This window comes from Pararobbsia alpina (genome assembly GCF_902859895.1).
GTDB classification, from domain to species: Bacteria; Pseudomonadota; Gammaproteobacteria; order Burkholderiales; family Burkholderiaceae; genus Pararobbsia; species Pararobbsia alpina.
Genome location: NZ_CADIKM010000001.1, coordinates 170,251 through 227,921, shown reverse-complemented (window position 1 = coordinate 227,921; position 57,671 = coordinate 170,251). Strand labels below are relative to the sequence as shown.

The window sequence follows — 57,671 nt, the reverse complement described above, 5'->3', positions numbered from 1 at the left end:
ACGAATATCAGGACGGTGTCTTCGACCCGGCCGCGACACGTGCCATGCTGTCGGCTACCGACCCGATAGCGGCCTTCTGTGCCGATCGCGGGCTGTGGGGCAAGCTGGCGGGAGACGTCCGGCTGGAGCAGGTGATCCGGGGCGCAAGCGAAAAAATTGATCAGTGGGTGGCGTCGAGGGTAGCAAGCAGGGGAGAGCACGCGTAGATTACGGTCTGCTCCGTTCTGGGCTACCTCTATGTATCTGGGCATCGACCTCGGCACGTCCGAAGTCAAAGTACTGCTGCTTGCCGATGACGGGCAGGCAGTCGGGCATGCGCGCGCGCCGCTGACGGTATCGCGCCCTGCGCCTCGCTGGGCCGAGCAAGACCCGCTCGACTGGTGGCGCGGCACGCTCGAGGCACTAGCCGCGTTGCGCGTGGCGCATCCGCTCGAATACGGGGCCGTCCGTGCGATCGGTCTCTCGGGCCAGATGCATGGGCCCGTGCTGCTGGGGCGCGACGACCGCGTGTTGCGGCCCGCCGTGCTCTGGAACGATATGCGTAGCGCGGCCGAATGCGCGTTGCTCGCGCAGCGGCTCGGGACCTCGCCGCTCGGAGGCAGCGTGCCGATGCCGGGGTTCAGCGCGCCGATCCTGATGTGGATCGCCGCGCATGAGCCGGCTGTCTTCAAAGCGCTCGAGTGCGTGGTCTTGCCGAAGGACTATCTGCGGCTGCAATTGACAGGCGAACGCGCGACCGATCCCTCCGACGCGGCCGGGACGCTGTGGCTCGATGTGGCGCGGCGCACGTGGTCCGACTTGCTGCTCGAAGCCAGCGGGATGTCGCACAACCAGGTGCCGCCGGTGCTCGACGGCAATGCGCCGGCGGGCTTTCTGCGGCCTTCGGTTGCGGCCGAACTCGGTCTGACACCGGGCATCGTCGTCGCGACCGGTGGTGGCGACAATGCCGCGAGCGCGGTGGGCGTCGGGGCGGCTGAACGCGGCGACGCCTTCCTGTCGCTCGGGACTTCGGGGGTCTTGTCGGTCATCGACGATCGTTTCGATCCGTGCCCGTCGACTGCGACCCATGCGTTCTGCCATGCGATCCCTGCGCGCTGGCTCAGGGTGAGCGTGCTGCTCTCCGCGGCGAGTTGCCTGCGATGGGTTTGCAAGCTGACCTCGACCGTCGAGGCAACCTTGCTCCAGGAAGTCGCGGCCCTCGATGCGCGAGCGCTCGAAGCGGCGCCGATCTTCCTGCCCTATCTGTCGGGGGAGCGCACGCCGCACAACGATGCGTACGCTGAAGGCGTGTTCTTCGGCCTGACCCATCAGACGGATCGCGCGCGGCTCGCGTATGCGGTGCTCGAAGGCGTCGCGTTCGGGGCAGCCGACGGCCTGCTGGCCCTACGTGAAAGCGGGGTCGACATGCCGGAGAGTTTGTCGCTGATCGGCGGAGGCGCGCGTAGTCCGCTTTGGGCGCAACTGGTGACCGATGTACTGCGCCTGCCGGTGAGTGTGCATCTCGGCGGCGAGGCGGCGGCGGCGCTTGGCGCGGCCCGCCTCGGCTGGCTCGCGACGGGTGCGCCGCCGGCCGGCGTGCTCACCAAGCCGCGGGTCCTCGCGAGCTGCGAACCCGATGACGCACGTTTTGCGGTGCTCGACGAGCGTCTGCAGCGGTACCGAGCGCTTTACCACCATGTGCGGCCCTTGTTCGCACCCGACCGGACGCGGCCTGCCTAGGAGGCAAATTTCGTAATAGTGGTCATCGAACCTCGCATCATTGATTCGAGACGATTGCTCCGATAATCCAAGCTTTCTTTTACTGGCTCGACGATTGTGTCAAAAGCATCCGACAAACTCGACCTGGCGACGCGTGCCGCCTGGCTCTACTACGTGGCCGGTCATACGCAGAACGAAATTGCCCGGACCCTCGATATCTCGCGGCCGGTCGCACAGCGCCTGGTCGCATTCGCGGTCGAGCGCAACCTGATCCGGGTGCGGGTCGATCATCGGGTGGCGGATTGCCTGGCGCTTGCCGAACAGCTTCAGCGTCGGTTCCGGCTGTCGTTTTGCGAAGTGGTGCCGATTGACGGCGACCAACCGGATGCCTTGTCGCGCAAGCTTGCGGTGGCAGGGGCGCAGGTGATGGAGCAGTTTCTGCTGCGCGAGAAGCCGATGGTTATCGCGGTGAGCAGTGGGCGCACGCTCAAGGCAGCCGTCGATCAGATCGCACAGCTCGAGCGGCCACAGCATAAGCTCGTGTCATTGGTCGGGGCGATTGCGCAGGATGGTTCGTCGAACCGTTATGATGTCGCGATGCATATGTCCGAGCGTACCGGCAGCAAGCATTTCATGTTGCCTGCGCCGTTGTTTGCGGACAATGAAGCCGAGCGTGACCAGTGGTGTAACCACCGGCTCTACCGGATCGTCGAGGCCTTGTCGTCGCAGGCGGATGTGGCGTTTGTCGGAGTCGGCACGATCGGGCCGCGCTGTCCGCTGCACGAGGATGGATTTATCACGACAGCGGAAGTCGAAGAGCTCACCGGGCTTGGCGCTGTGGGCGAACTGCTCGGTTCGCCGATCGATGCCGAGGGCCGGCGTGTCGCGTCGTCGACCGAGACACGGGTGACGAGCATCCGCCTCGAATCGCCACCGAGCCGGCTGACGATCGGCTTCGCCGGCGGCGCTCAGAAACATCAGGCGATCGTTGCTGCGCTCAAGGGCGGATGGCTGTCGGGACTGGTCACCGATGAGCAGTGTGCACGGGCGGCGCTTGCTTAGGTTTGAAGTTGCATAGCAGGCCAAGGTCAGCGCCAGTATCTGTGTTCAAGCCCGTTGCAGACTGAACTCCGTGAGTGCGTTCGCCAGAATATCCACGGCCTGCTCTGTCACGGCGTTGTAAAGCGACACCCGCAACCCGCCAATTGAACGGTGCCCCTCGAGTCCAACGATGCCCCGTTCACGCGCCGCCTCGATAAACGCATTGTCGAGCCGCGAATCCCCGAATGTAAAAGCCACGTTCATCTGCGAGCGCCAGCGACGGTTCGCATGAATGGTCACAGCCCCTTCCAGGGCATCCAGCGTGTCATACAGCCGCCTTGCCTTTCTTTCATTGATGCTTTGCATCGCGTCCAGACCGCCCACATCGAAGCGCAGCCAGCGCGTAATCAAGGTCAGCACATAGATCGCAAACACCGGCGGTGTGTTGTAGTTCGAACCGTGCGATACGTGGGTGCGAAAATCGAGGATCGCCGGCAAGCCGTCGGGGATCCGTTCAAGCAGCGAACGCTTGACTACGACAACCGTCACTCCAGAGGGCCCGAGGTTCTTCTGGGCGTGGGCATACATCATCGAGTATGCGTCGGGTCGGATCGGCTTCGACAGAAAATCGGAGGACATGTCCGCGATCAGCGGTACTTGCGCCGCTTCTTCGCAAACCGGAAACTGCAAGCCTTCCACTGTCTCGTTCGTCACGTAGTGCAAATACGCGGCGGATCCGGAAATGTCCAGTTCGTCGAGGGTGGGCAACTGCCGGTAGCCGGTCGCGTGGCCGTCCCAGGCCACTTTCCTCTCAGTCACCTTGGCCGCTTCCGCGGTCGCCCGACTGCTCCAGTAGCCGGACGTCACATATTCGGGTGGGCCGAATCCTGTCGCAGCGAAATTCATCGGAATCATCGCGAACTGCAGGCTACTGCCTCCTTGCTGGAAGGTAATGGCGTAGTCGTCGGAAATACCGAGCAGAATGCGCAAATTGAGTTCCGCCTCGTCCAGTATCGAACGGAACCAGTCGGAGCGATGGCTCATGCCGAGTATTGAGATGCCCGTTTCCGGCAAGGCATCAATCGCCACGCGTGTCTGCTCCAGCACCGTTTCTGGGAGCGCTCCGGGACCACCGGAAAAATTCAATGCATTGGACTTCACAATGCCTCCAGGACCAACAGTGGGATTAGCATGCGTTTGCATGCCGCGGGCGCAGCATTTGATGAAAGGCGGCGGCGACCCGGCGTATTTGTGGAACCTTGTAGGGAAAGAGGGTAGGGTCGTCCATGTCATGAACGACCATTCCCGTCGCGATCTCGAATATCAGCAGCCGGCCATCGCTTATTTCGGCGCAATCGAATCCTACGTAGTCCAGACCCGTCAATTCCGCGATGTTGCGAAACGCCTCGCGGTGACGCACGGCAAAATCGGCGTCGAAGCTCGCCATCAGATGCGCTTCTTCGTCTCGCCGGCTGGGATGCGCCAACATTTCCGGGTAGGGGTAGTGCACCATCCATTCACTCGAGATGCCCATATGGCACACGAAGGGATTTCCCTCGATCAGCACGATCCGGTATTTGCGAAACAGGCCATCGGCGCTGCTGTAGTCGACAAAAGGTGCCATGTAATATTCCATGGCATCCGCCTGCGCCATATAGCGGGCGAGTTCCTGATCGTCGGACACCTTGGCCAGTCCTTGTCCGGCGTGCGATCCTCTTGGCCGGATGATGAACGGATAGCTTTTGCCCAGCACCTCGGACAACGGGAACTCACCCGCAGCCGCTTGGTTGACCCGCTCACGGGACAGACGCACCGTGCGGGCCATATGGATACCGGGGGCGGCACCCAACAGAGCATAGGCGGCGTCACGCATGGTCTTCGCAATGTGCTTGGGCGAGTTGAGCACTCGGCAACCCGTCTTGCTGGTGAGGGTCGTGATCCGGTCAAGAACGCCAGCGGTTTCATCCGACGCACATGCCGCCACGAAGATCACGTCATGCTCGGGCAATTCGGCGTGCTCGAGCGGTTGGGCGTCGACATACAGGACTTCTATCTGCAGGTTGGCATTCTCAAGCAGGCACTCAAAAGGCGTGTTCGACATCAGATCGCCGGGAGCCTTGAGCACCAGTACCTTCAAAGGAGGCCGGGTCGTCTGGGCGCTCTTCAACCGATAGTGTCGGGTTATTTGAAGCGCTTGCTGCTGGACGGCGAGAGCGGCCGCCTTCTGGTATTTCAATTGCAGCACGAGCGACAAATCGAGCAACGCGTAGGGGTCGTCGTGGTGCTTCAAGTACTCGAGCAGGCTTTCTCCCAGCGGCGTCAGATCGTCGCCAGCCGTTGCCGCCCGGAGTAACACAGCCAGGCCCAATGGCTGATGGATCCGTGGATGACCGGCATCCCCCGTCAATTCAGTTCGAGCAGTATTCATGAATGGCGCGTTTCAGTGGAGCGATCCCGGGGGCGAAGGAATACGCTCGCCGGCAGTACTTTCACGTGACGTTCAGTCAGGTTATTAAGGTGGGCGTCAGTCGGGATGCGGGCGATAGCAAGGGCAGGATTTTGTCATCCACCACGTGTCTGGCGCACTGCATTAACCCCATCATGCAAGCCATGATACGAGCCTGGGCCGGAACCAAACGAGGGAAAAGGAGGGCGATTGGCCGGCTATTCAGAGGACTTTGGAAAGACGACGGGTCGGCGGTAACCGTTTCTTGTCCTTGAACTCGAGCAGGACGCGTGACCCGCGATGTGAATCTTACGATTACCGCTTTCAGCGGCGGGGCAGTGTTGGATAAGCGGGTGGTCCGAGCCACAGCCGCCTGTCGTGTTACCAGACCCTGTGCCCGCTGAGCATGTGCCGGCTTAGCCGCCGTGAACGGACAGTGGTCAGGGCTAGGGGAGTGACCCTGGAGTGTATGGGATACTACTCAGCCGATTGGCAACGGCTCCATCGAGATGATTCGTCTCCTATCCCTGTCCGGCAGTCTGCGCTCCGCCTCGTCCAATACCCATGCGCTCTTTGCTGCGGCCATGTTGGTGCCGCATGGCGTCGTGGTGGAAACCTACGGTGAAATCGGCAAACTGCCTCACTTCAATCCGGATCTCGAAGGCACGCTTCCTGAAAGCATCATTGACCTGCGCGCTCGAGTGGGACAGGCCGATGGTCTACTCATTTCTTGCCCGGAGTACGCTCGCGGAATCCCGGGTTCCTTCAAGAACATGCTGGATTGGCTGGTTGGAAGCACGGATTTTCCGGGGAAGCCCGTCGCGCTTCTCAACACTTCGCCTCGAGCGTCTGCTGCCCAAGCCGCTTTGAAGCTGGTCTTGGAGACGATGTCTGCAACGCTTATCCCGGGTGCTTGCGTCACGCTTGATTTATTGGGCAAGCAGACCGATCCGGTCGCCATCGTGAATGATCCCGTCGGAAGTGAAACACTACGGCAAGCACTTCGGGCAATCATCGACCCTATCCTGGCGCAACAAGCCGAGACCCTCCGGGCGCGGTGAGACTCGCTCGCGTGGAAAGGCCCGCCGGTCTGATGGCGGTGGGAGTGCTCGACAATGCCTCGATTCATTCTGGCCTTGAAGCGCTCGACGATTTCGCCTCCTGCCCGGCTCAACCGATTCCGATCCGTTTGTGTCCACGCTCTCGTAGTTATCCTGGCCAAGATAACTAACTTGGCCATGTTAGCTTGCTGCGGTGGGAGTGCACGAGAAACTGTGCTGTCTCCGTCCAATAGAGTGCGTTGAGCATCATTTTGGTGCGTTCGACGACCGATACTCGCGCCGCACACGTGCTCCGACACCCGCGACAAAGCGAGGCCTGGCGGCCGCACGCCCCGATTTTTACTCGGCCGGATTGGATGGCACGACTCTCGCTATACACCTTGCCGAGAGGTGCGTACCAGTCTGCATCATCTTAGGATGGCTAGGGTTCCGGTCGCGTGTCTGGCGATGTCTGGTCCGAGAGCTATCCGGTCCTGCCGATAGCAGGGCTCCACGGAGGGATAAAAGCCCGGGAGGTTGCGATAGCGTTCTATCGCCCTCTCGTCCGTTAATCCGACCGACCCGGAGCCGCCATGTCGCTGTCCACGTCATCCGAGTTTGCCCCCGTGTCCGCTACGACCCCTGCGTCGCAGCGCGCGCCTGTTTCCTCGTCCATCGGCATACCCTCGATCGAAGCCGCCACCGTCTGGGAGCACATCGTGCCCGCCGGCACTCATTGGTCCGGCGCCTTGCGTCGCGGCCTCGCCTTGCGCATCGTCGATCTCGAAGGCGGTGCGAACGTGTCGACGGTTTTCTATCGCCACGATGCACCGCTCGAACGCTACAACATGGCCGATACACTCAAGGCCCAGCACACGGCGCATCTGACGCGCGGTTTCGTGCTGTATTCCGACATGGGCCGTGTGATGGCGTCGATCGTCGCCGACACGCTCGGCTGGCACGACCCGCTCGCGGGCGTCGGCGATGCCGCACTGTTCGCCGGCAAATACGGCACGGCGCGCTATCAGGAACACCGCAACGCGATGATCCGCAACGGCCGCGACAGTCTGCTGATCGAACTCGGCAAGCACGGTCTCGGTGTGCGCGACCTCGTCGCGAACGTCAATTTCTTCAGCAAGGTCGCTGTCGCAGACGACGGCGCATTGCGCTTCGTGCCGAACCATTCGGCCGCGGGCGATAGCATCGACCTGCGCTTCGAGATGAACACGCTCGTGGCGCTGTCCACCGCGCCGCACCCGCTCGATCCCAACCCGGTCTACGCACCGAGGCCGGTCAAGCTGGTCGCCTATCGCGTCTACACCCCCGACGAACGCGTACCGGCCGACGACTTCTGCCGGAACTTCCGCCCCGAGAATGTTCGCGGCTTTATCAACACCGACATGCTGTACGCCTGAGGAGATCGCGATGCCTATTCTCGAAAGCCCGCTCGTGCTCGAACACGCAAGCTTCGACCACACGATCGCCGCCGGCGAGCCGTTCATGCATGCGATCCGCCGCGGCCAGATCTTCCGGATCCTTGATCTCGAAGGTAACCAGGCCGTCGATACGCTGTTCTACAACACCGCCGATCCGTCCGAGCGCTATAGCGCGCAGGATACGATCCGCGCGCAGGCCAATCTGTACCTGTCGGCCGGCACTGTGCTCATGTCGAACTTCGGCAACCCGCTGATGACGATCGTCGCCGACACCTGCGGTCGTCACGATACGCTTGGCGGCGCCTGCGCAGCCGAGAGCAACACGGTCCGCTATGCGCTCGACAAGCAGTTCATGCACAGCTGCCGCGACAACTTCCTGCATGCGCTCAATGCCTGCGAATGCGGGATCGGCAAGCGCGACATCGTCAGCAACATCAACTTCTTCATGAACGTACCGGTTACGGCCGCAGGCGGCCTGACGTTCGAAGATGGCATTTCGGCCCCCGGCAAATACGTCGAGATGCGCGCGGAAACCGACGTGACGGTGCTGATCTCGAACTGCCCGCAGCTGAACAATCCCTGCAATGCCTACAACCCCACGCCGGTTCGCGTGCTCGTATGGGACGTTCAGTGACCGGTAGCCAGCGACGTGACACGCACAAAGCCAAGCGCATAGCGCCGGGACGACCCGGTGCGCCGAACCAGTCGGGCAGGACGACCTGCCCCGAAGCAAGCGAAGCCAACGCCCATGTTCACTAAAGTCCTGATCGCGAATCGCGGCGAGATCGCTTGCCGGGTGATCCGCACCCTGAAGTCGATGGGGATCGCATCGGTCGCGGTCTACTCGGAGCCCGACCGCCATGCGCGGCACGTCATGCTCGCTGACGAAGCGGTCTGCGTCGGCCCGGCCCCCGCGACCGAGAGCTATCTGAACGCTACGAAGATCCTCGCGGCCGCGCGCGACACCGGTGCGCAAGGCATCCATCCGGGCTATGGTTTTCTCTCGGAGAACGCGGCCTTCGCCGACGCATGCGCGGCAGCCGGGATTCGCTTTATCGGGCCGCGCGGCGACCAGATGCGGGCCTTCGGCCTTAAGCACACGGCGCGCGAAGTCGCGCTCGCCAACGAGGTCTCACTGCTGCCGGGCACGGGTCTGTTGCCCGATGTTGCGACGGCGCTCCGCGAAGCCGCGCGCATTGGCTATCCGGTGATGCTCAAGAGCACGGCCGGGGGCGGCGGCATCGGCATGTCGCTGTGCCGCGATGCGGCACAGCTCGATGCCGCGTATGCGACGGTCGTGCGGCTCGGCAAGGCCAATTTCGCGGACGCGGGGGTCTACCTCGAGAAGTTCGTCGAGCGCGCACGCCATATCGAAGTCCAGATCTTCGGCGACGGCAAGGGCGGGGCGATTGCACTCGGTGAACGCGACTGCTCGGTCCAGCGGCGCAACCAGAAGGTCATCGAAGAGACACCCGCGCCGGGACTGACGGCCGAGGAACGCGCGGGTCTGCACGCGACCGCGGTCCGGCTTGCCAAGGCAGTCGACTACGAGTCGGCGGGCACGGTCGAATTTGTATTCGATACGGATACGCGCGCGTTTTACTTCCTCGAGGTGAACACCCGCCTGCAGGTCGAACATTGCGTGACGGAAGAAGTCACAGGCCTCGACCTCGTGCGCTGGATGATCGAACAGGCGGCCGGCGAGCTTGCGCCGCTCGACACGCTGGCGGTCGAGCCGCATGGCGCGAGCATCCAGGTTCGCGTCTATGCCGAGGACGCGAACAAGAACTTCCAGCCGAGCGCCGGGGTGCTGACCGATGTCCGCTTCGCCCCCGAAGCGCGCGTCGATACCTGGGTCGAAGCCGGCACGGACGTGCCCGCGTTCTATGATCCGCTGCTCGCAAAAATCATTGTCAAGGGCGAAGACCGCGCAACCGCGCTCGCCGCCATGCGCCGCGCGCTCGATGGCACGCATCTGTATGGCATCGAGACGAATCTCGACTATCTGCGCACCATCGTTGCCTCTGAAGTATTCAATGCCGGTGCACAGACGACGGCCTTTCTCTCGACGCTCGGCTACGCACCGAACACGATCGACGTCGTCGACGGTGGCGTGCAGACCACCGTGCAGGACTTCCCGGGCCGCCTCGGCTATTGGGATGTGGGCGTGCCGCCCTCGGGTCCGATGGACGATCTCTCGTTCCGGCTCGCGAACCGGCTGGTCGGCAACGACGCTGGCGCTGCCGCGCTCGAGTTCACGATGGTGGGCTCGACCCTGCGCTTCAATGCGCCAGCGGTGGTCGTGCTCGGCGGCGCACCGCTCACGGCAACGCTCGATGGCGCACCGGTGCCGTTCTGGCAGACCTTCCGGATCGAAGCCGGCAGCGTGCTGAAGATCGGCGGTCTTGCGGGCTCGGGCGCGCGCGCATGCCTCGCGATCCACGGCGGCATCCAGGTCCCCGACTATCTCGGCAGCAAGGCAACCTTCACGCTCGGCCAGTTCGGCGGTCATGCGGGCCGTGCACTGCGCAAGGGCGACGTCCTGCATCTCGCGGCTTCGGCGAGCGAAGGCAGGGCAGGGGCCGCGCTCGATCCGCGCTGCCAGCCGGTGCTCGTGAGCGCATGGCAGATCAGCGTGCTCGACGGTCCGCATGGCGCGCCGGACTTCTTCACGCCCGACGACATCGCGATGCTGTACGACACGCGATGGACGGTCCACTACAACTCGAGCCGCACGGGCGTGCGCCTGATCGGCCCGACGCCGCAATGGGCGCGGCGCGACGGCGGCGAAGCGGGTCTGCATCCATCGAACATTCACGACAACGCTTATGCGATCGGCGCGATCGACTTCACGGGCGATATGCCCGTGATCCTCGGCCCCGATGGTCCGAGCCTCGGTGGCTTCGTCTGCCCGGTCACGATCATTCGCGCCGAGCGCTGGAAGATGGGCCAGCTCAAGCCGGGCGACACGGTCCAGTTCAAGCGCGTGACATCGGTTCAGGCCGCCGTGCTCGAAGCCGCGCAGGACCAGCTCGTCGGCACCTTGACGGCAGTCGATGCCGCCCTGCCGGCTGCTCGTTCGGCGGATCGGATCGACTGCGTGCTGCGCCGCGACCCGTCCGCGGGCGACGGTGTCGGTGTCGTCTACCGCCAGGCCGGCGACAAATATCTGCTCGTCGAATATGGCCCGCTCGCGCTCGACCTGAACCTGCGCTTCCGCGTGCATGCACTGATGCACTGGCTCCAAACGCGGCGCCCCGACGGCATCGTCGACATGACGCCGGGCATCCGTTCGCTGCAGCTTCATTTCGACAATCGCGTGCTGCCGCGCGAGCGCCTGCTCGACCTGCTCGCGGAGGCCGAACTCGCGCTGCCGCCGGTGGGCAGCATGAGGGTGCCCACGCGCATCGTGCACCTGCCGCTGTCCTGGGACGATCCGGCCACGCGGCTCGCGATCGACCGCTATATGCAGTCGGTGCGGCCCGATGCACCGTGGTGCCCGAGCAATATCGAGTTCATCCGGCGCATCAATGGGCTCGACAGCATCGAGGACGTCAAGCGGATCGTGTTCGATGCGAGCTATCTCGTGCTCGGTCTGGGCGACGTCTATCTGGGTGCACCGGTCGCGACGCCGATCGACCCGCGCCATCGCCTCGTGACGACCAAATACAATCCCGCGCGAACTTGGACACCCGAGAACGCGGTCGGCATCGGCGGCGCTTATATGTGCGTCTACGGCATGGAAGGGCCCGGCGGCTATCAGTTCGTCGGCCGCACCGTGCAGATGTGGAACCGCTACCGGACCACGAACGAATTTGAAGCGGGCAAGCCCTGGCTGCTGCGCTTCTTCGACCAGATCCGGTTCTACCCGGTCAGCGAAGCCGAGCTGCTCGAACTGCGCGCGGATTTTGTCGCGGGCCGCGCAGGCCTCAAGATCGAGGAATCGGAATTCGATCTGGGCGCGTACAACCGCTTCCTGGTCGACGAGGCTGAATCGATTGCCCGCTTCAAGTCGGTCCAGCAGGCGTCATTCGAAGCGGAACGCGAGCGCTGGCGCATTGCGGGGCAGGCCGAATATGTCGGCGAAGCCGACACCGCGGGTGTCGCGGTGAGCGACGATGCACTGGCCGCGCATGAACGTGCGGTGTTCGCCGATGTCTCGGGCAGCCTTTGGCAAGTGCTCGTCGAAGAGGGCGAGGAAGTCGTCGAAGGCCAGACCGTGGCCATCGTCGAATCGATGAAAATGGAGATCGCGGTCACGGCGCCGGTCGGTGGCGTGGTGGCCCGAGTCAATTGCAAGAGCGGCGCACCGGTCCAGGCGGGCCAGGCGCTGATGGTGATCGGTGTCGCCAACACCCTGCTTGAAGAGGAAGTTTGAAATGACGATTGTTGACCGTACGAGCCCCGATGTGTCGATCACCGCGCTGCATGCGCGTTACCGCGCCGGGTCGTTGACCCCCGCCGCGCTCGTCGAGTCGATTGCCGCCCGCACGGCCGAGGATCCGCACCATGCATGGATCCGTCCGCTGAGCGCCGACGAGATGCTCGTCTATGTGAGTGCGCTCGACGGCAAATCGCCGGACGAGCTGCCGCTCTTCGGCGTGCCGTTCGCGATCAAGGACAATATCGATCTCGCGGGAATCCCGACCACGGCCGGTTGCCCCGCGTTCGCCTACACCCCGCAACGATCGGCCGCGGTCGTCGAGCGCTTGATCGCGGCCGGTGCGATTCCCGTCGGCAAGGCAAACCTCGACCAGTTCGCGACCGGTCTCAACGGCACGCGTTCGCCCTATGGCGCCTGCCGCAACGGGCTTGATCCCGCCTATGTGTCGGGAGGCTCGAGTTCGGGCTCGGCGGTCGCGGTTGCGCTCGGTGTCGCGAGTTTCTCGCTAGGCACCGATACCGCGGGTTCGGGGCGTGTGCCCGCGATGTTCCACGGTCTGCTGGGCGTCAAGCCGACGCGCAGCACAGTCAGCACGCGCGGCGTCGTACCGGCCTGCAAGTCGCTCGACTGTGTGACGGTCTTCGCGACGAGCGCGGCCGATGCGCAGACCGTGCTCGGCGTCGCCCAGGGCGTCGACGCGGACGACCCCTATGCGCGCGCAGTCGAAGCCGGGCCGGCGTCCCGGCCGATCGCGGACCTGCGCTTCGGGGTGCCGCGCAAGTCGCAACTCGCCTTCTTCGGCAACGACGCGTTCGCGGGTCTGTTCGACGAAGCGATCGTGCGGATCGCGGCACTCGGCGGCAAGATCGTCGAGATCGACTTCGAACCTTTTCTCGCGACCGCCAGGCTGCTTTACGGCGGCCCCTGGGTCGCCGAGCGCCATGCGGGAATCCGCGCCTTTTTCGATGCACATGCCGATGCAGTCCACCCGGTCGTGCGTGGCATCATCGGGGGCGCCGCCCACTATTCGGCAACGGATGCGTTCGAAGCATTCGATCGTCTGCAAACGCTGCGCGCCGCGACCGAGCCGGTCTGGAACGAGATCGACGTGCTCGTGATGCCGACCGCCGGCACGATCTATACGATCGAGCAGATGCTCGACCAGCCCGTCGAGTACAACTCCAACCTCGGCTATTACACGAACTTCGTGAACCTGCTCGATCTCGCGGCGCTGGCGATTCCGGCCGGTGTCGCGAGCGGCGGTCCGACGCCGGGCATGCCGTTTGGCGTGACCTTGGTCGCGCCGGCTTTCGGCGATCCGCTGTTGCTCGCGATCGCCTCCGAATGGCTCGGCGAGGACGCGGCCACGACCGGTTCCGCTACGGCAACGACGCGGGCCACCGGTGCGGAGCCGACGCTCAAGGTCGCCGTGGTCGGTGCGCACCTGAGCGGACAGCCCTTGAACAGCCAGCTCACCGAGCGCGGTGCGCGGCTCGTTTCGACGACCACGACGAGCACCGCCTATCGTCTCTATGCCCTCGACACACGGCCGGTCGCCAAGCCGGGCCTGATCCGCGTACCGAGTGGCGGTGCACCGATCGCCCTCGAGGTCTGGGACATGCCGGTCGCGCAGTTTGGGAGCTTCGTCGAACTGATCGGTTCGCCGCTTGGCATCGGCACCGTCGAGCTCGCCGATGGCAGCTTCGCGAAGGGTTTTGTCTGCGAATCGTTCGCGCTGAGCGGCGCGCGCGATATCACTGAACATGGCGGATGGCGTGCGTACCTGGATGCCACCGCCCCAATCGACGGCGGGGTGTGAAATGGCGACCGTGATCCAACCTGAAGCAAGCAAGCCCCGGGCCGCGGTCGCGCGGCCTCGTCATGCGCGGATGCGCTGGTTCGCGGTACGCAAGGAACTGTCGCCGCGCGCGCGCCTGATGCTCGGGGCAGGCTCGTTCCTGCTGCCACTGCTGGTCTGGTGCATCGTCAGCTATGTGCCGTTCGTCTGGCATCCGCTGCTCCAGGTGTCGAACCCGGGCGGTGTCGACTATTTCCAGACCGGCATGCTCGTCGACAAGGCGACCTTCGAGAACGAGACGGCGAACATGCAGGCCGCTCACAAGCCGCTACCCGTCGGCACACCGTCGAACCCGGTCTACCTGCCGCCGCCGCACAAGGTCTTCGAGGCGTTCTATACGGCCTTCACGACCAAGCCGGAAGCGCGCGATATGCCCTGGCTCCACGAAAGCCTGTGGCACAGCATCCAGGTGATCTTCTGGGCGTTCGTGATCTCGTCGGTGCTCGGTGTGCCGATCGGTATCGTGTGCGGGACCTATAGCGCACTCGCGCGGCTGATCGAGCCGTTCACCGAGTTCTTCCGCTACCTGCCCGCGCCGGCATTCGGCGCGCTCGCGGTCGCGATCCTCGGCATCTATGACGGACCGAAGATCGCGATCATCGTGATCGGCACGTTCTTCCAGCAGGTGCTCATCATCGCGAACACGACCCGCAAGCTCGACTACTCGCTGCTCGAGGCCGCGCTGACGCTCGGCACCACGCGGCTCAAGCTGCTCACGCGGGTGGTGATCCCGGGTGTGCTGCCCGATCTCTACCGCGACCAGCGCATCCTGCTCGGCTGGGCATGGACCTACCTGATCGTCGCGGAGCTGGTCGGCACGAGTTCGGGCATCACATTTTTCATTACGCAACAGGCACGCTACGAGCATTTCGAAAACGTCTACGCGGCTATCGCGATGATCGGCATCATCGGGCTCGGCACGGACCTCGTCCTTGCGTGGCTCGGCAAGAAGCTGTTCCCGTGGGATCGCACCCTGAAGGCCTGAGGAGTCCACCATGCACAATCCCCAACCGATACCCGGCTATTTGCTGCAGTCACCCGAGGTCCGCGCGCGCTTCGAGCGTCTCCAGCAGCGCGAGGTGATCCTCGAAGTCAAGGACCTTGGCAAGACGTTCGACTCCGCGCAAGGCGAGACCGTCGCGCTGCGCAACATCAACTTCAAGACACATCGGCGCGAGTTTGTCTGCGTGATCGGGCCGTCGGGCTGCGGCAAGTCGACGCTGATCCGGATTCTCGCGGGCCTCGAATCGCATACGACCGGTGAAGTGCTGCTCGACGGCAAGCCGGTCGACGGCCCCGGCCCCGACCGCGGCATGGTGTTCCAGGGCTACACCTTGTTCCCGTGGCTCAGCGTGAAGCAGAACGTGATGTTCGGGCCTGAGATGAACGGTCACGGCAAGCTTCAGGCCGAACGCGAGGCGCGTCAGTGGATCGATCTCGTCGGCTTGAGCAAGTTCGTCGATGCGTATCCGCACCAGTTGTCGGGTGGGATGAAACAGCGCGTCGCGATTGCACGGGCGCTCGCGAATCAGCCGCGCATCCTGCTGATGGATGAGCCGTTCGGTGCGCTCGATGCGCAGACCCGCGGCAAGATGCAGGCGCATATGCTCGACATCTGGAAGAACATCGACATCACTGTGCTGTTCATCACCCACGATCTCGACGAAGCCATTTTTCTCGCGGACCGGATCCTCGTGCTCAAGGCGCATCCGGGCGAAGTCCAGGAGCTCATCGAAGTGCCGGTGCCGCGGCCGCGCCATACGGGGCAGGTCACCTCGGCGGAATTCCTCGCGACGCGGGCTCGGCTTGAAGAGTTGATTCATCCGCCCGTGCAGCCGGGCAGCGCGGAGGAGGACGAGATTCGTCCGCAAGTGTTCCGGATGACGAACGTCGAGGATAACGTCGAATAAAAAAAGGAGCTTCGGGCCGGGGGGCCCGAAGCTCCAAGCTGCAGCCCGCCTGCCGTTCGCCAAAAACCTTCGCGCAGAACGAACGGTGGCAAGTCGCAAGCCGTCGCGGCGGTGACCCGTCCGGTGCATCGCGCGGCGCGTGGTTGCCGCGTGCCTCGATGCGTGGGGTCCAGCGCCGTTTTCGTTGTGAGTTGCTGGTCTGAGTCTCTTCGCGCCTCCCGCGCCACCCATGCCGCCACCGGCTCCGCCCATGCCTCCACCGGCGCCACCCATGCCGCCGCCAGCACCGCCACCACCTGCGCCTCCGCCCGCGCCACCGCCTGAGCCACCCGAGCCGCCGCCGTTGCCCTTTCTGTTTAGCGATAAACATGCCATCGCCCTGAAGCCGTTGACCGGCGAGGCTTTTGCCTTATGCCGCCGAGTAAACATCGGTCTGGGGGGGGAGGAAACGTTTCAGTGCTGAAACGCGCCCGGCGGCACACTGAGACAAGTGCAAGTCGGTCGGATGCAGGCTGGAAGAGATGCGGCGCGCGGCTCAGTCGCGCGGGTGCGCTTGGCGCGGGCCGAACAGATGGCAGCGCACGATGTGCCCGTCGCCGACCTCGATATCGGCCGGTACGCGCTGCTCGCATTGCAGGCCGAGCGACACGGTGCAGTGGCTCGCATAGATACAACCGTGCTGCGTCGGCGTGTCGGAGGTCGGGGTACGCCTCGGCGCCGACGTCGTACCCAGCAGGGTCTCGGTATAAGGGTGGCAGGGCCGTGCGAACAGGTCGTCGGCGCGCGCGGTCTCCACGACCTGACCGCGATAGAGCACGACGACGCGGTCGGCGATATAGCGGACCACCGCGAGATCGTGCGAGATGAACAAATAGGCGACCTGCCGGGTCTGTTGCAGTTCCACGAACAGATTCAGGATCGAGGCCTGCACCGATACATCGAGCGCCGAAGTCGGTTCGTCGCAGATCAGCATGCGCGGCTGCCCCGCGCATGCGCGTGCGATCGCCACGCGCTGCTGCTGACCGCCTGAGAGTTCACGCGCGCGGGCGGACAACCGCGCACGGGGCAGCTTCACCGCATCGAGCAACTCGTGGATGCGCTGCTCGCGTGCGCGGCCACGCAGCCGCGCGAGCTTGCCGACTGCGCGGCCCAACAGCGTATGCAGGCGATGCGCACGGTTCAGTGCGTTGTGCGGATTCTGGAACACGCTTTGCATGGCCGCGATCTGGGCGCGGCTGCGCCGCTCGACGCGCGCGGGTAGTGGTTTGCCGTCGAGCGTGAGCGTGCCCGAGTCTGCCGGGAGCAGGCCGGACACGATCTTCGCGAGGGTCGTTTTGCCCGAACCCGATTCACCGACGATGCCGAGGGTTTCGCCAGCATGGATGTCGAGCGAGACGCGATCGAGCGCTTGCAGGGTGTCGGTGCCGATCCGATAGGCCTTGCTTATTCCAGTGACGTTCAGTATGGGTGCGTTCGTGCGGGGGCCGCCACCACCCCCTATACCGCCGCCGCGGCCGGCTGCTTCCATCGCCCGCAAGCCGGCTTCCACCGCGCGAAGCGCATCGCTGCCTCCACGCTCATCTGCGTCGTGCGCTTGCTCATCGTCATAAGCCTGCGCATCGCCTAGCGTCGGGAGCGGGCCGTCGCGCTTGGTGCGGCCCAATGTGGGCAGGCACGCGAGCAGCGCAGCCGTATACGGATGCTCGGCATGCGCGAACAGCTGCGCGGGCGCGCCTTCCTCGACGAGGCGCCCGCGCTCGAGGACGCCGACGCGGTCGCACAGTTGCGTGACGAGCGGCAGCTTGTGGCTGATGAAAAGCAGCGCCGTGTCCGATTCGCGCCGCAAGGATTGCAGCAGGGCGATGATTTCCGCTTCGACGGTCGCGTCCAGCCCCGTCGTTGCCTCATCGAGAATCAACAAGGAGGGCTCTTTGGCGAGCGCCATCGCGATCACGACACGCTGCTGCATGCCGCCCGAGAGCTGATGCGGAAAGCTCGACAGTGCGCGTTCGGGCGAGGGCAATTTCACGCGCCTGAGCATCGCGCGCGCGGCGTCGAGCGCCCGGGTACCGCGCAGCCCCGCGAGTTCGAACGACTCGGTCAGTTGTCGCCCGATCGTCAGCGTCGGGTTCAAGGCTCGCGCGGGATCCTGATAGACGAGGGACAGCTCGCGCTTGCGCATCTCGCGTAATGCCCGCCGTTCGAACTTGGCGACATCGCGGCCCGCGATTTCGATCCGGCCGCCGACGATGCGTCCATTGCTCGACAGATAGCGCGCGATCGCCATCGCGACGGTCGATTTGCCACTGCCCGATTCGCCGACGAGACCATAGGCTTCACCTCGGGCGATCGAGAAACTGAGATCGTCGAGCGCCAGGCGCTCGCCTTCATCGCCGCGGTAGGCGACCTGTAGCGACTCGATTCGAAGCGCGGGGGTGTCGTTCATGGTCCGGTCACCGGTCCACGATCGCGCGCACGCCGTCGGCGAGCAGATTGACGCCGAACACGAGCGAGGCGGTAGCGATCGCATCGAACACGACAGTCCACCATGCGCCGCCGGCGATCAGCGGATAGTTTTCCGCGATGGCCAGGCCCCAGTCGGGCGAGGGCGGCTGGATACCGAAGCCGAGAAACGACAGCGTCGCGACGGTGAAGATCGCATAGCCGAGCCGGATCGTCGCTTCCACGAGGATGGGGCCCATGACATTGGGCAACACCTCGATCAGCATGATCGTCAGCGCCGCGTCGCCGCGCAGCCGGGCGGCCGCGACATAGTCGAGATGGACCTCGTTGAGCGTCGCGATGCGAACCGTGCGCGCAACGATCGGTGCAAAGACGAGCCCGATCACGATGATGACGGCCAGGTTCGACGTGCCCACGGCCGCCAGCACGAGCAGCGCAACGATCACGAGCGGCAGCGCGAGCGTCGCGTCGATCAGACGGCCGAGCGTATCGTCGACCCAGCCGCGCCAGTAGCCCGTCACGAGTCCGAGCAGCGTGCCGAGCGCCGTGCCGAGCAGGGTCGCAAGCGGCGCGATCGTGAGAATGTCGCGCGCGCCCGCGACGACGCGCGCGAACACGTCGCGGCCCAGCGAATCGGTACCGAACCAGTGTTCGTATGAAGGCGGCATCAGCGAATTGAGCGGGTCGGCCGCGAAAGGATCATGTGCGAGCCAGCGCGTTCCCATGATCGCGCAGACGAACCAGAACAGCACGAGCAGTGCACCCGCGTCGAAGCTTGCGGAGCGCAACAACCGGCAGACGGCGCACTGGGACGAACGCGCGGATGAGCGCGCACGCGTTCCGGATCCTGCAGCGGGGGGGATCATCGCCGGCCTCCGGTGCGCAAGCGCGGATCGAGCAGGCCGTAGAGCAGGTCGGCGAGCAGGTTGGTCAGCAGATAGACCGCGCCGATGGCCAGCACGCCGGCCTCCAGCAGGGGAAAGTCCTTCGATTTCGCGGCATCGAAGATCAGTCCGCCGATGCCCGGATAGTGGAACAGGGACTCGACAACCACGAGGCCGCCGATCATATAACCGAGCTGAGTCGTCGCGACCGTGACGGTCGGTAGCAGCGCATTGCGCAGCACATGGCGCCACAACACCGTGCGAAAGGGCAGGCCCTTGAGGACCGCGGTACGCGTGTAGTCGGAGGCCAGCACGTCAATCGTGCCGGTGCGCGTCATCCGCGCGAAATAGCCGAAGAAGACAAAGACGAGCGGCAGCGCGGGCAATACGAGGTGACCGAGCTGCTCGAGCGGGTTCGCACCCGGCGGCGCGGTTGCGCTTATCGGCAGCCATTGCAGCCAGACCGCGAAAACGAGGATCAGGACGATCGCCGACACGAACTCGGGCACGACCGCGAGGGTCGCGCCGATCATCGACAACAGCCTGTCGAGCCAGCGGTTCGCGCACAAGGCGGCGGCGACGCCGGCGACGAGACTCAAGGGCACGACGATGACGAATGCGAGTGCCGCGAGCTTCAGCGAATTGAGCAGCGCAGGCCCGAGAAACGAAGCGACCGGCGCCCGATAGGTGTACGAGGTGCCGAGATCGCCGTGCGCAAGACCGGCAAGCCAGTGTGCATACTGGACCAGCACGGGCCGGTCGGTACCGAGCTGACGATTGAGCGCGGCAACCGCATGCGCGTCGGCAAGCGGCCCGAGGATCGCGCGCCCGACATCGCCGGGCAGCCATTGGCCGGCCGCGAAGACGAGTATCGACAGCAGCCAGAGGGTGACGAGGGAGAGCAGCGCGCGCTTGAGCATCGGCTTTGACGTCACTCGACTAGCGAGGCGCGCTGCAGGTACAACTGCGAGATCGCTGTGAAGCGCACGCCTTGCACGTTCGCGGTGGTCGCCGTCAAGGCATCGAAGAAGTAGGGAATCGCGACCGGGGTCTGGTCGAGCAGCAGGCGCTGGATCTTGCCGGCGGACTTGCGCTGCGAGGGCAGGTCGAGCGCGCCGACATAGTCGCTCACCAGACGGTCGTAGCCAGCATCACGGAAATGCGCGGCGTTCCATGCCCCGCCGCTCGCAAGGGTGGCGCTGAGAAAGACGTTGGGGATACCTCGATGCCCGTAGTCGGTGATCCCCAAAGGCGAGTCGAGCCAGTCGGACTTGCCGAAGGTCGCCGCACCGTAGTACTCGCCCTGCGATTCGACCCGGAGCGTGATGGCGATGCCGATCGCCTTGGCCGCATTCTGCACGAGCACGGCGAGGTCACCGATCTCCTGGAAACGTTCGGTCGTCAGTGTCACGGCGAAGCCGTTGCCGACCCCCGCCTGTGCGAGCAGTTGCCGCGCCTGGGCGAGATCGACATGGCGCTGCGCGACCGAGGTATCGGTCGAGGCGAACACGGGCGCAAAAGGGCTGTCATTACCCAGTTGCGCACGGCCCCGGAACAGCCCGCGCGTGATCACGTCGCGATCGAGCGAAAGTGCGAGTGCCTGGCGCACACGCTTGTCGACGAACGGCCCCTGGTCGCAGCGCATATGGATCTGCCGGTGCGAACTCGACTTGATCGAGAGTACCTTGAAGGCAGGGTTGTTGAGCAGGCTCAGGCCACCCAGCACTGCGAGGTTCGGCATGACATCGGCCTGGCGCCCCTGCATGGCGAGCAATTGAGCCGGCGCATCCGCATAGAAGCTGAACTGCACGCGCTCGGGAATGGCCGGCGGGCCCCAATAGCCCGGGTTGCGCACGAAGGTCGCGCCGCGTCTGGGCTGATAGTTCTCGAGACGGAACGGGCCCGTGCCGATGAAGGATTTTTCGAAGCCGCCGGTGTAGCTCGCGGGCAGGATCACCGCGTTGTAGTTGTCCGACGAGACGTAATAGGGGAAGCTGCCGTTCGGCGCATCGAGATGAAAGGTGACGGTGCGGGCATCGACCGCTTTCGTATTGCCCTTGGCAAGCACGCCCCGGAATACCGACAGCGCGGCCGAACCGCTCGCCGGATCGGTCAGGCGGTCGAAGGTCGCGACGACGTCCTTCGCGCTGAGAATCTGGCCGTCATGAAATTTCACCCCTTCGCGCAGCGTGAACGTCCAGACATCGCCGCGCGCGTTGGGCTTCCAGGCGGTCGCGAGCGACGGGATGAGGCGGCCCAGTTCGTCGTCGTCGGCGAGGTAGTCGCAGGTCTGGTTCAGCAGCGGTACCGAGGCGGGATCGGAAATCGTCAGCGGATCGATCGCGCCAGCCGGCGTCAGGCCGGCGACACGAATCAGCGGGGTGGGTCGGCCCGGCGCTGCTGGACCCGGTGCGGGACTGGACGCGCTGGCGGACGCGGTACCTGCCGCAGGGGCGGATGCCGGGGTCGCCGAAGCCGGCCGGATAACCCCGCAGATGCTGCCCAGCCCGATTGCGCTCGCATAGCGCAGCAGCGTGCGGCGGTCGACGCGGCCGCTGCGATATTCGTCGAGCGCGGCGGCGCGCAGGGTCATCAGATCGCGGGCGGACGGCGTGTCGGGCATTGGCTCGGCGGTATCGGGTCCCACTGCGCAAGTCCGTCTCGGGATGAGGGGGCACCCACGCTCGGATCATGTTAACGCAAAGCGGCAGCGCCGGCCTGCCCGGCCTAGGCTTCAGGCGACGTCGGCAGGTCGGTCAGGTCGGTCGGCTGGCGCGGCTCCCAGTCGACGTCGCCACATAGTACACACTGCTCGGTACCGATCATCGTCGCCATCGAGAGCGTCACGCAGACCGAGGCCTCGGTAATCGACAAGTAGGGCCGGGTAGCATGCACTCGGCCTGGCTCGTTGAGTGCGCCGCGGAAATACGGCCGGCGCAGCCAGCTCGCCCCATGGGCATCGGACACGGGCAGGAAGCGCGCCTCGCGCGGCGACGGCCGCGTGTGCGAGATCACGTTGCCGCCGATTTGCCGGCCATGCGAGTCGAGCAGGTAGCAGCGCTGCGCATCTTCGAGCGAGAGGAAATTCCAGCAGACCTGGTCGAGCGCTTCGCCCGCCGCGAGTTTCGCGGCGGCACCTTCGAGCGCGCGCACATACGGCGCGAGCCGCAGGTGGCGCTTGCGTTCGGCGCGTTCAGTCTTTTCGCGGTAGGCCTCGAACAAGGTCTGCAGCACGGTGCCCGATGTGTGCGTGTCGACCGGTGCGGCGGCGGGGCGCGAGAAATAGCTGCCCTGCACGAAGTCGGCGTCGCCTTCCATGGCGAGCAGCGCTTCGCGTTCGGTCTCGATACCTTCGATCAGCACGAGCTTGCCGGCTTCGTGCAGCAGGGAGATCAGGCCAGGCAGCACGCGCGCGACCTGTGCGCGCTGGCTCGCATGGAACACGATATTGCGGTCGAGCTTGACGATGTCGGGGTCGAGCTGCCAGATCCGGTCGAGGTTCGAATGCCCGGCACCGAAGTCGTCCAGCGCAATCAGGAAGCCGTACTGGCGGAAGATCCGCACACCCTCGGCGAGCTTGCGCAAGTCCGCCGCCTGGCGATCGGACACCTCGAGGACGATACGCTGCGGCTTGAGGCCGAGACGGCGCAGTTCGGAGAGCAGTGCCGCGCATTGCCACTGGTCGGCGAGCGCAGCAGGGTGGATATGGACGAACAGCCACTCGCGGTCGCAGTGGAGGTTGCGGAAATTCTCGAGGTGCAGCGACTGGGCGAGACGATCGAGTTCGAGCAGATCGCCGAGGCGGGCCGCGCGGCCGAATACATCGAGAGGCGACACCGAAGCGTCGAGTGAATTGTGGGCGCGCAACAGCGCTTCGTAGCCGGCAGCACGCATGTGCGACAGGCTGAATATAGGCTGGAAGGCACTATAGAGCGTGAGGTCGCCGTAACGGACTTGTCTTTGCGTGCCGTCGCTCGACGTTGTTGCATGCGGGCGTTCTGACGTCACAGCCATGAGTTTCTCCCGGGTTCTTGCTGATGCTGCGGGTTGCACAGCAGCCTGCATCGCTAAAAGCAAGGACCGTGCTCAGCGTTGTCGAGCAATGATAGGAGAAAAGTGTGCATCCTGTATGAGATCTGTGCCGCAACGGTGTATCGAGCGTGGCGCTAGGCGTATCTTCCCCTGTTGACGCACTTTCGCGGTGCGTGCTGCAGATCCATGGTGCAGACGGCGGACTGCCGGATCGGCACCGGTTCACTCACTGCGCGGGGAGGGCGGCTATGGTGAAAAAAAAAGGGAACTCGGCGCTTGCATCGGCCGAAAACCCAAGCCTGGATTGGGTTTGGAGTCTTTCGCACGCGTTGAGTCCACAACCGGGGGTGGCGCTGCGACGAAGCCAAACGAGGTGTCCGGGAGCAGAGAAAGCGGAAGGACGTGAGGCCAGGCGAGAAACAGGGAAGAAACCCCCGGGGGTTGTCTTGAAGCTGTTTGCGGCACACGGACGCGGGCCGGCGCGGAAGAGGCCGAAGCCTACCCCCCACGCACGGACACCATTGCGGACAACCGCGGCGCACCACGACCGCGGACCACTACATCAACGCGATTTCTGCGTGATCACCGACTCGGCGACGTTCTTCGGCGCTTCGCTGTAGTGCTTGAACTCCATCGTGTACGTTGCGCGACCCTGGGTCAGCGAACGCAGCGAAGTCGAATAGCCGAACATCTCGGCCAGCGGTACCTCAGCGCGCACGAGCTTGCCGCCGCCGCCCGCGATGTCGTCCATCCCTTGCAGCATGCCCCGACGGCTCGACAAGTCGCCCATCACATTGCCCATGAACTCTTCCGGCGTCTCGACTTCGACGGCCATCATCGGTTCGAGCAGTATCGGGGTTGCACGGCGCATCCCTTCCTTGAACGCCATCGAGCCGGCCATGCGGAACGCGTTTTCGTTCGAGTCCACATCGTGGTACGAACCGAACGTCAGCGTCACCTTCACGTCGACCACCGGATAGCCGGCGAGCACGCCCGCCTTCAGGGTTTCGATGATGCCCTTGTCGACTGCCGGGATGTATTCGCGCGGCACCACACCGCCCTTGATCGCATCGACGAACTCATAGCCGGCGCCGGGTGGTTGAGGCTCGAGCTTCAGCACGACGTGACCATACTGGCCACGGCCACCCGACTGCTTGACGAACTTGCCTTCGACGTCTTCCGCCCTCGACTTGATCGTTTCGCGATAGGCGACCTGCGGCTTGCCGACCGTCGCTTCGACGTTGAATTCGCGCTTCATCCGGTCGACGAGAATTTCCAGATGGAGCTCGCCCATCCCGGAGATGATCGTCTGACCCGATTCCTCGTCCGACGACACCCGGAACGACGGGTCTTCCTGAGCCAGACGGTTCAGGGCGATACCCATCTTTTCCTGGTCGGCCTTGGTCTTCGGTTCGACGGCCTGCGAGATCACGGGCTCCGGGAATTCCATGCGTTCGAGCACGATCACCTTGTTGGGATCGCTGAGCGTATCGCCGGTCGTCACGTCCTTGAGACCCACGGCGGCGGCGATGTCGCCCGCGCGCACTTCCTTGATCTCGCTGCGCTCGTTCGCATGCATCTGGAGGATCCGGCCCATCCGCTCCCTGCGCGCCTTGCCCGCGTTGAGCACAGTGTCGCCGGAATTCACGACGCCCGAGTAAACACGGAAGAAGGTCAACTGGCCGACGAACGGATCGGTCATGATCTTGAAGGCGAGCGCCGAGAACGGTTCTTCATCGGACGGATGACGTTCGGCCTCGTTGTCGTCGATGTCGTGCCCCTTGATCGCGGGCACGTCGGCCGGCGAGGGCAGGTAGTCGATCACGGCGTCGAGCATGGCTTGCACGCCCTTGTTCTTGAACGCGCTACCGCAGAGCATCGGCACGATTTCATTGGCGATCGTGCGCCGGCGGATGCCCGCGATGATCTCGGCTTCAGTCAGCTTTTCGCCGCCCAGGTATTTGTCGAGCAATTCCTCGCTGGATTCGGCGGCGGCCTCGACCATCTTGTCGTGCCATTCCTGCGCCGTCGCCCGGAGTTCGGCCGGGATCTCGCGGTATTCGAAGTGGATACCCTGATCGCTTTCATCCCAGATGATCGCCTTCATCTTGACGAGATCGACCACACCCTGGAAATGATCTTCGGCGCCGACCGGGATCTGCACGGGCACCGCATTGCCTTTGAGGCGCTCGCCGATCTGGCGCTGCACGCGGAAAAAGTCCGCGCCCACGCGGTCCATCTTGTTGACGAACGCGATGCGCGGCACGCCGTACTTGTTGGCCTGGCGCCAGACGGTTTCCGACTGCGGCTGTACGCCGCCGACCGAGTCGTAGACCATGCACGCGCCGTCGAGCACGCGCATCGAGCGTTCGACTTCGATCGTGAAGTCGACGTGGCCCGGCGTGTCGATGATATTGATCCGGTGCTCGGGGTAATTACCGGCCATGCCCTTCCAGAACGCGGTCGTCGCGGCCGACGTGATCGTGATGCCACGCTCTTGTTCCTGCTCCATCCAGTCCATCGTCGCAGCACCTTCGTGAACCTCGCCAATCTTGTGGTTCACTCCGGTGTAAAAGAGAATGCGTTCGGTGGTGGTGGTTTTGCCGGCGTCGATGTGAGCGCTGATGCCGATATTGCGGTAGCGCTCGATGGGGGTCTTGCGGGCCACGGAAATCTCCTTTCGGATTCGGGATGTCGCCGATCGGAGCGGTGCGCGGGAGGAGCCGGCGCGAATTGCACGAAGCGTGCCGGATGACCGTTTTGCGACCGCCGTTCGAGTTGCGTTTGACCAGCGACTCCTTTAAGCATAGCGCGCCTGAGCCATCGGCGTATGACCGGCTGTACCGAACGGCGGCGGGCGGCGCCCCGGCTCTACGGCGCGCCGCGCCCTCCCCGGGCCCTGCGGGTCTAGCGGGGCAGGCCCTGCAATTGCATGCCGGGCTTGATGCCGTTGGCGGCAAACCAGCCCTTGGCCATCTCGAGCGCGTAGCGGCCGCCGCTCGTGGGGCAATGGTTGTCTTCGGTCTCGGCGGCCATTTCCTGCACGTCGGTAACGACACCGTTGTCGTCCATATAGGCGATCGACAGCGGGATCTCCGTATTCTTCATCCAGAAGCAGTGGTAGGCGATCTCGTCGAACACGAAAAGCATGCCTTCATTGGGCCCGAGCGATGCCCGATACATGAGGCCCTGCTCGCGATCGGCTTGCGTCGCGGCAACCTCGGCACTGATCTTGATGGTGCCCGCAGTCAGGGTGACATGCGGAAATTCGCCTTTTTTCTTGAAGTTGGCCGGCATGACCGCGGGGGCGGCCGCTGCGCTGGCAGGGTCTGCGGCATGGGCGGGTAGAGGCGCGGCCAGCGCGCTCGCAAGCACGAGGGCGCCGGAGGCGATCACGCCGAAACGGCGGCTATGGCGGAACAGCTTCAGCAGGACAGCACTCACAAACAGACTCCTTCAGGACCGGTTGAGCCCGATGGCGGGCCAACGCACTCGCGAATGTTACGCAAATCCATGCAAAAGAAAAAGGCAGAGCGCTTATGCAGCGATCTGCCTTTCAACGCCGTATGAACGGCGATACCACCTGCTTTTTCACTACTCGCGCCTTGCCCTCGCGGACCGGCGCTGACTTGTGCCTAAAGCTTACTGAGCTGCGCTGGCGGCCGGAGCTGCCGATGCTGCCTTAGCAGCCTTCTTCGACTTGTGAGCCTTCTTGTGCGACGTGGCCTTGGCAGCCGAAGCGCCCGAAGCGACGACCGGAGCCGAAGCTTCGGTAGCGAATGCAGCACCGCTGACAAACAGGCCGGCGATCAGAGCAACGATCATTTTGTTCATGTTGTACTCACGTAGTATCGATTGTGTTTGGCTCGACTCCAAAGGAGTCTTGAGCAGTAACGCGCTATCCACCTTTCGGTTGACACTGCACGACGATTCTTTCGAGCATGTCGCGTGTGCCTGCATGAGAGGTGCATGCAAGGACATTGCAAGCTTCTCCTGCCAATGCCGGACAGCAATCCAATGCGGCATCCGGGGGGCTTAACGTACGATTCGATCAGTCGGTTGACGAGGTCGGTAGAAGTTTCGAAGCTAACCTTATTTCCCGCGCCGATATTGGCAGTCCAGACGAAAGGATGTTGAAAGAATGCGGCGATTTTCCCATGCTGCATGGCGTTTCCGCGGGGAGAGCCCGTCCGCATGGCCCCGCGCATTTCGTATTCGTCCCTTGCGATCGTCTTGTTGAATGCACGTGATGATGTGTATCCAACGGCGTGCAATATACGGTGGTTCGAAAATCTTCCGACATCGATCCACACTCGATATGTAATCAACACGAAAACGTATCGTATGCATCTTGACGCGTCATCACGCGGTCATTTTTTGCATCTCTTGATTGCTTGCCTCGGTGGCGCGGTTTTTCATATTGCTTGCGACCAAGGTCTGGGAGACAGGGTTTCGAAAGACGATCGGCGCCGCGAGCTTCGTTCGGCTCGAAGCACTTATGTTCCGCCCGCGGCAGTTGCGCGCCATGGCGCTTGCGGATCGACATCGCGCCATTGGCCCGGTGCGAGTCCGAGTTCGAATATATCCAGTGCACCGATCGATACGCGCACGAGACGGAGGGTCGGAAAGCCGATAGCGGCCGTCATGCGCCTGACCTGGCGGTTCTTGCCTTCCGAGAGCGCCACTTCGATCCAGGTCGCCGGAATATTCGCGCGAAACCGGATCGGCGGCGTGCGCTCCCAGAGTCCGGCCGGTACGTCGATGCACCGCGCGCTGCACGGCCGGCTCACGTAGTCGCCGAGATCGACCCCCGCCGCGAGCCGCTTCAGCGCGGCCGGGGTGGGTTCGCCTTCGACCTGCGCCCAATACCGTTTGAGCAGTTTGTGGCGCGGTTCGGCAATGCGGGTCTGCAGACGTCCGTCGTCGGTGAGCAGCAGCAGGCCTTCGCTGTCCGCGTCGAGACGGCCGGCCGGGTAGACGTCGGGGACGTCGACGTGCGAGGCGAGCGAGGGCCGGTTTTCGTGAGGAGAAAACTGGCAGATCGTGCCGAACGGTTTGTTGAGGGCGATCAGACGCATCGGAAACAAGAGGTGGACGCGCGGCGTTCCCGCGTCCGGCCCGCGGCAAGGATAAGCGCGTGCGCCGGGCGGATGCCGGTTCGCGTGTAGCGAAGGGTAGGAGTTTACTGCATAATACGCGACGTTGGTCTTAGGTCTTATATAAGACCTGATCGCAAGCGATCACGAGGCTGGGCTAGAATACTGGCCTGCTCGTTCGCGGCGGCGTCCTGAACGGCGCAGGGCGCTCAACGCGACGTGGCGAGCCACTTCGAACCGCATCCAGAAAAAAGATCACTTGGAGTCGAATATGCCTTATAAGCACGTCAAGGTTCCGGCCGGTGAGAAGATCACCGTCAACAAGGATTTCTCGCTCAACGTCGCCGACAATCCGATCATTCCCTATATCGAAGGCGACGGCACGGGTCTCGACATTACGCCCGTGATGATCAAGGTCGTGGATGCGGCAGTCGAGAAGGCGTACGGCGGCAAGAAGAAGATCAGCTGGATGGAGATCTACGCGGGCGAGAAATCGACCCGGCTCTATGGCGCCGAGGTCCGGCTGCCTGAAGAAACGCTGGCGATACTCAAGGAATACGTCGTATCGATCAAGGGACCGTTGACGACCCCCGTTGGCGGCGGCATTCGTTCGCTGAACGTCACGATGCGTCAGGAACTCGATCTTTACGTCTGCCTGCGCCCCGTGCGGCACTTCAAGGGCGTGCCCTCGCCGGTGCGCGAGCCCCATAAGACCAATATGGTGATCTTCCGCGAGAACTCGGAAGACATCTATGCCGGCATCGAGTGGGCGGCCGACAGCGCCGAAGCGAAGAAGGTCATCAAGTTCCTGCGCGAGGAGATGGGCGTCAAGACGATCCGGTTCCCGGACAGCTCGGGTCTCGGCGTGAAACCGGTTTCGCGTGAAGGCACCGAGCGCCTGGTCCGCAAGGCGATCCAGTACGCGCTCGACCACAACCGCCGCTCGGTGGCCCTCGTGCACAAGGGCAACATCATGAAGTTCACGGAAGGGGCGTTCCGCGACTGGGGCTACGCGCTGGCCCAGAAGGAATTCGGTGCCGAGCTCATCGATGGCGGCCCGTGGATGAAGGTCAAGAATCCGAAGGGCGCGGACATCGTCGTCAAGGACGTGATTGCCGACGCTTTCCTGTCGCAGATCCTGTTGCGGCCGGCCGAATTCGATGTGATCGCGACGCTGAACCTCAACGGCGACTACGTCTCGGACGCGCTGGCCGCACAGGTCGGCGGCATCGGCATTGCGCCGGGCGCGAACCTGTCCGACTCGGTCGCCATATTCGAAGCGACGCATGGCACGGCGCCCAAGTACGCGGGCAAGGACTATGTGAACCCGGGCTCGGAAATCCTCTCGGCCGAAATGATGCTGCGCCACCTGGGCTGGACCGAAGCGGCCGACCTCATCATCGCCTCGATGGAAAAGTCGATCCAGCAGAAGCGCGTGACGTACGACTTTGCGCGCCAGATGGAAGGCGCGACCCAGGTTTCGTGTTCAGGCTTCGGTCAGGTGCTCATTGAAAACATGTAGGAAGCATCCAGTTTGATCCGGGGAAGTCCGGCACCCGGCGTGATCCTGTGTATACCCTGCGTCACTGGATCTGCGAATTTCATCTACCGGAAGATGGTGCTCCCTGTCGTTCGCAACGTGCTTGCGACCTTGAGGTACAGCACCACCAACACCTTGTCTATCATTTCCTAAGCAAAGAAACAGATCAGATATGTCTAATTCCCCAAAGATCATCTACACCCTGACCGACGAAGCGCCCGCGCTTGCGACCTACTCGCTGCTGCCGATCGTCAAGGCCTTTACCCGCTCTTCGGGCGTGGCCGTCGAAACACGCGACATCTCGCTCGCCGGTCGGATTATCGCAATGTTTCCGGACTTCCTGAGCGCGGAACAAAAGGGGGCTGACGATCTGGCGGAACTCGGCGCGCTGACCGTGCGGCCGGAAGCCAACATCATCAAGCTGCCGAACATCAGCGCATCGGTGCCGCAATTGAAGGCCGCGATTGCCGAACTGCGCGATCAGGGTTACAAGGTGCCGGCCTATCCGGACGAAGCAAAGACCGACGCGGAGAAGGACGTCAAGGCCCGCTACGACAAGATCAAGGGCAGCGCGGTCAACCCGGTGCTGCGTGAAGGCAACTCGGACCGCCGCGCACCGCTGTCAGTCAAGAACTACGCTCGCAAGCATCCGCACAAGATGGGCGCATGGAGCGCCGAGTCGAAGTCGCATGTTGCGCACATGAGCGGCGGTGACTTCTACGGCAGCGAGAAATCCGCGCTGATCGGCGAAGCCGGCAGCGTCAAGATCGAATTGACGGCGGCCGACGGCACGAAGACGGTCCTGAAGGAAAAGACGGCCGTCAAGGCGGGCGAAATCATCGACGCCTCCGTGCTGAGCAAGAATGCATTGCGCAGCTTCATCGAAGCCGAGATCGCCGATGCGAAGAGCCGGGGCGTGCTGTTCTCGGTGCATCTGAAGGCCACGATGATGAAGGTGTCCGATCCGATCATCTTCGGTCATGTCGTATCCGTCTTCTACAAGGACGTGCTCGCGAAGCATGCCGACACCCTGGCCAAGGCCGGTTTCAACCCGAACAACGGCATCGGCGACCTGTATGCGCGCCTCAAGGATCTGCCGGCCGCGACACGTGAGGCGATCGAAGCGGATATCAAGGCGCAGTACGCGCAGCGCCCGCCACTCGCGATGGTCAATTCCGACAAGGGCATCACGAGCCTGCACGTGCCGAGCGACGTCATTGTCGACGCGTCCATGCCGGCCATGATCCGCGAGTCCGGCAAGATGTGGGGTGCCGATGGCGCACTACACGATGCGAAGGCCATGATCCCCGACCGTTGCTATGCGGGCGTCTACCAGGCGGTGATCGACGACTGCCGGCAGCACGGCCCCTTCAGCCCGGTGACGATGGGCAGCGTGCCCAACGTGGGCTTGATGGCACAGGCCGCGGAGGAATACGGTTCGCACGACAAGACGTTCCAGATTCTCGCGAACGGCGTGGTGCGCGTCATCGACGCGGCCGGCAAGGTCCAGCTCGAGCACGCGGTCGAAGCCGGCGATATCTGGCGCATGTGCCAGACCAAGGACGCTCCGGTGCAGGACTGGGTGAAGCTAGCCGTCAACCGTGCGCGCGCGACGAACACACCGGCTGTCTTCTGGCTCGATGCGGCCCGCGCTCATGATGCCCAGATCATCAAGAAGGTCGAGCAGTATCTGAAGGACCATGACACGAGCGGCCTCGAAATCCGCATCATGACGCCGGTCGAAGCGACCCACTTCTCGCTCGACCGGATTCGTGCGGGCAAGGACACCATTTCCGTGACCGGCAACGTCTTGCGCGATTACCTGACGGACTTGTTCCCGATCATGGAACTGGGCACCAGCGCGAAGATGTTGTCGATCGTGCCGCTGATGGCCGGTGGCGGCATGTTCGAGACCGGCGCGGGCGGTTCCGCGCCGAAGCATGTCCAGCAACTCGTCGAAGAAGGCTTCCTGCGCTGGGATTCGCTCGGCGAATTCCTCGCGCTGGCCGCATCGCTCGAACACCTGGGCAATGCCTACGAGAACCCGAAGGCGAAGGTGCTCGCCAAAACGCTGGATCAGGCGACGGGCAAGTTCCTCGATCTCGACAAATCGCCGGGCCGCAAGGTCGGCGGCCTCGACAATCGCGGCAGCCACTTCTACCTCGGGCTCTACTGGGCGCAGGCCCTGGCTGAGCAAACCGACGACAAGGCATTGCAGGCGCAGTTCAGCGGCATCGCCAAGACGCTCGGTGAGAACGAAGCCCGGATCCTCGAAGAGTTGAGCGCGGCTCAGGGCAAGCCGGTCGACATCGGCGGCTACTATCGCCCGAGCGTCGACTTGACGACCAAGGCAATGCGTCCGAGCGCGACGCTGAACAAGGTGGTCGACGCTATCGCCTGAGGCGGTCGGCATGGTGGTGCTCGTGGCGCCATCATGAATACCCTTTGAAAATGGCGGCCAGCTTGCCTGCCCGGAATGAGGGCGCAGGCGCGCTCTGCCGTCATGCCACGGCACATGATTGTGCAAGCCGGCTCTCGCTTCGTGGGAGAGCCGGCTTGCACGTCAGGATGCACACTGGGCCTTTGGCTCAGACGTGGACTTCGTCCCAGTCTCCTATCCCCTCGGGAATTTCAAACGTGGACGTATCGACCTCGGATGCGTGTGGGCACACGCCCCGTGCGAGGTCGGCTGCGGCGCGCTCGGGACTCGAAAATTCGCCGAGCGAGGCATTGCCGAAGGTGGCTTCCCAGCCGCCGGGTGCCGGCAAGATATAGAACGATCCCTGTTCTGAACTGAAGCGAAAGCCTTTCATCGTAGTCTCCCTAAGCAACAAGCGTAATCCAGTGGCTGTTGCGCGCGAGAAGCGGCAACGTGCTCAACCAGCGATCTCTGTCGCCGACCTTGTTGCACATCCCATTGCGTCAAGGCCGACTCTTGTAGATGAGTCTACGTCGGCGCGTCACGGGAGAATGATCAAAAGCGTCTTCTTTTCAATAAAAAATACTGTTTAAATTCAATAAGTTGAGATTATTTGCCGCATAGTGAAATGTTCTTGGGCATTGCGGAAGCGCGGATTTTTGCCATGCACCATGATTTTTTACACCGTACGGATGCATACCGCATGGTGAAATTTTGGGTCGATGCGTCTGGCGCTCGTCAAAAGATGCCGAGTTTGCCGGTGTGACGCACGAGGGCAACGAACCTGACAAAGAGGGGCAATGGCTCTGACGCGAGCTGGGGCCGCAGCGATGGCCAACCATGCGAAGAAAACTGACTCAAGTTGAGTTCAATCGTTCTCATATTGAGTCGACTCAACTTGAGAACAAACCGACTCAAAACGAGTACAGTGACTGAGGACACGAGGAGGTCGCGGCGGCGCGACGGAACTCACGCGCCGAAGTGTTCCTTCGGCGAGAGCAATTCAATGTGATGTGCGGCGCGATGCGCAGGGGCATGCGCGCCGGGAATCGTCGCGGCGATGCTCAAGTGTGGCGATCGGCTGCCGATAACACGAATAGGCAACAAAGCAAAAAAACCCGGCGCCAGAAGCGCCGGGTTTGCCCGACAAAAAAGCAAAAACAGGCCCCCGCGGGGTCGGCCCTTAGACCGGTGCCTGAATGTTCGAAGCTTGCTTGCCCTTCGGGCCTTGCACGACGTCGAACGTCACCTTCTGACCTTCTTTCAGCGTCTTGAAGCCATTCATCTGGATCGCCGAGAAGTGAGCGAACAAATCCTCACCGCCTTCGTCCGGCGTGATGAAGCCATACCCTTTGGCGTCGTTAAACCACTTGACCGTACCGGTTGCCATACCAACTTCCCCTGTAACTCGACTCTTGTCGCTTGCAGAACAACGAGCGTGTTCGAAAAGCTGGACGTTGAAGCCGTCCCCTCCGCACCAGCTCACCGTGGCATTTCCTCTTGTTGATCGAAAAAAGTGCCAGCTTTATTGTTCTTGCTCTTTATATGAGTGTCAAGAAATTTTTGGGATAAGCGTTCTTCCTTATTGCACGGGCGTTTTAATGGGATCTGCACACAATTTTCCCGTCTTTTGAGTTAGTAAGCGCAAGTTCTTGAAAACCGCGATAATCGGTCCAAGATTAGGTGCAAGGCGGTTTGCAGCAAAGCGGCCAGAGGGTGCCGCGCGGCTGGCGGCACGGTCGTTGCGCTCGAAGGTGGTCACGTCTATCGTGGGGCCACCCGGCGCGGGGCTGGGCTGGTACTGTTGAGGCATCGAATGGTTTGTCGGGGTGCAGTATCAGGACAGATGGAGACGATGTAGGTCGTTGCACGGCGGCCTTGCACCGTCGAACGGCCTGCTTCCATCGAATGCCCTGACGTTGCGTGGGGTTTTGACGGGATTGCAGGCTCCCGCGAGTTGTTTAGAATGGGTGTATGGCAATTTTCCCGGACAAGCAAGACGGTGCCGTGCTGGAGCGGCAGGAAGCAAAGCTGAAGCCGCCGTCTATGCACAAGGTGGTACTGCTCAACGACGACTTCACGCCGATGGAGTTCGTCGTAATGGTGATCCAGGAATACTTTGGTAAGGATCGTGAAGCTGCGACCCAGATTATGCTGAAGGTGCACCGTGAGGGTAGAGGGGTTTGCGGGGTCTATACAAGGGACGTCGCAGCGACCAAAGTTGAGCTTGTAGTTACCCACGCACGGCAGGCGGGACATCCGTTGCAGTGTGTGATGGAGGAAGCATGATTGCCCAAGAGCTGGAAGTAAGCCTGCATATGGCGTTTATGGAAGCGCGCCAGGCAAGGCACGAGTTCATCACGGTCGAGCATCTGTTGCTCGCGTTGCTGGACAACCCGACCGCGGCCGAAGTGCTGCGGGCATGTGCGGCGAATATCGAGGATTTGCGGCAGAACCTGCGCAATTTCATCCACGACAATACGCCGACCGTGCCGGGTACCGACGACGTCGATACACAGCCGACGCTCGGGTTCCAGCGCGTCATTCAGCGGGCGATCATGCACGTCCAGTCGACTTCGAATGGCAAGAAGGAAGTGACCGGCGCGAATGTACTGGTCGCGATCTTCGGCGAAAAGGATTCACACGCGGTGTACTACCTGCAACAGCAGGGTGTCACGCGGCTGGACGTGGTCAATTTCATTTCGCACGGCATCACCAAGACCGGCAGCGCCGAAAGCGCCAAGTCGGGTGAAGGTACGCCTGAGAATGAAGAGGCCGCGGCCCAGAAGGAAACCCCGCTCGCCCAATTCACGCAGAACCTCAACCAGATGGCGCGCGACGGCAAGATCGATCCGCTGATCGGCCGCGAACTGGAAGTCGAGCGCGTGGTTCAGGTGCTGTGCCGGCGTCGCAAGAACAATCCGCTGCTCGTCGGCGAAGCCGGTGTTGGCAAGACGGCGATCGCCGAAGGGCTCGCTTGGCGTGTCACGCGCGGCGAAGTGCCGGATATCCTGCTCGATGCGACGGTCTATTCGCTCGACATGGGTGCCCTGCTTGCCGGTACGAAATACCGGGGCGACTTCGAGCAGCGTCTGAAGACGGTGCTCAAGGAACTCAAGGAACGGCCGCACGCGATCCTGTTCATCGATGAGATCCACACGCTGATCGGGGCGGGTGCCGCTTCGGGCGGTACGCTCGATGCATCGAACCTGCTCAAGCCGGCGCTGTCCTCGGGCCAGCTCAAGTGTATCGGCGCGACAACGTTTACGGAGTATCGCGGGATCTTCGAAAAGGACGCGGCATTGTCGCGGCGGTTCCAGAAGATCGACGTCGTCGAGCCGACCGTCGAACAGACGATTGCGATCCTGCGCGGCCTGAAGTCGCGCTTCGAAGAGCACCACGGCGTCAAGTACTCGGCGGGTGCGCTGACCGCGGCGGCTGAACTGTCGGCACGCTTCATCACCGACCGTCACTTGCCGGACAAGGCGATCGACGTGATCGACGAAGCGGGCGCGGCCCAACGCATCCTGCCGAAGTCGAAGCAGAAGAAGACGATCGGCAAGGGCGAGATCGAGGACATCATCTCGAAGATCGCACGTGTGCCGGCGCAAAGTGTGTCGCAGGACGATCGCGGCAAGCTGCAGACGCTCGATCGCGACCTGAAGGCCGTCGTGTTCGGCCAGGATCCGGCGATCGAGGCGCTTTCTGCTTCGATCAAGATGGCGCGCGCCGGTCTCGGCAAGACGGACAAGCCGATTGGTGCCTTCCTGTTCTCGGGCCCGACCGGCGTCGGCAAGACCGAAGTCGCTCGTCAGTTGGCGTTCGTGATGGGCATCGAGTTGCTGCGCTTCGACATGTCGGAGTATATGGAGCGCCATGCGGTGAGCCGGCTGATCGGCGCGCCGCCGGGTTACGTCGGTTTCGACCAGGGTGGCTTGCTGACCGAGGCGATCACGAAGAAGCCGCATTGCGTGCTGTTGCTCGACGAAATCGAGAAGGCGCATCCGGATATCTTCAACGTGTTGCTGCAGGTCATGGACCACGGTACGCTGACCGACAACAACGGACGCAAGGCCGATTTCCGCAACGTGATCATCATCATGACCACGAATGCGGGCGCCGAGGCGATGCAGAAGTCGACGCTGGGCTTCACGAATCGTCGTGAAACTGGCGACGAAATGAACGACATCAAGCGGATGTTCACGCCTGAGTTCCGTAACCGGCTCGACTCGATCATCAGTTTCCGCTCGCTGAACGAAGAAATCATCATGCGGGTGGTCGACAAGTTCCTGATGCAGCTCGAAGACCAGCTGCATGAGAAGAAGGTCGACGTGCTGTTCACCGATGCTCTGCGCGCTTATCTGGCGAAGCACGGTTTCGATCCGCTGATGGGGGCGCGACCGATGCAGCGCCTGATCCAGGACACGATTCGCCGCGCGCTCGCCGACGAACTGTTGTTCGGCAAACTCGCGAATGGTGGCCGCGTCACGGTCGATGTCGACGATCAGGGCAAGGTGCAGCTCACGTTCGACGAGAACGGTGTGCCTCGCAACCCCAATCCGGAAGCGATCGAGGTCGAATAAGCTTGCTGCTGGAATAGAAGGCGAAATGAAAAACGGCGCGGAGTGGTCCGCGCCGTTTTTTTTGTCCTTGGCGGTGGCCCGGCTGCTTGCTCCAACCGCTCAGTGTTTGCCCGTGCTCCCGAACCCTCCGGCACCGCGCCCGCTCTCGCCGAATTCCTCGACGATATTGAACTGCGCCTGGACGACGGGCACGACGACCATCTGGGCGAGCCGTTCGAACGGATTGAGTACGAACGGCTGGTTACCGCGGTTCCAGGTCGAGATCATCAACTGGCCCTGATAGTCCGAGTCGATCAGCCCGACGAGGTTGCCCAGCACGATCCCGTTCTTGTGACCGAGCCCCGAGCGCGGCAGGATGACCGCCGCGTAGCCGGGATCGGCCAGATGGATCGCAAGCCCGGTCGGCACGAGCGCGGTCTCGCCGGGGGCGATCGTGAGTGGCGCGTCCAGGCAGGCACGAAGGTCGAGGCCGGCGCTGCCCGATGTCGCGTAGTGGGGCAGTTGGTCGCGGAGCCGTTCGTCGAGGATCTTCAAGTCGATTTTCATGCGTGGCGAAATTCCGCTAGGTGGTAAGAGAGGTCTTGGGGCGCACCGGGGGCGCCCCCGGGGTGGCGCCCGGGTCCAGCTTGACGCGCGTCAACTATATAAGGTCGGTTGACCGATGGCCTATGAATCGGCCAATGAACCGGCCAATGAACCGGCCAATGAACCGGCCAATGAATCGGCCGATGCATTGGCCTATGCGTCAACCCCGAGTTCGAACGCCCCCGCCAGCAACTCGTAAGAGCGCGTCCGGGCCGCGTAGCTGCCCGCGACCGTCAGCACGATCAGTTCGTCGGCATCGAAGCGTTCCTGGATCTGATGGATCCGTTCGACGACCTGGCCGGGCGTACCGATGATGCTTCGCGCCTTTTCCTGCTCGATGATCGCGAGATCGCGCGGACCATATTTCTGGTTGACGCCTTGTTCGATCGACGGAATCGGTGCGTTGAGACCGAGCGACATCTGCACACGACGCAGGTCCACTGCTTTCTCGAGGTCCGCGGCCTGCGCTTCGGTGTCCGCGCAGATGACGAAGATCGCCGCCGCAAGATAGGACGTGCTTTCGTGCCCGGCCTGAAAACGGTCGCGATACGCGGCGGCGACCGCCTCGCCGTACTGCGCATTGATGAAGTGCGCGAACGCAAAGCGAATGCCGAGCTGCGCCGCCAGCAGACCGCCGAACTCACTCGAACCGAGCATCCAGAGTTGCGGCCGGCTCTCGACATGGGGCTGGAGCAAGACCCCACGCGCCAGATGGTCGGCGGGAAGCTGACCGCTGAACAGACCGACGAGATCGGCGACTTGCCGCGGAAACTGCTCGCCGTAGTTGTAATGGCCACCCGCGACCGCCTGTGCGGTCTTGATGTCCCCGCCGGGCGCGCGCCCGACGCCAAGGTCGATTCGGTTCGGAAACAGCGCCTCGAGCATCTGGAACTGTTCGGCGATCTTGAATGGCGCGTAGTAGGGCAGCATGACCCCGCCCGAACCGAGGCGAATGCGCCGCGTGACACTGCCGAGCCGTGCGAGCATCACCTCGGGCGCCGGGTTTGCGACACCCCGCAAGCCATGATGCTCCGCGCACCAATAGCGCGTATAGCCGAGATCGTCGGCGAGTTGGGCGAGGTCGACCGTTGCGGCGATCGCGTCCGCGGCCGTATGGCCGAGGATCACCGGTGTCTGGTCGAGGACCGAAAGTTTGACCATCGATTTGCCTTAGTTGAACAAGCCGCGCGGCAGCCGTCCGGCGATCACCGCGATCAGCTCGCGCGCGAGCGCGGTCTTGTCGGCACGCGGCAGGCGGGTGACGCCATGCTCGTCGTAGAGGACGACTTCGTTATCCTCGCGGCCGAACGCGTCTGGCCCCAGATTGCCGATCAGCAGCGGCACGTTTTTTCGAACCCGCTTGGCTGCCGCATTGTTGTCGAGATCGTCGGTCTCCGCCGCGAAGCCGACGCAAAACGGCGGTTCGGGCAGATGGGCGACCGTGGCGAGGATATCGGGATTCTCGACAAACTCGAGCGCAGGCGGCAAACCGTCGCCGGTCTTCTTGATCTTGCCGGGGCTCACGTGCGCGACGCGCCAGTCAGCCACCGCGGCGACCGCGATGAACACATCCGCACCGCTCGCCGCGGACAGGGCGAGCTCATACATCTGCTGCGCGGTCTGCACGTCTTCGCGAACCACGCCCCAGGGCGTTTCGAGCGCCGTCGGGCCGGCAATGAGCCGCACGTCCGCGCCGCAATCCGCTGCCGCACGGGCGAGGGCGAAGCCCATTTTGCCGCTCGACAGATTGGTGATGCCGCGCACGGGATCGATCGGCTCGAAGGTCGGGCCGGCGGTGACGACCACGCGCTTGCCCTGTAGCAGTTTCGGCTGGAAGAATGCAACGATCGCCGCATAGACAGCCGCGGGTTCGAGCATGCGTCCGTCACCGACCTCGCCGCAGGCCTGCGGGCCGGCGTCGGGGCCGAGCACTCGTACGCCGTCGGCTCGCAGTTGCTGGGCATTGCGCTGGGTTGCCGGGTTTTGCCACATCTGGCGATTCATCGCGGGTACCACCAGCAGGGGACAGTCGCGCGCGACGCAGAGCGTCGAGAGCAGATCGTCCGCGAATCCGTGCGCGAGCTTCGCAATGAAGTCGGTCGACGCGGGCGCGATCACGATCACATCGGCTTCGCGCGACAGGTCGATGTGCGCCATATTGTTGGGCACGCGCGCATCCCACTGGTTCGTATAGACAGGGCGACCCGAGAGCGCCTGCATCGTGACCGGGGTGATGAACTGCGTCGCCGCCTCGGTCATCACGATCTGCACGGTTGCGCCAGCCTTGACCAGCAACCGCGTGAGTTCGGCCGACTTGTAGCAGGCGATGCCGCCCGTCAGGCCGAGTACGACATGCTTTCCCGCGAGTTCCGTCATGGGCTGCCTCGCCGCTCAGTGGACTAGTGGACTTCGGTTTGATTCGGTCAAGAAACTAGCGCGATCCGCGCACACGCCGCAGTTCATCGATCACCAGCAGGATCGCCCCCAGTGTGATCGCACTGTCGGCCAGGTTGAAGGTCGCGAAATGCCAGCCGTGCAAATGGAAGTCCAGAAAGTCGATCACGTGGCCATAGGCCGCGCGGTCGATCACATTGCCGATCGCGCCGCCAAGGATCATCGACAGCGCGAAGCAGAACAGGGTCTGGTTGCCGTGCGTCTTCAGCAGATAGACAATCAGAAGCGCCGCGGCGATCGCGAGCACCGTGAAAAACCAGCGCTGCCAGCCACCCGACTGGGCCAGGAAACCAAACGATGCCCCCGTGTTGTAGGTCAGTACGAGATTGAAGAAGGAGGTGATCACCCGACCCGAGCCATAGGCGAACAGCTTGGTCATCGTGATCTTCGTGACCTGGTCGATCAGGATCACCACGAGGGCCAGGCCCAGCCAGGGCACGAGTACCCCTTCACGTTGCTTCGCGACTGCCATTACGCTGCGCTCCTTGTTTCTCCATGACCGAACAGATTGGTGACGCAGCGGCCGCAGATCGTCGGGTGCGCCGCATCGATGCCTACATCGGCTCGATAGTGCCAGCAACGCTCGCATTTCGCATGCGAGGACGGCCGCACATAGACCCCTTCGTCCTCGGCCGTCGCGACTGTCTCGACATCGGCGGCCGAGGTGATCAGCACGAACTTGAGATCGTCGCCGAGGCTCTGGAGCGCTTCGAGCCGCGCGCCGTTCGCCTTGAGCGTGACTTCGGCCTGCAGCGACGAACCGATCTTCTCGGCCGTGCGTGCGTCCTCGAGCGACTTGGTGACGCCGGCACGGACCGCGCGCAGCATCGTCCACTTGTCGAGCAGCGCGGGGGCGCCGTCGAGCTCCGGATAAACGTAGTACGTCTCGGTGAAGATCGTGTCGGTGCCGGGCTGGAATACCTGCCACGCTTCCTCGGCCGTGAACGACAGGAACGGCGCGATGATCCGCAGCAGGCCCTGGGTCACGTGATAGAGCGCGGTCTGTGCGGCGCGGCGGGCCGGCGAGTCCGCGGCCATCGTATAGAGGCGGTCCTTGAGCACGTCGAGATAGAAGCCGCCGAGGTCTTCCGAGCAGAAGGTCGAGATCTTCGCGACGACCGGGTGGAACTCGTACTTCGCATAGTGCGCGAGCCAGTCGGCCTGTTGCGCCGCGGCGAGCGCGACCGCATACCGGTCGATCTCGAGCCATTGCTCGGGTGGCAGCGCATGCTTCGCATAGTCGAAGTCCGACAGGTTCGCGAGCAGAAAGCGCAGCGTGTTGCGAATGCGCCGGTACGTGTCGGACAGGCGCTTGAGAATTTCCTCGGACAGCACGAGCTCGCCCGAATAGTCGCTTGCGGCGATCCAGAGGCGGATGATCTCGGCACCGAGCTTTTGCGCGATCTCCTGCGGTTCGATGCCGTTGCCGAGTGACTTCGACATCTTGCGACCCTGCGAATCGACCGTGAAGCCGTGCGTGAGCAGCGACTTGTACGGCGGCCGCCCGTCGAGCATCGAACCCGTCAGCAGCGACGAGTGGAACCAGCCGCGGTGCTGGTCCGAGCCCTCGAGATACATGTCGGCCGGCCACTGGAGTTCGTTCTTGTGCGAACCGCGCAGGACATGCCAGTGCGTCGTGCCCGAGTCGAACCAGACGTCGAGCGTATCGCGGTTCTTCTCGTAGTAGGCGACGTCGTCGCCAATCAGGTCGCGGGCGTCCAGACGCTGCCAGGCTTCGATCCCGCCTTGCTCGACGCGCTTGGCGATTTCCTCCAGCAGCGCGGGGGTATGCGGATGCAGTTCTCCCGTCTCCTTGTGGACGAAGAACGCCATCGGCACGCCCCACTGGCGCTGGCGCGAAAGCGTCCAGTCTGGCCGGTTGGCGATCATCGCGTGCAGGCGCGCCTTGCCCCAGGCCGGAAAGAAGGCCGTGTTCTCGATACCTTCGAGTGCCGTCTGGCGTAGCGTGCGGCCGCCTTCGTTCGGCTGGATGTCGAGACCCGCGAACCACTGCGACGTCGCGCGATAGATGATCGGCGTCTTGTGACGCCAGCAATGCATGTAGCTGTGAAGGTCGTCCTCGGTGTGCAACAGCGTGCCGGCTGCGCGCAACGCGGCGATGATCTTCGGGTTCGCATCCCAGATCATCAGGCCGCCGAACAGCGGCAGGCTCTGCGCAAAATGACCGTCACCGAGCACCGGGCTCAGGATGTCGGCGTCGCTCATGCCGTGGCGCTTGCATGAGACAAAGTCTTCGATCCCGTAGGCGGGCGCCGAGTGAACCACGCCAGTGCCGGTATCGAGCGTCACATAGTCGCCGAGATAGACCGGGGCAGTGCGGTCGTAGCCGGCGTCGGCCCGGCTCAGCGGATGCTGGAAGCGGATGCCTGCGAGATTCGCGCCGATCGTCGAGGCGATGATCGTGCCCGTGGTCTCATAGGTCTTCAGGCATGCTTCGACGCGTTCGGTCGCGAGCAGTAGCAGGCCGCGCGGCGTGTCAACGAGGCTGTAACTGAATTCCGGATGCAGATTGAGGGCCTGGTTCGACGGGATCGTCCAGGGGGTGGTCGTCCAGATGACGACGCCTCCATCGGTCCTCGGCAGGGCGGGCAGGCCGAATGCGGCTGCGACTCGTTCGGGCTCGGCAAAGCCGAATACGACGTCGATGGTCGGGTCGGTGCGGTCCTGATACTCGACTTCCGCTTCGGCGAGCGCCGAGCCGCAGTCGAAACACCAGTTGACCGGCTTGAGTCCGCGGAACACATAGCCCTTTTCCATGATCTTCGCGAGCGCGCGAATCTCGCCGGCCTCGTTCTCGAAGTCCATCGTCTTGTACGGACGATCCCATTCGCCGAGCACACCGAGCCGCCGGAAGCCGACCTTCTGGCGTTCGATCTGTTCGGTCGCGTAGGCGCGCGCCTTCTGCTGGACCTCGGCGACCGGCAGCGATTTGCCGAACTGCTTCTCGATCTGGATTTCGATCGGCATGCCATGGCAGTCCCAGCCCGGCACATAGGGCGCATCGAAGCCCGCCATATTGCGCGACTTGACGACGAGGTCCTTCAGGATCTTGTTGACCGCGTGACCGAGGTGGATGTCGCCGTTCGCGTACGGCGGGCCGTCATGAAGAATGAACTTCGGGCGTCCGGCGCTCGCCGCGCGGATCTTGCCGTAGATGTCGCGTTCCTGCCATTGCTTGACCCATTGCGGCTCGCGCTTGGGCAGGTCGCCGCGCATCGGGAACGGGGTATCGAGCAGGTTGACCGGGTACTTTGACGGCGCTTGCTTGGATTCGGCTTTCTTGTCGCTCATCGTATCGCTTGGTTGGATTCGTTCGTTGCGGTCCGCCTCGATGGGCGGCTGGGCATGCAAGGCGGCGGTGGCAGGCCGGCGCTCGCGCGCGAGGCCCGTCGCCGCCTGATTCAAATTCGATCGGTGGCTGATGTCGCGTAGTCGCGCGGATTGCCGTTCGCGGCAAACCACGCGCGTGCATGGTCGACGTCGCGCGCAATTGCGGTGGTCAGCGTCGGCAGATCGATGAACTTCTCTTCGTCGCGGATTTTCTTGAGGAATTCGACGCGCACGAGCTTGCCGTACGCATCCCCGCTCCAGTCGAGCAGGTGCACCTCGAGCAGCACGCGGCCTGAATCGTCGACGGTCGGCCGCAGCCCTAGACTCGCGACACCCGGCACCGGACGCTCACCGAGGCCGTGGACCTGCACGACGAGAATGCCGGACAGCGCGGGGCGCGTATGCGCGACACGCAGGTTCAGCGTTGGAAAACCGAGATGGCGGCCGAGTTTCGCGCCGTGCACGACATGGCCGCTGAATTCATACGGGCGCCCGAGCAGCAGGGCCGCGCCCGTGACATCGCCCGCAACGAGCGCCGCGCGGACGGCCGAACTCGAAATGCGCACGCCCGTCGGATCAGCGACAGTCGGCATCTGTTCGACTTCGAAGCCATGGCGCAGGCCGGCCGCCTTCAGCGACTCGAAGTCGCCCGCGCGTTTCGCGCCGTAGCGGAAGTCGTCACCAACCAGTACCCAGCGCGCATGCAGGCCGTTGACGATGATCTTTTCGACGAAGGCATCGGGTGTCTGTGAGGCGAAGGTCTGGTTGAAGTGCTCGACGACGACCCGGTCGACCTCGCTCATCCGCAGCGCGTCGAGCTTGTCGCGCAGCAGCGCGATGCGGGGCGGCGCGCTGGCGGGGTTGAAGAATTCGCGCGGATGGGGCTCGAAGGTCATGACGCAGACCGGCAGACCGCGCGCGTCCGCCGCCGCGCGCACGCGCGCAAGCAACGCCTGGTGACCGCGATGGACGCCATCGAAGTTGCCGATCGTCAGCGCGCAGGGCGCCTTGCTCTCGGCATTGGGTAGACCTCTGAAAACTCTCACGATTACGCGCGCAGGGGGACCGCAAAAAGAGCCAGCGAAACGGGCCGTCACGGTGCAAGGCGAGCGATGCTCGACACCGTGCCAACCGGATTGCCGCAAAACGCATGATTATAAACGCTAGCCGGACTCCCACGCCGTTTGGGGTCGGGCGGCGGGGTCGCGATGATAAGATCCGCGCATGAAAAATATTGTGATCCTGATTTCAGGCCGCGGCAGCAATATGGAGGCGATCGTCGCCGCCCAGGCTGCCGAACGCTGGCCAGCGCGGATCGCGGCGGTCGTTTCGAGCAGGCCCGAGGCCGACGGGCTCGCGTTTGCGCAGTCGCATGGCATTCCCACCGCGGTCGTCGACCATCGCGAGTATCCTGATCGCGAGCAGTTCGACACCGTGCTTCGGCAGACGATCGACGGTTTCGCGCCCGATCTGGTCGTGCTGGCCGGTTTCATGCGCGTGCTCACGCCGGCTTTCGTCGCGCACTATGCGCAGCGGATGGTGAACGTTCATCCGTCGCTCTTGCCCAGCTTCCCGGGCCTCAAGACCCATCAGCGCGCGCTCGAAGCGGGTGTCAAGCTGCATGGAGCGACCATTCATTTCGTGACAGCCGACCTCGATCTCGGACCGATCGTGCTCCAGGGCGTCGTGCCGGTAAAGGCCGGCGACGACCCCGAGACCCTGCGCCAGCGCGTGCTGGCTGTCGAACATCAAATCTACCCGCGCGCGGTGCGCTGGTTCGTCGAAGACCGTTTGTCGGTCGCCGGCGGCCTCGCCTCGCTGACGCCGCCCGAGCCGCAATGGTGGTTCGCTACGGAGCAAGCATGAACAAACCCAAGAAACCCGGCCGCCCGCGTGGCGACGAAGCGGCGTCGGCCGGTCGCCGGTCCGCCGAGCATGCCGCCTCGCGCCTCAATCCGACGCGAGGTGGGGCAGCGAAGCCGGCCGGCGCCCGCCCGGGTAGCGGCGCGGCATCCGGTGCGCGCGCGAGCGGTACCGGTCCCGGCAGTGCGACCGAAGGCGATCACGGCGGCGCGCGCGGTGGGCGTGCAGGAAGCGGCGCCACGGGTGGCGCGCGCGGGGGCAGCGGCAATACGGGCTCGAGCGGCGCACACACGGGCGGGGCGGGGCGGCCCGGCTCGGGTAAGAGTCGCGGCAACGCGCGTGGCAAGCCGCTGCGCCGCGCAAGCGATGCCACGCTCAAGCAGAACGCCGCCGTCGGCCATACGGAAAGCGGTGCGCGCGTGCATGGGTTCCTGGTCGGCCAGGCCGAGACGCTGCTCGCCGAGATCCTCAATTTCGCGGGTGCCGCCGATGCGACGACGAGCCGCTTCTTCCGCGAACATCCGAAGCTCGGCCATTCCGAGCGCGGTATCGTCGCCGAAGCCGTCTTCGCGGTGCTGCGCCGGCGCACGGAATTCCTGCATCTGGCCGAAAGCGGCTGGGGTACGCCCGCGCGCCGCCTGATCCTGCTCGGCCTGATGCAGACGGTGGGGCGCGGTGCGTTGACCCCGCTCGTCTCGACGGACGAAGCACAATGGCTCGAGCGGATTTCGAAAATCGATCCCGCGAGCCTGCCATTGCGCGTGCGGACCAATTTGCCCGAGTGGATCGAGCAGCCGCTCGCCGCGCGCTTCGCCCCGGCGGAGCTTGCGCGGCTGGCCGCCGCGTTGAACCACCCGGCACCGCTCGACCTGCGCGTCAACACGATCAAGGCGAGCCGCGACCAGGTGCTCGACGCACTCGAATCGACCGGCATCGAGGCCGGCGAAACCCCATTCGCACCGAATGGCGTGCGGGTGGCGGGCAAGCCGCCGGTCAACCGGCTCAAGTCCTTCGAGGAGGGCTGGTTCGAGGTGCAGGACGAAGGGAGTCAGTTGCTATGCCATCTGGTCGGCGCGAAGCGCGGCGAAATGGTGGTCGATTTCTGCGCGGGCGCGGGTGGCAAGACGCTGGCACTCGGCGCGATGATGCGTTCGACCGGCCGGCTCTATGCGTTCGACGTGGCCGAACGCCGCCTGGCCAAGCTCAAGCCGCGCATGGCCAAGAGCGGTCTGTCGAATGTCCATACGGTGCTGATCGACAGCGAACACGATCCGAAGATCAAGCGCCTCGCGGGCAAGATCGACCGCGTGCTCGTCGACGCACCGTGCAGCGGGCTCGGTACCCTGCGCCGCAACCCCGACCTCAAGTGGCGCCAGACGCCGAACACGCTCGTCGAACTCGCGCCCAAGCAGGCCTCGATCCTCGCGAACGCCGCGCGGCTCGTCAAGCCGGGCGGCCGTCTCGTGTACGCGACCTGCTCAATCCTCGAGGTCGAGAACGAGGATATCGTCAAGGCCTTCCTCGAAGCGCATCCCGATTTCACGCTGGTGCCCGCTTCGGAGGTACTCGCGGAACAGAAGATCGATCTCGATACAGGCGAGTACCTGTCGCTTTGGCCGCATATCCATGCGACCGACGGATTCTTCGCGGCGGTCCTGCAGCGCAAGGCGCGGTTGACAGGCAAGGCCGCTCTGAATGAGCAAGCTGCGCAAGCCGGCGATGCGGACATTGAAGACGTCGAAATCGACGAGCTTTCGGAATCGACCGGGTCGACCGGGGCCAAGGTGGACGTCGAAGTCGACGCGGAAGGCGACGATGAAATCGGGATCGACGACGACAGGCCCGGCGCGGAATCGGAGCGCTGACTAGGTCTGGGCGCTGTCGATTCGCCCGTATGCATCGAGCAGCGACGTTTTGTAGACCACGCCGAGTAGCACCGGATTGGCGTCGCTCTCGATCACGGGCAGCCGTTCGCCCTGGAGCATCATGAAGCGCTGGAATGCCTGACCGAGCGACATGTCCGGCGTCAGGTAATCGAACTTGGAGCGTAGCAGCTCACCTGCGCTAAGCGCGTCGGTGTCCCGCTTGCACAGCAGCACCGAGGTCACGTCCTGCAGGGCGACCACGCCGCGAAAGCAGCCTTTCGCGTCGACGACATAGATGTATTTGACTGGATACTCGAGAAATACGCGCGTGATTTCCGAAAAGCGCGCGGTATCCTCGAGCACCGTATCGGCCGGCCGGATCAGCTCGCGCATCTGCGTCGCGCGCAGCCGCACGCGCTCCTGCAGGTTCCGGTTGCGTGTGATGATCACCTGATACATCGATGTCTCGCCCTGCGAACGGGCGATAAAGTAAGCGACCACACACGCCAGCATCAGCGGCAGCACGACCTGGTAGCTCAGCGTCATCTCGAAGATCATCAGGATCGCCATGAGCGGCGCGCTGGTTGCCGCCGCGAGAAAAGCCCCCATCCCGACCATCGCGTACGCGAAAGGTGCCGAGGTGCCATGCGGCCACAATACCTGCACGCCAAGGCCGAAGATCGCGCCGATCGTCGCGCCGACGAACAGTGTCGGCGTGAAGACGCCGCCTATTGCGCCCGAGCCTGCGGTCAGTGCGGTTGCGATGACCTTGAAGACCAGTACGCTCGCGAGCGCGGTCCAGGTCCACGGCGAATGCAGGATCGAATTGACCACGCTATAGCCGTTGCCCCAGACCTCCGGGGAGTGGATCGACAGCAGGCCGACCCCGAACCCGCCGACGCCGAGCCGGACCGGCAGCGGCCAGCCGGTCTTGCGAAACAGAGTCTTGGAGGTATCGAGCAGGCGCAGGAATGCCGGGGCCAGCACGCCGGCGAGAATGCCGAGCAGCACGAAGAGCAGCGATTCCGCACCGAAGATCGCCGGAAAGGCGGGCATCTCGTAGGCGGGGTGGTAGCCGGGCAGGCTGCGCATGGTGATGTTGGCGACCACCGATGCGACCACGATGGGCCCGAAGCTCTCCATGGCGATCGAACCGAGGACGATTTCGGTCACGAAGAACGCACCTGCGATCGGCGCGTTGTAGGCCGAGGTGATCCCCGCGGCCGCACCGCATGCGACGAGCAAGCGTAACCGCGGCGGATCGACGCGCCGGAACTGGCCGATCACTGATGCGCTGAGCGCCGCCAGATGGACCATCGAGCCCTCGCGGCCGATCGAGCCGCCCGATGCGATCGTGCACAACGACGACAGGCTGCGCGCGAGGCTTTGCTTGACGGGGATGCGGCCCTCGCCGATCGTGATCGCCCCCATATAGTCGGATTCCGCTTCGCCTTCGGAAAAGCGCCGCGCGAGCAGCAGGAATAGCCCGGCTACGAAACCCCCCGCTGTGGGCAGCGCAAGGCGGCCTTCCCAGGGCAGGTGTCCGGCGATACTCACGAGGCTTCCCGTGTCGCCGACGAGCAGCCATTGCACGAGATCGATGCCCTCGCGGAACACGATGGTCGCAAGCGCACCCACAAAGCCTGCCAGGCACGCCCAGAGCAGCATCGAATGCGCTTCTGAAAAGCGGAAAAGCGTCTGGAGGCGAATCCGGAGCTTGAGAAGGATATTGAACATCGCGTGGCGCGTCGTGTAAGCGTCCGGTCGGGCCGTGTACCGCCAATCCGCTTTCAGCGCGCCCCGGACGACTGTTGATGCCGTACTTTACGTGAATCGACCGATTGCGCAAATGAATCGTCCCCTATTTGGCCGACGGTGCGTATGCGCGGATCGACTTGCAAACCCGCTTTTCACGCGGGGCTCAAGCCCTATTCAAGGGGATTTCAAGATCCTCGTGCGGATAATCGGTAGGATTTGCGGCTGGATCGGGCTCTTAATATTCGTAAACTTCCGCGGCAATCCCTCGCACGGAAATGCCTAATTTTTATCGGTTTTTTCTAGTAACAATCGTGTAGCAATCCTGTAAAATCAAATTGCGACTTTGGGCAGCCGTCGCCACGCGTATTGCGCCCGGTCCGTTCCCTGTCTCTTGTCAGGCAAGGATGACCGACCTGAGCTGCTCCCCGACTGAGGCTACATTTTGGTCCACGCCGTTACCGATTTCCTTTCGAATGGTTTGCTGCACTTCACGTGGTGGCAGATCATTTTGGCTACGCTTGCGCTCACGCATGTGACGATCGCCGGCGTGACTATCTATTTGCATCGTTGCCAGGCGCACCGCGCCCTGGAACTGCATCCGATCGCGTCACACTTCTTCCGCTTCTGGCTCTGGACCACGACCGGCATGCTGACCGGCCAGTGGGCCGCGATTCACCGCAAACACCATGCCAAGTGCGAGACCGAGGACGATCCCCACAGCCCGCAGACGCGCGGTATTCGCAAGGTGTTCCTCGAGGGCGCCGAGCTCTATCGGCTCGAGGCCAAGAACGAAGACACACTGCGCCGCTACAGCCACGGCACGCCCGACGACTGGATCGAACGCAACATCTATACGCGCTACCCGATTCTCGGCGTGAGCCTGATGATGGTGATCGACGTCGCGTTGTTCGGCATCGTCGGCCTGAGTGTCTGGGCCGTGCAGATGGCCTGGATCCCGTTCTGGGCGGCCGGTGTCGTCAACGGTTTCGGTCACTTCTGGGGTTACCGCAATTTCGACTCCGCCGATGCGAGCACGAACCTGATCCCGTTCGGCATCCTGATCGGCGGCGAAGAACTTCACAACAATCACCACACATTCGCGACGTCGGCGAAGCTGTCGAACAAGTGGTACGAGTTCGATATCGGCTGGATGTATATCCGCATGCTCTCGGCCGTGAAGCTTGCCAAGGTCAAGAAGATCGCGCCGGCACCCAAGCTCGGCGCAGGCAAGGCACTCGTCGATCTGGACACGCTGCAGGTCGTGCTCGCGAACCGCTATGAAGTGATGGCGAGCTATGCGAAGACCGTCAAGCGTGCCTATCGCCAGGAACTCGCGCACCTGAAGGAATTCGGTGCCCGCGAGAAATACCTGATGCTCAAGGGGGCGCGCGTCTGGTTCCACAAGGACGCATCCGTGCTGCCCGAACCGCAGAAACAGCTACTGCCGGGTATTCTCGAGCAGAGCAGCGCATTGAAGACGTACTACGAACTGCGTTGCGAACTCGCCGCAATCTGGGAGCGTTCGAATATCTCGCGCGAACAATTGCTGCAGCAATTGCAGTCGTGGTGCCATCGGGCCGAGCAGAGCGGTATCGTCGCCTTGCGCGATTTCTCCCTGCGGCTGCGTCGTTACGCCTGACCCGGATTTGCCTCGATTCCGCTACACTGCGGATACGTCGTCGAATCACCCATCGCCAGCGGGCCAAAGCGGGCGGTGAGAGCAAAACGAAACATTGGCCGTCCACAAGAAAACCCCGCCGACGCGGGGTTTTTTGTTTTTTCGGGCATCGTGTAGCACGTTGCCTTGCGTATTGGTGTGCGTCAATTCCCGGGGAGTAAGGGGACAGTCATGCAGGAACAGTCATTGAAGACGATCGAGTTCGATCGACCGGAAGTGCAGGGTACGACGTGTGGGGTCGGCCATGCATGGGCCAAGGTGCCTGCCACGCCGACGGCCGGCGAACGCGTGGCGCTGAAGGCCCGGATTCGCGATCTGCTCGTGCGTGAGAAGGCCGTGCTCGTCGCCCACTATTATGTAGACGGCGATCTGCAGGACCTCGCCGAGGAAACCGGCGGCTGCGTCGCCGACTCGCTCGAGATGGCGCGCTTCGGTCGCGATCATCCCGCGCAGACCCTCGTGGTCGCGGGCGTGCGATTCATGGGCGAGACGGCCAAGATCCTGAACCCCGAGAAGCGTGTGCTGATGCCCGATCTCGATGCGACCTGCTCGCTCGATCTCGGCTGTCCCGCCGATGAATTCGCGGCGTTTTGCGACGCCCATCCGGACCGGACGGTGGTCGTCTACGCCAACACGAGCGCGGCGGTCAAAGCGCGGGCCGACTGGATGGTGACATCGTCGATCGGCCTCGATATCGCGCGCGAACTGCATGCGCGCGGCGAGAAGCTGATCTGGGCACCGGACCGCCACCTGGGCTCCTACATCCAGCGCGAGACCGGTGCGGACATGCTGCTCTGGCAGGGCTCCTGCCTCGTGCACGACGAGTTCAAAGGGATCGAACTCGAACTGCTGCGTGCCGAGCATCCCGATGCGAAGGTCCTCGTTCACCCGGAATCGCCGGCAGCCGTGGTGGCCTTGGCCGACGTCGTCGGTTCGACGACCCAACTGATCCGTGCGGCACGCGAGCTCGATGCGAAGGAGTTCATCGTCGCGACCGATCTCGGGATCCTGCACAAGATGCGCGCGGCTGCGCCGGGCAAGATTTTCATCGATGCGCCGACCGCGGGTAACAGCGCGAGCTGCAAGAGCTGCGCGCATTGCCCGTGGATGGCGATGAACGCCCTTTCAAACCTCGCCGAAACGCTCGAAACGGGCAGCAACGAAATTCATGTCGATCCGCAAATCGGGCAGCGCGCACGCGTGCCGATCGACCGGATGCTCGATTTCGCGGCGAACCGGAACAAGGCTGTCAAGGCAAGCGGCGATCTCGCACGCGATGGCGCGTTGTTCTCCAACGTCGGTCCGGCCTGAGCGCTACTTCATCGATTACAACAGGAACAAGCATGGGTAACCGCTGGGAAGAAGTCCGCGCTCAATACGGCGCGGCGCTTGATGACGCGCTCGCGCGCAATGTCGCAGACGCATTGGCCGAAGACGTCGGCAGTGGCGACCAGACCGGCCGTCTCGTACCGGAAGGCCCTGCACGACGTGCACGCGTGATCGTGCGTGAAGAGGCGGTGCTTTGCGGAGCGCCCTGGTTCAACGAGGTCATGCGTTCGGTCGATCCGGCCATCCGCATCGAATGGCACAAGCATGATGGCGAGCGCATGGCGCCGAACGATGTGGTGTGCGAGATCACAGGCCCGGCGCGTTCACTGCTGACGGCCGAACGCACGGCGCTGAACTTCCTGCAGATGCTCTCGGGTGTCGCCACTGCGACGCGGCGTTATGTCGACGCGATCGCGGGTGCGCGGGCACGCATTCTCGATACGCGCAAGACCTTGCCCGGCCTGCGCCTCGCGCAGAAATACGCCGTGCGGGCGGGCGGCGGCGAGAACCAGCGGCTTGCACTGTACGATGGCATCCTGATCAAGGAAAACCACGTCGCCGCGGCGGGGGGCATCGGTGCGGCTGTCGACGCGGCGCTTGCACTCGACGGGGGCGTGCCGGTACAGGTCGAGGTCGAGACTATCGCGCAACTCCACGAGGCGATCGCGCATGGCGCGAAGTCGATCCTGCTCGACAACTTCACCTTCGAGATGATGCGCGAGGCCGTGACGGTTACCGCTGGCCGCGCGGAGCTCGAAGTCTCGGGCGGCGTCAACTTCGGGACGGTCAAGGAAATTGCCGCGACCGGCGTCGACCGCATTTCGATCGGCGCCTTGACCAAAGACATCAAGGCCGCCGACTTCTCGATGCGGATTATCGACTGAGCATCAAAGCGGCTTGTTGCGCATCCGGCGCGGCGCGAGCACCGACGGCAGGGCCTTGGGCAGCGCCGCCGGCCAGTCGCTGCTGAAGTGCAGGCCGCGGCTTTCGCGCCGGCCGCGCGCGCTCTCGACGATCAGCGAGGCGACGTCCACGAGATTGCGCAGCTCGAGCAGGTCGCGGCCAATCCTCGTATGCGCGTAGTACTCGTGGATCTCGTCGCGCAGTAATGAGAGGCGGTGGCGTGCACGCGCAAGCCGCTTGTCGGTGCGTACGATACCGACGTAGTTCCACATGAGCCGGCGCAGCTCGTCCCAGTTGTGCGCAACCACGACTTCCTCGTCCGGATCCGACACGCGGCTTTCGTCCCACTCGGGCAGATGCGGTGCGATCGGCATCGCTTCGGTGTCGGCCAGGATCGACTGCGCGGCTGAGCGTCCGATCACGAGACATTCGAGCAATGAATTGCTGGCGAGGCGGTTCGCGCCATGCAGGCCTGTGCAGGCCGTCTCTCCGACCGCATACAGCCCGGCGAGGTCTGTACGTCCGTCGAGATCCGTGACGACGCCACCACACGTATAGTGCGCGGCCGGCACGACCGGAATGGGCTCCTTCGTGATGTCGATGCCGAACTCGAGGCAACGTGCAAGGATCGTCGGGAAGTGTTCCTTGAGAAATTCCGGCGACTGATGGCTGATGTCGAGATAGACGCAATCGATCCCGCGCTTCTTGATCTCGAAGTCGATCGCCCGCGCGACGATGTCGCGCGGCGCAAGTTCGGCGCGCTCATCATGTTGAGGCATGAAGCGTGTGCCGTCGGGCAGCTTGAGCAGGCCGCCTTCGCCGCGTACGGCTTCGCTGATCAGAAACGATTTGGCGTAAGGGTGATAGAGGCAGGTCGGATGGAACTGGATGAACTCCATGTTCGAGATCCGGCAACCCGCCCGCCATGCCATCGCGATGCCGTCGCCGGTCGCGGTATCGGGATTGGTCGTGTAGAGATAGACCTTGCCCGCACCGCCGGTCGCGAGCACCGTATGAGGCGCATCGATCGTCACCGTGCGGCCGCGCTTGAGGTCGAGCGCGTAGAGGCCGTGGCAGCGGCGGCCCTTGAGGCCGAGCCGGTCGGAGGTGATCAGGTCGATCGCATAGTGATCTTCGAGCAGCGTGATGTTCGGATGCGCCCGCACGCGTTCGTTGAGCGTGGTCACGACTGCGTGGCCCGTCGCATCGGCCGCGTGGATGATCCGGCGATGGCTGTGGCCGCCTTCGCGCGTCAGGTGGAAGCCGAGTTCCGCCGCGTCGTCGCGTGTGAAGGGCACCCCTTCGCCGATCAGCCATTCGATTGCGCTGCGGCCGTTCTCGACGATAAAGCGCGTCGCGGTTTCGTCGCAGAGGCCGCCACCTGCGATCAGCGTATCGCGCACGTGGTTCGCGATACTGTCGGTGGAATCGAGCACGGCAGCGATGCCGCCCTGCGCCCAGTCGCTCGCCCCTTCGGTCAACGAGCGTTTGGCGAGAATCACGACTTTGCGTGTTTCCGCCAGATTCAAGGCGACCGACATGCCGGCCAAACCGCTTCCCACGATCGCTACGTCGAAGTTCATCGCTTACCAGACCAGAGTCACAAATGCCGGCCCGCAGACCGAGCCGGCCACGTCACGCAGATAACAAAAAACCCCGCATTGGCGGGGTTCTTGATTTCGCCCGACCATGAGGCCGAGAGTCTTACTTGATCTTCGTTTCCTTGTACTCGACGTGCTTGCGCGCGACGGGATCAAACTTGCTGATCGACATCTTTTCCGGCGTGGTGCGCTTGTTCTTCGTCGTCGTGTAGAAGTGACCCGTGCCTGCGGTCGATTCCAGCTTGATCTTGTCGCGAATGCCCTTGGCCATGCTGATACTCCTTAGACTTCGCCGCGTGCGCGCAGATCCGCGAGCACAGCGTCGATACCGTTCTTGTCGATCAGGCGCAGGCCGGCGTTCGAAAGACGCAGACGCACCCAGCGGTTTTCGCTTTCCACCCAGAAGCGGCGGTTTTGCAGATTAGGCAGAAAACGGCGCTTGGTCTTGTTGTTGGCGTGGGAAATATTGTTGCCGACCATCGGCGCTTTCCCGGTCACTTGACATACGCGTGCCATGAAGCACTCCTAGCTTGAATTCTTAGGTATTACGCGTACGCCCCGCGTCAAACAACGTACAACCGGGCGAACGCCATGAATGGGTTGGTAACAGGCAGACCGGGAGTATAGCGGGAAAATAGCAAGGAAATCAAACCGATTTTGCTTTTTTCTTGACTGCTTGCGCCGGCCGGCGCTTGTCGGGGCGCGTTGCCGGGCAGCCCCGGGCTACACGGGCTGCCCAGCCCGCGGCCTCCGGCAACGCGCGCGCGGCGTGCATCGCCGGGGCATCATAGATAGCCCCGTTCGGCGAACGATACCACCGATGACTGGCCGACGACGATGTGGTCAAGGAGGCGCACTTCGATCGTCAGCAGCGTTTTGGCCAGTTCGACCGTGAGATCGCGGTCGGCGCGGCTGGGCTCGGGGTTGCCCGAAGGGTGGTTGTGCCCGACGATCACTGCCGCTGCGTTCCAGTCGAGCGCGTTGCGGGCCAGCTCGCGCGGATAGACCGCGGTGCGCGTGAGCGTGCCGCGCGAACACTCCTCCCGGTGCAGCAGCCGGTTCTGCACGTCGAGGTACAGGCAGACGAACACCTCGTGGGTGCGGCCGCCGATCCAGAGTCGCAGGTAGTTGGTCACGGACGCTGGCGTGAGTATCGGGCTCGAGCGCATTTCCTCGGCGAGCGCGCGCTGCGAAGCGGCGCCGATCGCCTGCAGCAGGGACATTTTCGCCGGCCCGATGCCGCGGATCTGGCGCAGCGCAGCCGGTGCGGCCGTCAGCACGCCGCGCAGCGAGCCGAAGCGCTCGAGCAGCGTCTGGCCGAGCGCGGTCGCGCTCTTGCCCGCGACCCCCGTACCGAGGAAGATCGCGAGCAACTGGCTATCGGTGAGCCCTTCGGCGCCGAGGCTCGCGAGCCGCTCGCGTGGCATGTCGGCCCGCGCGGCGCGCAGGCCCGCGAAGGTAGTCCGGCGTTTTGCGGGGCGCTGCGCGTCGCCGGCTTGTGCGAGCGGCATGCCGGCCGGCCAGCCGTGCGCGCGCGGGTAGGTGATTTGCACGGAACTTGACTGATTCATCGTTTCTCACCTTCTGATCCGAACTCCGAACGGTCTGGCGGCCGCTCGCTTACAATAGGGGTTTGGCGCGCCGCTGGTGCGCACCGTCTCTTTGAGCATCGCATGACAGTCATCGACACAGCCCGCATCCAACCCGGCTCCCATGTCACGCTGCACTACCGCCTCTCGCTCGCGGATGGCGCGGACATCGCCAATACATTCACCGACAGGCCGGCAACGCTGCTGATCGGCGCAGGCCAGATTGCGCCGTCGCTCGAACAGATTCTGATCGGGATGGCCACAGGTGACCATTCGACCGTTCGGCTAACGCCGACGGAGGGCTTCGGCGAGCGCAATCCGGAACTCATTCAAAAGGTATCGCTCGAAACGCTGCGTAAGCAGTCCGCGCTCGGCGACACCTATGTGCCGGGTGACGTCGTCGAGTTCAATGCGCCGAGCGGCGGGCGCTACGCGGGCGTGCTCAAGGAAATGGGCGATACCTATGCACTGTTTGATTTCAATCACCCGCTTGCGGGGCAGAGTTTGACGTTCGAGGCGAAAGTCATCGGCATTCTCTGAACTCCGAGAGGTTGGCATGTCGGATTTTGAGATTCTTCTCGCGCAACCCCGCGGCTTTTGTGCCGGGGTCGATCGTGCTATCGAGATCGTCGAACGCGCGTTGAATTTGTATGGCGCGCCGATCTACGTGCGCCACGAAATCGTGCACAACGCCTATGTTGTCAATGACTTGCGGCAGAAAGGCGCGATCTTCGTCGAACAGCTCGACGAGGTGCCCGAAGGCGGGACCGTGATTTTCTCCGCGCATGGGGTCTCCCAGGCGATCCGTGGCGAAGCCGAGGTCCGCGGGCTACGGGTGTTCGACGCGACCTGTCCGCTGGTGACAAAAGTCCATATCGAAGTCGCCAAGATGCGCGCCGCCGGGTTCGAGATCGTCATGGTCGGCCACAAGGGGCATCCCGAGGTCGAGGGCACCATGGGCCAGATCGGCGCGGGCATGCATCTGGTCGAGGATGTCGGCGATGTCATGCGACTCGCGGTCCAGAGCCCGGACAAGCTGGCCGTCGTGACCCAGACGACCCTGTCGGTCGACGACGCCGCGCAGGTGCTCGCCGCGCTGCGCACACGTTTCCCGTCGATCCGGGAGCCGAAGAAGCAGGACATCTGCTATGCAACCCAGAACCGCCAGGACGCCGTCAAGTTCATGGCGCCGAAATGCGATCTGGTCATCGTCGTCGGCAGCCCCAACAGCTCGAACTCGAATCGCCTGCGTGAAGTGGCCGAGCGGTATGGGATTCCTTCCTACATGGTTGACGATCCCGCGCAAATCGAGCCGGAATGGATCGTCGGCAAGCGGCGTGTCGGTATCACCGCGGGCGCGTCCGCGCCCGAGGCGCTCGCGCAGGCGGTGATCGGCCGGCTCCGTGAACTCGGTGCCTCGTCGGTGCGGCCACTCGACGGCGTGCAGGAGAGCGTGACTTTCCCTCTGCCGCGCGGCCTGGGTGCGACGGCGGTCTGAGCCAGCGGCGATCAAAAAACAACGCCGGGCAAGCAGTGCTTGCCCGGCGTTTATTTTTTTGCGGTTGCCCTCCGGATCGTTTCCGCGCGAGCGTCCCCGGATCCCTACGGGCAGCCCCGCATTGACGCCACGCCCGACTCTGGCGCAACCTTGCGTCGAAATGTTTCGATGTGAAGTGCAACCCGGTTGCAATGCGGGTAGCACCTGACTCTTTCGTTCGTTGCGGCAATGCTGGAAAACCCCAGCACGCCGAATATCGGCACCGGCATTTGTGGCTGTAGAATTCGCGCGTTTTCGGTCGGTCGTCTGCGTTGCCGCAAGCACAGGTCCGCTCAACGCGCGATACATCCTCAGTCGGTGTTGGCGA

45 protein-coding genes and 1 riboswitch (1 of these 46 running past the window's edge) are annotated in these 57,671 nt (G+C 63.6%); of the genes, 21 read left to right on the top strand and 24 right to left on the bottom strand.

Annotated elements, in window-relative coordinates:
* The 3 genes from dalD to HV670_RS01000 form a co-directional block, all read left to right on the top strand.
* Window positions 1-206, top strand: partial view of a D-arabinitol 4-dehydrogenase gene (dalD, locus tag HV670_RS01010; RefSeq protein ID WP_175102760.1) — the 3' end only. It extends 1,219 nt beyond the left edge of the window; the window shows 206 of its 1,425 coding nt (coding positions 1,220-1,425); the start codon falls outside the window, past its left edge; its stop codon occupies window positions 204-206.
* A gap of 31 nt (window positions 207-237) precedes the next feature.
* Window positions 238-1,719: a xylulokinase gene (xylB, locus tag HV670_RS01005; RefSeq protein WP_175102759.1), complete on the top strand. Its 1,482-nt coding sequence runs from the start codon at window positions 238-240 to the stop codon at window positions 1,717-1,719.
* A 96-nt stretch (window positions 1,720-1,815) separates the two neighbouring features.
* Complete coding sequence (locus tag HV670_RS01000) at window positions 1,816-2,760, top strand: sugar-binding transcriptional regulator (RefSeq protein ID WP_175102758.1); 945 nt, start codon at window positions 1,816-1,818, stop codon at window positions 2,758-2,760.
* 45 nt (window positions 2,761-2,805) lie between these two features.
* Here the strand turns inward: HV670_RS01000 and serC are convergent, their stop codons facing one another.
* Window positions 2,806-3,900, bottom strand: a complete 1,095-nt coding sequence (gene serC / locus HV670_RS00995) for a 3-phosphoserine/phosphohydroxythreonine transaminase (protein WP_175102757.1) — start codon at window positions 3,898-3,900, stop codon at window positions 2,806-2,808.
* 25 nt (window positions 3,901-3,925) lie between these two features.
* Window positions 3,926-5,167: an ATP-grasp domain-containing protein gene (locus HV670_RS00990; RefSeq protein WP_175102756.1), complete on the bottom strand. Its 1,242-nt coding sequence runs from the start codon at window positions 5,165-5,167 to the stop codon at window positions 3,926-3,928.
* 527 nt (window positions 5,168-5,694) lie between these two features.
* On the opposite strand from HV670_RS00990, the gene HV670_RS00985 reads away from it, so the two are divergent.
* The 7 genes from HV670_RS00985 (at window position 5,695) to HV670_RS00955 (ending at window position 15,813) form a co-directional block, all read left to right on the top strand.
* On the top strand, window positions 5,695-6,246 hold the full coding sequence (locus HV670_RS00985) for an NADPH-dependent FMN reductase (RefSeq protein ID WP_175102755.1): 552 nt from the start codon (window positions 5,695-5,697) through the stop codon (window positions 6,244-6,246).
* 410 nt (window positions 6,247-6,656) lie between these two features.
* Window positions 6,657-6,763, top strand: a riboswitch (guanidine-I (ykkC/yxkD leader).
* A 55-nt stretch (window positions 6,764-6,818) separates the two neighbouring features.
* The gene (locus tag HV670_RS00980; protein ID WP_175102754.1) at window positions 6,819-7,640 is read left to right on the top strand and encodes an urea amidolyase associated protein UAAP1; all 822 of its coding nucleotides are present in this window, start codon (window positions 6,819-6,821) and stop codon (window positions 7,638-7,640) included.
* A 10-nt stretch (window positions 7,641-7,650) separates the two neighbouring features.
* Entirely contained in the window at window positions 7,651-8,295 is a 645-nt protein-coding gene (locus HV670_RS00975; protein WP_175102753.1) for an urea amidolyase associated protein UAAP2, read from the top strand.
* Between the two features lie 114 nt (window positions 8,296-8,409).
* Window positions 8,410-12,039: an urea carboxylase gene (gene uca, locus HV670_RS00970; protein ID WP_175102752.1), complete on the top strand. Its 3,630-nt coding sequence runs from the start codon at window positions 8,410-8,412 to the stop codon at window positions 12,037-12,039.
* Window position 12,040: 1 nt separating this feature from the next.
* The gene (gene atzF, locus HV670_RS00965) at window positions 12,041-13,864 is read left to right on the top strand and encodes an allophanate hydrolase (protein WP_175102751.1); all 1,824 of its coding nucleotides are present in this window, start codon (window positions 12,041-12,043) and stop codon (window positions 13,862-13,864) included.
* 70 nt (window positions 13,865-13,934) lie between these two features.
* On the top strand, window positions 13,935-14,888 hold the full coding sequence (locus HV670_RS00960; RefSeq protein ID WP_175102986.1) for an ABC transporter permease: 954 nt from the start codon (window positions 13,935-13,937) through the stop codon (window positions 14,886-14,888).
* Window positions 14,889-14,898: 10 nt separating this feature from the next.
* Window positions 14,899-15,813, top strand: a complete 915-nt coding sequence (locus HV670_RS00955; protein WP_175102750.1) for an ABC transporter ATP-binding protein — start codon at window positions 14,899-14,901, stop codon at window positions 15,811-15,813.
* Window positions 15,814-16,348: 535 nt separating this feature from the next.
* Here HV670_RS00955 and nikE read toward each other — a convergent pair.
* The 9 genes from nikE to HV670_RS00910 form a co-directional block, all read right to left on the bottom strand.
* Entirely contained in the window at window positions 16,349-18,259 is a 1,911-nt protein-coding gene (gene nikE / locus HV670_RS00950) for a nickel ABC transporter ATP-binding protein NikE (protein ID WP_175102749.1), read from the bottom strand.
* Between the two features lie 7 nt (window positions 18,260-18,266).
* The gene (locus HV670_RS00945) at window positions 18,267-19,142 is read right to left on the bottom strand and encodes an ABC transporter permease (protein ID WP_175102748.1); all 876 of its coding nucleotides are present in this window, start codon (window positions 19,140-19,142) and stop codon (window positions 18,267-18,269) included.
* Window positions 19,139-20,080, bottom strand: a complete 942-nt coding sequence (locus tag HV670_RS00940; protein WP_175102985.1) for an ABC transporter permease — start codon at window positions 20,078-20,080, stop codon at window positions 19,139-19,141. The genes HV670_RS00945 and HV670_RS00940 overlap by 4 nt, the downstream gene beginning before the upstream one ends.
* Window positions 20,081-20,091: 11 nt before the next feature.
* Window positions 20,092-21,783, bottom strand: coding sequence for an ABC transporter substrate-binding protein (locus HV670_RS00935; RefSeq protein WP_175102984.1), 1,692 nt, complete (start codon window positions 21,781-21,783; stop codon window positions 20,092-20,094).
* 104 nt (window positions 21,784-21,887) lie between these two features.
* Window positions 21,888-23,174 carry an EAL domain-containing protein gene (locus HV670_RS00930; RefSeq protein WP_175102747.1) on the bottom strand — a complete coding sequence of 429 codons (1,287 nt, stop codon included), beginning with the start codon at window positions 23,172-23,174 and terminating at the stop codon, window positions 21,888-21,890.
* A gap of 580 nt (window positions 23,175-23,754) precedes the next feature.
* On the bottom strand, window positions 23,755-25,860 hold the full coding sequence (gene fusA / locus HV670_RS00925) for an elongation factor G (RefSeq protein WP_175102746.1): 2,106 nt from the start codon (window positions 25,858-25,860) through the stop codon (window positions 23,755-23,757).
* Window positions 25,861-26,099: 239 nt separating this feature from the next.
* Window positions 26,100-26,585 (bottom strand): DUF192 domain-containing protein, encoded by a 486-nt coding sequence (locus HV670_RS00920; protein ID WP_425511373.1) that lies wholly within the window; start codon window positions 26,583-26,585, stop codon window positions 26,100-26,102.
* Window positions 26,586-26,834: 249 nt separating this feature from the next.
* A complete protein-coding gene (locus tag HV670_RS00915) occupies window positions 26,835-27,026 on the bottom strand; it encodes a hypothetical protein (RefSeq protein WP_175102982.1) in 192 nt (63 codons plus the stop codon).
* Between the two features lie 662 nt (window positions 27,027-27,688).
* Window positions 27,689-28,270 carry a pseudouridine synthase gene (locus tag HV670_RS00910; protein ID WP_175102981.1) on the bottom strand — a complete coding sequence of 194 codons (582 nt, stop codon included), beginning with the start codon at window positions 28,268-28,270 and terminating at the stop codon, window positions 27,689-27,691.
* A 289-nt stretch (window positions 28,271-28,559) separates the two neighbouring features.
* Between HV670_RS00910 and icd the strand changes: the two genes are divergently transcribed.
* A complete protein-coding gene (icd, locus tag HV670_RS00905; protein ID WP_175102745.1) occupies window positions 28,560-29,810 on the top strand; it encodes an NADP-dependent isocitrate dehydrogenase in 1,251 nt (416 codons plus the stop codon).
* A gap of 190 nt (window positions 29,811-30,000) precedes the next feature.
* Window positions 30,001-32,229 (top strand): NADP-dependent isocitrate dehydrogenase, encoded by a 2,229-nt coding sequence (locus HV670_RS00900; RefSeq protein ID WP_175102744.1) that lies wholly within the window; start codon window positions 30,001-30,003, stop codon window positions 32,227-32,229.
* 187 nt (window positions 32,230-32,416) lie between these two features.
* On the opposite strand, the gene HV670_RS00895 is transcribed toward HV670_RS00900, so the two are convergent.
* Together HV670_RS00895 and HV670_RS00890 are read right to left on the bottom strand one after the other, a co-directional pair.
* Complete coding sequence (locus HV670_RS00895; RefSeq protein ID WP_175102743.1) at window positions 32,417-32,641, bottom strand: hypothetical protein; 225 nt, start codon at window positions 32,639-32,641, stop codon at window positions 32,417-32,419.
* Between the two features lie 789 nt (window positions 32,642-33,430).
* Complete coding sequence (locus HV670_RS00890; RefSeq protein ID WP_175102742.1) at window positions 33,431-33,637, bottom strand: cold-shock protein; 207 nt, start codon at window positions 33,635-33,637, stop codon at window positions 33,431-33,433.
* 584 nt (window positions 33,638-34,221) lie between these two features.
* On the opposite strand from HV670_RS00890, the gene clpS reads away from it, so the two are divergent.
* Window positions 34,222-34,536: an ATP-dependent Clp protease adapter ClpS gene (gene clpS / locus HV670_RS00885; protein ID WP_175102741.1), complete on the top strand. Its 315-nt coding sequence runs from the start codon at window positions 34,222-34,224 to the stop codon at window positions 34,534-34,536.
* Window positions 34,533-36,830 (top strand): ATP-dependent Clp protease ATP-binding subunit ClpA, encoded by a 2,298-nt coding sequence (clpA, locus tag HV670_RS00880; RefSeq protein ID WP_175102740.1) that lies wholly within the window; start codon window positions 34,533-34,535, stop codon window positions 36,828-36,830. Before clpS ends, clpA begins: the two co-directional genes overlap by 4 nt.
* Window positions 36,831-36,929: 99 nt before the next feature.
* Here clpA and dut read toward each other — a convergent pair whose 3' ends face one another.
* From dut to HV670_RS00850, 6 genes are all read right to left on the bottom strand, one after another.
* Entirely contained in the window at window positions 36,930-37,376 is a 447-nt protein-coding gene (dut, locus tag HV670_RS00875; protein WP_175102739.1) for a dUTP diphosphatase, read from the bottom strand.
* 192 nt (window positions 37,377-37,568) lie between these two features.
* Entirely contained in the window at window positions 37,569-38,576 is a 1,008-nt protein-coding gene (locus tag HV670_RS00870) for an LLM class flavin-dependent oxidoreductase (RefSeq protein ID WP_175102738.1), read from the bottom strand.
* A gap of 9 nt (window positions 38,577-38,585) precedes the next feature.
* Window positions 38,586-39,791, bottom strand: a complete 1,206-nt coding sequence (coaBC, locus tag HV670_RS00865; RefSeq protein ID WP_175102737.1) for a bifunctional phosphopantothenoylcysteine decarboxylase/phosphopantothenate--cysteine ligase CoaBC — start codon at window positions 39,789-39,791, stop codon at window positions 38,586-38,588.
* A 55-nt stretch (window positions 39,792-39,846) separates the two neighbouring features.
* Window positions 39,847-40,341, bottom strand: a complete 495-nt coding sequence (lspA, locus tag HV670_RS00860) for a signal peptidase II (protein ID WP_175102736.1) — start codon at window positions 40,339-40,341, stop codon at window positions 39,847-39,849.
* On the bottom strand, window positions 40,341-43,181 hold the full coding sequence (gene ileS, locus HV670_RS00855) for an isoleucine--tRNA ligase (protein ID WP_175102735.1): 2,841 nt from the start codon (window positions 43,179-43,181) through the stop codon (window positions 40,341-40,343). The genes lspA and ileS overlap by 1 nt, the downstream gene beginning before the upstream one ends.
* A gap of 110 nt (window positions 43,182-43,291) precedes the next feature.
* A complete protein-coding gene (locus HV670_RS00850) occupies window positions 43,292-44,266 on the bottom strand; it encodes a bifunctional riboflavin kinase/FAD synthetase (RefSeq protein WP_175102734.1) in 975 nt (324 codons plus the stop codon).
* Between the two features lie 178 nt (window positions 44,267-44,444).
* Here HV670_RS00850 and purN point away from each other — a divergent pair, with 178 nt between their 5' ends.
* Window positions 44,445-45,086, top strand: a complete 642-nt coding sequence (purN, locus tag HV670_RS00845) for a phosphoribosylglycinamide formyltransferase (protein WP_175102733.1) — start codon at window positions 44,445-44,447, stop codon at window positions 45,084-45,086.
* 416 nt (window positions 45,087-45,502) lie between these two features.
* Window positions 45,503-46,948, top strand: a complete 1,446-nt coding sequence (locus HV670_RS00840; protein WP_425511372.1) for an RsmB/NOP family class I SAM-dependent RNA methyltransferase — start codon at window positions 45,503-45,505, stop codon at window positions 46,946-46,948.
* Here HV670_RS00840 and HV670_RS00835 read toward each other — a convergent pair whose 3' ends face one another.
* The gene (locus HV670_RS00835) at window positions 46,949-48,685 is read right to left on the bottom strand and encodes a ClcB-like voltage-gated chloride channel protein (protein WP_175102731.1); all 1,737 of its coding nucleotides are present in this window, start codon (window positions 48,683-48,685) and stop codon (window positions 46,949-46,951) included. It lies immediately after the preceding gene.
* A gap of 463 nt (window positions 48,686-49,148) precedes the next feature.
* Between HV670_RS00835 and HV670_RS00830 the strand changes: the two genes are divergently transcribed.
* The 3 genes from HV670_RS00830 to nadC all read left to right on the top strand — a co-directional run bounded on the left by HV670_RS00830 (window position 49,149) and on the right by nadC (window position 52,597).
* The gene (locus HV670_RS00830) at window positions 49,149-50,345 is read left to right on the top strand and encodes a DesA family fatty acid desaturase (protein WP_175102730.1); all 1,197 of its coding nucleotides are present in this window, start codon (window positions 49,149-49,151) and stop codon (window positions 50,343-50,345) included.
* Window positions 50,346-50,555: 210 nt separating this feature from the next.
* Complete coding sequence (gene nadA / locus HV670_RS00825; RefSeq protein ID WP_175102729.1) at window positions 50,556-51,695, top strand: quinolinate synthase NadA; 1,140 nt, start codon at window positions 50,556-50,558, stop codon at window positions 51,693-51,695.
* A 32-nt stretch (window positions 51,696-51,727) separates the two neighbouring features.
* Window positions 51,728-52,597 (top strand): carboxylating nicotinate-nucleotide diphosphorylase, encoded by an 870-nt coding sequence (nadC, locus tag HV670_RS00820; protein ID WP_175102728.1) that lies wholly within the window; start codon window positions 51,728-51,730, stop codon window positions 52,595-52,597.
* Between the two features lie 3 nt (window positions 52,598-52,600).
* Here the strand turns inward: nadC and nadB are convergent, their stop codons facing one another.
* The 4 genes from nadB to radC all read right to left on the bottom strand — a co-directional run bounded on the left by nadB (window position 52,601) and on the right by radC (window position 55,788).
* Entirely contained in the window at window positions 52,601-54,199 is a 1,599-nt protein-coding gene (gene nadB / locus HV670_RS00815; RefSeq protein ID WP_175102727.1) for an L-aspartate oxidase, read from the bottom strand.
* A 121-nt stretch (window positions 54,200-54,320) separates the two neighbouring features.
* Entirely contained in the window at window positions 54,321-54,488 is a 168-nt protein-coding gene (rpmG, locus tag HV670_RS00810; RefSeq protein WP_175102726.1) for a 50S ribosomal protein L33, read from the bottom strand.
* 11 nt (window positions 54,489-54,499) lie between these two features.
* On the bottom strand, window positions 54,500-54,733 hold the full coding sequence (gene rpmB, locus HV670_RS00805; RefSeq protein WP_175102725.1) for a 50S ribosomal protein L28: 234 nt from the start codon (window positions 54,731-54,733) through the stop codon (window positions 54,500-54,502).
* A gap of 269 nt (window positions 54,734-55,002) precedes the next feature.
* A complete protein-coding gene (gene radC / locus HV670_RS00800; RefSeq protein WP_175102724.1) occupies window positions 55,003-55,788 on the bottom strand; it encodes a RadC family protein in 786 nt (261 codons plus the stop codon).
* A 102-nt stretch (window positions 55,789-55,890) separates the two neighbouring features.
* Here radC and HV670_RS00795 point away from each other — a divergent pair, with 102 nt between their 5' ends.
* Window positions 55,891-56,346 (top strand): FKBP-type peptidyl-prolyl cis-trans isomerase, encoded by a 456-nt coding sequence (locus HV670_RS00795; RefSeq protein WP_175102723.1) that lies wholly within the window; start codon window positions 55,891-55,893, stop codon window positions 56,344-56,346.
* A gap of 16 nt (window positions 56,347-56,362) precedes the next feature.
* Window positions 56,363-57,304 (top strand): 4-hydroxy-3-methylbut-2-enyl diphosphate reductase, encoded by a 942-nt coding sequence (ispH, locus tag HV670_RS00790; protein ID WP_175102722.1) that lies wholly within the window; start codon window positions 56,363-56,365, stop codon window positions 57,302-57,304.
* Window positions 57,305-57,671 lie beyond the last annotated feature (367 nt).

Coding starts and splice junctions, on each gene's coding strand:
- purN (WP_175102733.1), top strand. CDS start 44,445: ATGAAAAATATTGTGATCCTGATTTCAGGCCGCGGCAGCAATATGGAG.
- HV670_RS00980 (WP_175102754.1), top strand. CDS start 6,819: ATGTCGCTGTCCACGTCATCCGAGTTTGCCCCCGTGTCCGCTACGACC.
- HV670_RS00990 (WP_175102756.1), bottom strand. CDS start 5,167: ATGAATACTGCTCGAACTGAATTGACGGGGGATGCCGGTCATCCACGG.
- HV670_RS00915 (WP_175102982.1), bottom strand. CDS start 27,026: ATGAACAAAATGATCGTTGCTCTGATCGCCGGCCTGTTTGTCAGCGGT.
- HV670_RS00960 (WP_175102986.1), top strand. CDS start 13,935: ATGCGCTGGTTCGCGGTACGCAAGGAACTGTCGCCGCGCGCGCGCCTG.
- HV670_RS00895 (WP_175102743.1), bottom strand. CDS start 32,641: ATGAAAGGCTTTCGCTTCAGTTCAGAACAGGGATCGTTCTATATCTTG.
- xylB (WP_175102759.1), top strand. CDS start 238: ATGTATCTGGGCATCGACCTCGGCACGTCCGAAGTCAAAGTACTGCTG.
- HV670_RS00930 (WP_175102747.1), bottom strand. CDS start 23,174: ATGGCTGTGACGTCAGAACGCCCGCATGCAACAACGTCGAGCGACGGC.
- rpmG (WP_175102726.1), bottom strand. CDS start 54,488: ATGGCCAAGGGCATTCGCGACAAGATCAAGCTGGAATCGACCGCAGGC.
- clpA (WP_175102740.1), top strand. CDS start 34,533: ATGATTGCCCAAGAGCTGGAAGTAAGCCTGCATATGGCGTTTATGGAA.
- HV670_RS00795 (WP_175102723.1), top strand. CDS start 55,891: ATGACAGTCATCGACACAGCCCGCATCCAACCCGGCTCCCATGTCACG.
- icd (WP_175102745.1), top strand. CDS start 28,560: ATGCCTTATAAGCACGTCAAGGTTCCGGCCGGTGAGAAGATCACCGTC.
- radC (WP_175102724.1), bottom strand. CDS start 55,788: ATGAATCAGTCAAGTTCCGTGCAAATCACCTACCCGCGCGCGCACGGC.
- nadA (WP_175102729.1), top strand. CDS start 50,556: ATGCAGGAACAGTCATTGAAGACGATCGAGTTCGATCGACCGGAAGTG.
- HV670_RS00945 (WP_175102748.1), bottom strand. CDS start 19,142: ATGATCCCCCCCGCTGCAGGATCCGGAACGCGTGCGCGCTCATCCGCG.
- HV670_RS00910 (WP_175102981.1), bottom strand. CDS start 28,270: ATGCGTCTGATCGCCCTCAACAAACCGTTCGGCACGATCTGCCAGTTT.
- nadC (WP_175102728.1), top strand. CDS start 51,728: ATGGGTAACCGCTGGGAAGAAGTCCGCGCTCAATACGGCGCGGCGCTT.
- ileS (WP_175102735.1), bottom strand. CDS start 43,181: ATGAGCGACAAGAAAGCCGAATCCAAGCAAGCGCCGTCAAAGTACCCG.
- HV670_RS00870 (WP_175102738.1), bottom strand. CDS start 38,576: ATGGTCAAACTTTCGGTCCTCGACCAGACACCGGTGATCCTCGGCCAT.
- HV670_RS00900 (WP_175102744.1), top strand. CDS start 30,001: ATGTCTAATTCCCCAAAGATCATCTACACCCTGACCGACGAAGCGCCC.
- clpS (WP_175102741.1), top strand. CDS start 34,222: ATGGCAATTTTCCCGGACAAGCAAGACGGTGCCGTGCTGGAGCGGCAG.
- HV670_RS00955 (WP_175102750.1), top strand. CDS start 14,899: ATGCACAATCCCCAACCGATACCCGGCTATTTGCTGCAGTCACCCGAG.
- HV670_RS00975 (WP_175102753.1), top strand. CDS start 7,651: ATGCCTATTCTCGAAAGCCCGCTCGTGCTCGAACACGCAAGCTTCGAC.
- HV670_RS00985 (WP_175102755.1), top strand. CDS start 5,695: ATGATTCGTCTCCTATCCCTGTCCGGCAGTCTGCGCTCCGCCTCGTCC.
- HV670_RS00940 (WP_175102985.1), bottom strand. CDS start 20,080: ATGCTCAAGCGCGCGCTGCTCTCCCTCGTCACCCTCTGGCTGCTGTCG.
- coaBC (WP_175102737.1), bottom strand. CDS start 39,791: ATGACGGAACTCGCGGGAAAGCATGTCGTACTCGGCCTGACGGGCGGC.
- dut (WP_175102739.1), bottom strand. CDS start 37,376: ATGAAAATCGACTTGAAGATCCTCGACGAACGGCTCCGCGACCAACTG.
- uca (WP_175102752.1), top strand. CDS start 8,410: ATGTTCACTAAAGTCCTGATCGCGAATCGCGGCGAGATCGCTTGCCGG.
- nadB (WP_175102727.1), bottom strand. CDS start 54,199: ATGAACTTCGACGTAGCGATCGTGGGAAGCGGTTTGGCCGGCATGTCG.
- lspA (WP_175102736.1), bottom strand. CDS start 40,341: ATGGCAGTCGCGAAGCAACGTGAAGGGGTACTCGTGCCCTGGCTGGGC.
- HV670_RS00935 (WP_175102984.1), bottom strand. CDS start 21,783: ATGCCCGACACGCCGTCCGCCCGCGATCTGATGACCCTGCGCGCCGCC.
- rpmB (WP_175102725.1), bottom strand. CDS start 54,733: ATGGCACGCGTATGTCAAGTGACCGGGAAAGCGCCGATGGTCGGCAAC.
- HV670_RS00835 (WP_175102731.1), bottom strand. CDS start 48,685: ATGTTCAATATCCTTCTCAAGCTCCGGATTCGCCTCCAGACGCTTTTC.
- ispH (WP_175102722.1), top strand. CDS start 56,363: ATGTCGGATTTTGAGATTCTTCTCGCGCAACCCCGCGGCTTTTGTGCC.
- HV670_RS00890 (WP_175102742.1), bottom strand. CDS start 33,637: ATGGCAACCGGTACGGTCAAGTGGTTTAACGACGCCAAAGGGTATGGC.
- nikE (WP_175102749.1), bottom strand. CDS start 18,259: ATGAACGACACCCCCGCGCTTCGAATCGAGTCGCTACAGGTCGCCTAC.
- atzF (WP_175102751.1), top strand. CDS start 12,041: ATGACGATTGTTGACCGTACGAGCCCCGATGTGTCGATCACCGCGCTG.